Here is a 57,671-nt window from a genome sequence, read left to right as displayed (position 1 = left end):
TGAAACCAGCGCCGGTTCGGTGTATCGCAAAAGAGTCGTCACCTCCGGTCTTGACGACCGCGTTGCGGTTGAACTGCGGAACATGAGCACGGCGGATGTGCGCATAAACGCACAGATCACTGAACAGGAAAATATTTCTTCCGAAGCGCAAACGGATACCGCCGGCCAACGAGACACGCGACAAACAGTGATTTCCATAGCAAAAGCCTACTTGCACGAGGTTTACCAGACCAAGTCAGCAGTCGTCGTGCTCAAGCTCGAACGCGAGGGAATCCCGGCAAGGTATTTTCGCGGCCAAGTCACGGGCCTGATATGGACCGGCAGTGATAGCGAATACCAGAATGCCTTGATCAAGGCGTTACACAAAGCATTGCAAGAAATGCGGCCCGAATTGATGAAAACCATCGAAACCAGCTGAAACGCGATGCGTGTTTTGCAGCTGTTTCATGCGCGATATATTTGTCCAAGGCAGAGGGTGTTGACGTTGCTCTTGAGCTTCATCCCGCGGGGTTGTCGATTTTGTTGATGCGGGCGAGGTGGCGGCCGCCCTCGAACTCGGTGGTCAGCCACACGCGCACAATTTTTAGCGCTTCTTCTTCGCTGATCGTGCGCTGGCCGATCGAAAGCACGTTGCCGTCGTTGTGCGCGCGATTCCAGATCGCCACTTGTTCGTTCCAGCAAAGCCCGCAGCGAATGCCTTTCACGCGGTTCGCGACGATTGCCTCGCCATTGCCCGAGCCGCCAAGCACGATGCCGCGTTCGTATTCGCCGCGCGCAACCGCCTCGGCCACCGGGCGGACAAAGTCGGGATAATCGCACGCCGCCTCCGAATGCGCGCCGAAGTCGCGCACTGTGTGCCCGGCTGAGAGAAGCATGGTTTTGATGGTTTCCTTGTATTTGAAACCGGCGTGGTCGGAACCAATGGCAATCTGGAATGTTTTCATGGATGCGTTTGCAAATTGTTTGAACCTGCCGTTGATTAGGCTGTCTTACCCAAAAGCCTTTTTCCCGGCACCGCAAAACATACTTCCTGTTCATTTTTTATGAAAGTCCAAAACATCATTGCCATCGCGCTTTTTGCTTTTGTCGCGCTGCTTTTCGCGGGTTGCTCAACCACTTCCGGCCGCATCAAGAAAAACCAGCCGCTTTTTGACAGTTTCCCCGCCGAGGTGCAGTCCAACATTCGCGCAGGCAAGGTTGATATCGGCTACACGCCGGACATGGTTCTGATGGCGCTCGGCGAGCCCGACCGCCGTTACACGCGCACCACCGAGCGCGGCAACTCGGAAGTATGGGCTTACAGGTCGAAGGCGCCTGCGATTAGCTTTGGGCTCGGCGTCGGCGGGGGCGGACGCACTTCGGTTGGCACGGGCGTTGGGATTTCGACGGGCGGGGATCGTTCCGACGACAAGGTTCGCGTTATTTTTGAAAACGACAGAGTCACCTCGCTGGAGCAGGCGAAGTGAGTTTTTTACCTCCCTGATGCTTGCAACATTGTCAGGTCGCGTGCGTCATAGATTGCGTAACGTGCATCCGCACTTTTAGCGAAATTAACAGAAGGAAGGCCATACACATGAAAACCAAGATAACGTCCCTTGCGCTGGCGGTCGCGGCATTGGTGATCGCGGGCTGCTCGACGCCCTCCATGCGCATCAAGCACAACCCCGAATTGTTCGCCTCCATCTCCGCCGCCGACCAGGAGCTTATCAAGCAGGGGCGCGTCGCGCTCGGGTTCACGCCCGACATGGTGAAGCTCGCGCTTGGCGAGCCGGATCAGATCGCCCAAAAAATCGACAAAACCGGCACGACGGTGACGTGGCGCTATCGCGGTTACGACGCCTCGGCGGATTATGGATTTTACGGTTACTGGGGCAGTCCATATTCGATGCGTCCGCGTTATTGGGGCGGTTATTACGGCTGGTCGGGATACTACGGCACTCCCTCGACCATTAACGATTACCTGCGTGTGACATTTCGCGACGGCCGCGTTGTGGAGATCAACCAGCTTCGCTGATCGCAAAAACATTCTCGGAGGCACCGTCGGGGCGGGATTTGGGCGCAAAAAAACCGGAGCATCCGGCTCCGGTTTGAAATTTTTTTGTGCTGCCGCAGATTGCTCAGAGCTCCTTCACATTGAGCTTTTTAAGGAGTTGTTTGAGGATTTTTCCAGACTTGAACTTAACAACGGCGCGTTCGGGGATGATGACCTTGTTTTCGGGCTTGTTGGGATTGCGTCCCACGCGTTCTTTGCGGCGTTGCACCTCCAGCACACCGAAGTTGCGCAACTCGACATTGCGACCCTCAGCCAGCGCTTTCATGATGATATCAAGCGTCATCTGCACAGTTGATACAATTTCCTTTTGGGGGAATTGGGTTTTTTCGTAGATTTCCAATACGATCTCGCGTTTGGTCAGATTTGAAGGCATAGGTATTAATGAGTTGAGTTATTTTTAAGCTATTTGCGGTTAAATGGTTTGCAATCTAAATTATACGTTAATCAGGAGTTACTAGGATATGAGTGATAAAGATTCACAAGAGCCAACGGATCAATTGCCTAAAGAGATTCGCGATCTGATGAAAAGTTCCCCGTTTAAGACATTTTTTGTAGGGAAATCTGAAAATAATCCGGAATCCCCGGAGGAGGGTGATCAGGGGGTCGAGGCGCGTGAGGAAACCTTGAAGCGAATTCAAGGCTTCAACTTGAAGCCTCGCGAGATACGCGATTATCTGGATCGTTTTGTGATCCAGCAGGCGGAGGCTAAAAAAGTGCTCTCGGTGGCCATTTGCGACCACTATAACCATGTGCGCCAGTGCATCGAGAACCCGTCCTTGCGCGAAATCGATTATGCAAAACAAAACATCCTGTTGCTCGGGCCGACCGGCGTCGGGAAAACCTACCTGATGCGCTGCATCGCGCGGCTGATTGGTGTTCCTTTCGTAAAGGCTGATGCGACAAAATTTTCTGAAACAGGTTACGTGGGCGGTGATGTCGAGGATTTGGTTCGCGATTTGGTGAAAGCCGCCGATGGCGACGTGGAGCTGGCTCAATACGGCATCGTTTACATCGATGAAATCGACAAAATCGCCTCGTCGGGAAGCATCACCGGCGGCGGCGGGCGCGATGTGTCGGGGCGCGGCGTGCAGATAAACCTGCTCAAGCTGATGGAGGAGACCGAGGTCAACTTGCACAGCCAGACCGACCTCGCCGCGCAAATGCAGGCGATGATGGAAATGCAACGCACGGGTCGCAGCCGGAAGCGCACGATCAACACGCGGCACATCCTGTTCATCGTGAGCGGCGCGTTCGACAAACTCTCCGAGCAGATCAAGCGCCGTGTGCAAAGCAGCAGCATCGGGTTTGCCGCGGGAGCGGCGGGCGCGGTGGCGGCGGCTCGGGCGCATGTGACGCACGACAGCGATTTTCTGCGCCTCGCGCAGTCGCGCGACATTATTGACTACGGCATGGAGCCGGAGTTTGTGGGGCGCCTGCCGGTGCGCGTGGCGTGCCAAGCGCTCACCGCGGCGGATTTGGAAAAGATCCTCGTCACCTCGGAAGGCAGCATCCTTTCGCAATACCGCGCCGACTTTGCCGGCTACGGCATCGACTTCGAAATCACACAACCCGCTGTATGCGAGATCGCCGCGCAGGCGTATCAGGAAAACACGGGCGCGCGCGGATTGATGACCGTGCTTGAGCGGGTGTTTCGCAATTTCAAGTTCGAGCTGCCCTCGACCGCCGTGAAAGCCTTTCGTGTTGACGAAAAAACCATCGCCGAGCCCGAGGCCGTTCTGTGTTCGTTGCTCAGGGAAAACGCGCAAAAGCAGCACGAGGTGCTTCGCGCCGACGTGAACGCATTCGCGCAACGCTTTCAGACGGATTACGGCTTCGAGCTGGTTTTTGACGACGGCGCTGTCGATGTGCTGATCGAGCAAAGCCTCGCCGCCGACAAAACGATCCGCGCGCTGTGCGAGGACAAGTTTCACAACTTCCACCATGGGCTGAAGCTCCTTGTGGCGGACGACGGCGGTGACGGCTCAAAGCGCTTTGTCATCACCCGCGACGTTGTCGAAAACCCAGACAAGGCGATCTCCCGCTGGGTCGTGGAAAGGTTCAAAAAAACGAGCTGAGCGTTAAGATTTAAGAAGCGGGCCGCCATCAATTGCGCGGTTTGTTTTCTGATTTCCCAAAGCTTAATTCCCAAGTCTTAATTCTCACGATGTCCTCCCAACACACTTACACAATCGCGCCGGGAGTGCGCTCGATTCGCGCCGACAAGGCGCTTGCGATCGGCTTTCCCGAGCACAGCCGCTCGGCGTTGCAGCGCGCGTTCGACGCGGGACTGGTTTTGCGTGGCGGCGTCGCGCTCACACGCGACTCGGCGGTGAGCGGCGGCGATGAGATTGTGTTTTCAATGCCGCAAACCAGGCCGTCGGAATTGAGGCCGGTGAAAATCCCGCTCGATGTTTTGCATGAGGACAAGCACCTGCTCGCGATCAACAAGGCCGCGGGAATGGTTGTGCATCCGGGCGCGGCGACGGGCGAGGACACGCTTGTGCACGCGCTGCTCGCGCACTGCAAAGGCTCGTTGAGCGGCATCGGCGGCGTGGAGCGCCCCGGCATCGTGCACCGGCTCGACCGCGAGACTTCGGGCGTGATGGTGATCGCCAAAACCGACGCGGCGCATCGCGGCCTGGCGGAGCAGTTTTCGGCGCGTTCGTTGCAAAAGGAATACCTCGCGCTCGTGAACGGCGCGCCTTCGCTCCTGAGCGGCAGCATCACAAAAGCCATCGGGCGGCATCCTTCGCAACGGCACAAAATGATGGCATTCGAGGATTCCGCCCGGAGCCTCGCGCCGGAGGAGAAAATTGCGGAGTTCTACGATTTGGAGGCGGATGAGGACGAGAACACTTCCGTGGTCGCGGGCGGCGGGCGTCGCAAGTCCGGCCCACGCGACGCGCACACGGATTGGGAAGTCGTGGAACGCTACGGCAAAATCGCGGCGCTTGTGCGCTGCGCCATTCACACGGGCCGCACGCATCAAATCCGCGTGCACATGAAATCGCTCGGCCATATTTTGCTCGGCGACGCGGTGTATGGCTGGAAGCGCGACGCGCGCGTTCCGGAAAAATCGCAACCCAAGCGCGTGATGCTGCACGCGGAGCATTTGGTCGTGACGCACCCGATCACCGGCAAAACCCTCGACCTTCGCGCCCCCGTGCCAAGGGATTTTTCCGCAATGGTGAAAGCCCTGAAAACCGCGGCAAAAAACGCGACGAAAACAGCCTGACAGGGTAGGGCGAACCGTCCCGGTGAGCCGTTCACTGTTTCGGCTCACCGGGACGGTTCGCCCTACCAAATCAAATCCCATGGGACGCCGGTGTGTTTATATTCGCTTCTCGGTGAAGGCGCCGGCGGCTTTGTAGTTTTCGTATCGGCGGAGATGGATTTTGTGATTTTCCATGTTCGGCGTGTAGGCGCGGATGGCGGGTTTGCAGAGCGCTTTTTGCGCCGCCTGCACAGTGGCATGCACACCCGCCACGACGGATGCCTGAATCGCCGCGCCCAGCGCGCCGGTGTGATGGCAGGCCGTGACTTGGATCTCGCGCCCGAGCACGTCGGCGAGGGTTTGCATCACGAAGGGGGATTTTTGCGGGATGCCTCCGGCGGCGACGAGGCGTTCGATTTCAATGCCGTTGTCAACAAGGTGGGCGATGGCCGTTTTGGTCGCGAATGCCGTCGCCTCGACAAGGGCGTGATAGATTTGCGGCGCGGTTGTCGAGAGCCTCAATCCCATGAGGCTTCCCGTCAGCGTGAAGTCTGCCGAGGGGCTGCGGCGTCCGTTCAGCCAGTCCGTGGCGAAGGGGGCGTTTTCGTCGGGCGCGACCGCCGGCGTCGCATCCAGTTCGCGGAGGATTTTACCGCGGGTTTCAGCGATGAGTTTTTGTTTTGTCCCGTCGTCGATCAGGTTGCTTTTGCGCAGGATTTCCTCGAGGGGATAGCTCAGGAATTTTTGGAGCCACGCATAGACGTCACCAAAGGCGGAGAGACCCATTTCGAACCCGACAAGGCCTGGGATGATGGAGTTGTCGCCCTGCCCGTAGATTCCCTTTATCATGCGGTCGCCCAGGATTTCGCGCGGCACAACCGTCATGTAGCAGGCCGAGGTTCCTATGTTGAGCGCCATCGTTTTATGGGCGACTCCCGCACCCACCGCGCCGCAATGCGCGTCGATTGTTCCGGTGCCTATTTTCACGTCGCGGGGCAGGCCAAGGCGGTCGGCCCATTCCGCCGTGATTGTGCCGGCGGCCTGGTCGCAGGTGTAAATACTCGTGTTGAGGCGGCTGGCGAATTCCGGCAGGTCCGGCTCCAGTTGCGCGAAAAATGACGGCGGTGGATAACCGCCCCATCTTTCAGACCACAACCATTTTTGGCTGACGGCGCAGTAGCCCATTTTCAAATCGGCGGTGTTGCTCACGTCCGCGAGGAGCGCGGGGATGAAGTCGCAGAGTTCGATGGCGGCATGGGCGTGTTTTTTGATTTCCGGTTCGTCGCGGAAGATGTGCGTTATTTTTGACCAGAAGTTTTCCGAGGAGTAGTGGCCGCCGGTGTGCACCGAATAATCGACGGGCGACGCCGCGCACAGGGCGGTGATTTCGGCGGATTCCTTTTCGCCGGTGTGGTCTTTCCAGAGGACAAACATCGCGTTGGGGTTTTCCGCGTATTCGGGGCGCAGGGCGAGCGGGCGGCATTCCTTGTCCACGAGGCAGGGCGAGCTTCCGGTGGTGTCGGCGGAGACGGCTTTTATTTGTTTTGCGATTTCGGGGTGGGCCGCGGTCAGGTTTCTGATCACGTTCGTCAGGCCCTCGATGTGGTCGAGCGGATGCTGGCGGAATTGCGTCTTTTGCGCGTCGCAATACAGCCCTTGCGACCAGCGGGGATAATTAAAAACGGCGGAGTCGATTTCCTCGCCGGTGACCGCGTTCACCAACAGGGCGCGGACAGAATCCGTGCCGAAATCGAGGCCTATGACATGCGGGGCGTTGTGCATGATGATTTGTTGCCAGTTTTTCTGAATCAAAAAGGTGTTGCGTGCGAGTCGCAACCATAGGGACGCATACACTGGCGTGCGCCCTCGTATGCGAAAGACTGTTTGCGTGCGTTCGCGGAAAGCGGGCGGGCATTAGGGCGCACGCCAGGTGCGCCCCTACGAAAACGCATGTGCGCATTTCGCATTTTCATGCCAAATTACGCCGCGAGGTTTACACCGTCTTGCGTCAGTCGGTTCCGGAGCGCGTTGACATCCACGGCTGACACGGCGGCGTTTGCCTTGAGGCACAGGGCGGCGGCGGTTCCGGCGGCCTGCCCCAATCCCATGACCGAGGCTTGCACGCGCACGGAGGCCGAGGCGATTTCGTCCGAGGAGAATGATCTGCCGGCAACCAGAAGGTTCGGGAAGCCGGGCGCGATCAGGCAGCGGTAGGGAATGAACGCGGCGTTCTTGAGGAACTCGCATCGTTGCTGCGTCGTTTCGGAGGCGTGTATGTCAACCGGATGGCATCCGCGCGAGATGGCGTCGGGGAAATCGACCGCGTTGAGGTATTCGTCGCCGGTGAGCGTGTGGGCTCCCTTGATGCGGCGCGTCTCGCGAACACCGGTTTGCGTGGCGGTGCCGATCAGGCTTGAGTTGCGGAACGCGGGGATGTGTTCGCGAAGAAGTCCGGCGAACAGATGGGCGTGCTCGCGCAGAAGGCATTCCGTGTTGGTGGCCTCGCGATTGTCCGCCATGTCGGCTTGCGCGCGCGTCATGTTGAGAAGCACGATTCCGGGGGCCAGCACGCCGCAATACCACGGGCCGCCGAACACGGGGATATCCTGCGTTTTGCGCAGCTCGGTGAGCGTTTCGCGGATGGCGAGATCGTGATAATTAACCCCTTGCTGGCTGTGCCGGATCATCGGCAGCGCGCCGGTGTCCACGCCGCCGAGCATGAAAATGAGCGAGGCCGGTTGCAGCGGTTTGGCTGAGGGCTGCATCGGAACGCCGGCTTGCATGGCGAGATCGGCGTCGCCTGTGCAATCGATGAAATACTTCGCGGTGAGGGCCTCCGTGCCGTTTTTGTTTTCCATGATCACATGGGTGATGCTGTCGCCTGTTTTTTGGCAGCCGCTCAGGTAGGAGTGGTAATAGAGCGACACTCCGGCCTCCAGAAGCATGCGCTGGGCGGTGAGTTTGTATTTCTCGGGCGAGAAGGTGATGTTGCCGAGCGGCTTTTCCTCCTCCGCGCCGCCTATTTCCATGAGCCGCTCAACGAACTCCCATGGCAGGCCGCCGATTATCCGGCGTCCGTTGTAATTGAAAACGCTGATCGGGGCGACGAGTCCGGCGGTGGCCATTCCGCCCGCAAACCCATATCGTTCGATGAGCGCGGTGCGCGCCCCGCCTCGCGCGGCGGCGATCGCTGCGATGAATCCGGCGGGGCCGCCTCCGCACACCACCACGTCGTATTGCCCCGCGACGGGGACGTTTTTTGTCTGTGTGATTGATTCCATGATTTTGTTTTTCCGGAAAATTGTTCAGCCGGCGTTTGAGTTTTTTCGTTTCGCCCTGATGCCGTGGTAGAGCAGGAACGCCAGTGTGGACAGGCCGAGGAAGATGCCTCCGTAGAGCAGCATCGAGCCGCGGTCGTCCTTGTTGCCGAGGGCGAGCAGCACCATCGCGAGGCCGATGGCGGCGTAGGTGCCCATCATGATTTTGAAGGCCATGTTCGAATACATCGCGCCGGCCTGTTTGTTCTTTTGGATCTGTTCCGCGGTCAGCACCTCGTCCTCTTTCTTGTAGCGCGCGGCGATTTTGAGGAATCCCTCGGCCTGCGGTTTTTTCCACAGGATGAGTTCGAGGATGGTCAGAATGGTGACGGGGAACACCAGGCCGATGAAGGCGTCGACAAACGTGGGGTGCCGGCTGACAACGTCGGGGAATAGCAATCCGGCCTTCACCAAAATGGCGGTGCCGAAGGTGATGCCCATGCTTATGAAGACGGATTTCTGGCCGATGCGCTTGGAGAACAGTCCCCATATCGACGGAATGAAGAGTGGCGAAATGACCAGCGTGAGGAACGACACGACCACGCGCTCGGCGCCACCGAGGAACGGGATGAGAATGGCGACCAGCGTGATGAGCGAACCGTAGATGAACGTGAAAACACGCCCGACCCGCATCAATGTCCTGTCGGTTGATTGCGGACGGAGGGATTTAAAAATGTCGTAGGTGAAGACGTTGGCGTAGACGTTGAGCGTGCCTGAAACCATGCTCATTGTCGCCGAGAGCATGGCGGCCATCATCATTCCCAGCATGCCCGTGGTCAGGATGTATTGGCTCATCAACATGTAGGCTTGCTCGGGATTGGCGTCGGGATTGATGACGCGGTAAACCAGCGCCGGCACATAAAAAAACAGCGGCGTGACGAAATAAAGACCGGCGACAAGAAAGACGCTCTTCTTCGCATCCCGGGGCGTCGGCACGCTGATGTAGCGTTGAACGAAAGCCCAGTCGCCGCCGATCATGAAGGCGTGCAACAGGCACCACAGGATCATCCACACCCAGGAATACTGGCTGGTGAAAAGGGAGAAATACTCGGGCGGCGCCTTGGCGATGAACTCTTGAACCCCGCCCACGCTGTTGAACGAGAGCGGAATCATGATGAGTATCATCGCTATGAGGATCGCAAACTGCACGACGTCGGTCATCAGCACCGCGAGAAATCCGCCCGCCGCCGTATAAACGAAGGTGATAAGCCCGAGCACGATGACCGCGCAGGTGATCGACAGGTGGCCCGTTCGCGGATCGGCGAGGAAATGGCCCTCGGGCAACGGCATCAGCGCCACGGCCATGATTGCGACGGCGTAGAGCGCCACGGCCGTGTGGACTCCTTTGCCGATCATTCCGAAAACAGTGTAGAAGCGGATGGTTGGCTTGCCGAAGCGGATGCCGAGATATTCCGCGGGAGAATTAATGCGCATCCGCGACCATTTGCCGGCGAGAAACAATCCCACGAGCAGCGACGCGAAACCCAGCATGAGCCCCACGACAATCGCCACCACGCCGGAACGGTAGGCGACGCCGCCCCACACGACAAACGTCCCCGCCGAGAATATTGTCATGTAAGTGGACAGGCCGGAGAGCCACCACGAGGAGTTTCTTCCGGCGATAAACATCTCCTTGGAGCTTTTGATCCTGCGCCCGACCGTCGCTCCCAAAATCAAGAGTCCGACGAAGTATAACAATATGATCAGGTAGTCGATTGAGGTCATGTATTGATTGGGTAAATGGGGGGAATTGATTGCTGCTCCATTCAACAGGCTTGCGCAACAAATGAAACGCAAAGCGAACTGAAAGCGTTAATGTCCGCTCGGGCGGCAGTGCTTGACCGCGCAATTTCCGCCTGAAAACTTCGGGAACATGTCGAAGCTCATAAAGGTTACCCTCACGGATGTCGCGAAGGCTGCGGGGTTGAGCATTGGCGGCACTTCCTACGCATTGCGCGGACATCCGAACATCTCGCGCGCGACCGTGGAGCGCGTGCGAAAGGTGGCCGCGGAGCTCGGCTACAAGCCCGACTTGCGCATCAAATCGCTCATGGCAAACATCCGGCGCGGGCGGCGTCTTGAAAAAGGGGAAACCCTTGCCCTGGTCTGGATCAACACCCCGCGCGAATTGTCGGGGTTGGCCACGGCCACGCGGGAATTCGCAAAAAACATCCTGCTCGGCGTGACGCGCCGGGCGGAGCAGCACGGCTGCGCGCTTGACCAGTTCCGGCTCTTCGGGGACGGGCTGTCCCCGGCGCGCCTGTGGAAGATACTGGTTTCACGCGGAATCTCCGGTGTCATTTTCGCGCCGATGGATTGTCGCGGGAGCATTGCACTGGATTGGGATTGGAGCCCCTTTGCGACGGCGGTCATCGGCCACACGGAGTTCACGCCGTCCATAAGCCGCTCGGCGCATTTTCATTATCGGAGCGTCTGGCGGGTGCTCGAACGCCTGGGCAGGGAAGGGCACACCCGCCCGGCGATCATTCTCAACCAGGAGGTGCAGGAGCGCATCCACTTCATGCAGACGGCCGCGTTCATCACGAATCACCCGAATCCAAAAGATGCGATGAAATGCGTCGCCTACGGAACGCCCAAGGACTTTTCGCCAATGGAAAAATGGCTGCGAAAAACAAAGCCGGACGTGCTGATAATGGCATGGCAAATCGACCGGCAGGCAGTCGAGTTGATACGCAGAATATCGCCCAAGACCCGCAAGATAATCACGCTTGAATGGCATCCGCAGGGCGTCCTCTCCGGGGTCAATTTGCGCAACGACGAGCTTGCGGCAAACGCCGTGGACATGGTGGTCGCCCAAATGCACGCAAACAACCTCGGCGTCCCCGAGTGTCCGGTCTCGATGTTGATGGACGGCATCTGGAAAGACGCGCCGTAATCAGACTCCGGAAGGGTGGGGCGCGCTCGTCGAGCGTGCCGGGAATATTGAATGCAAACACGGCGGTTTCGGCGAAACCGCCCTACCTTAATTTCTTCTGAAAATGATATGGCACGCTACCGGCGCGCCGCTTTCTTTTTCGCCGCCTCCGCGCTTTCGAGGGCGTCCGGATGCTTCTTTAGAAAGTCGAGAATCTCCGTGCGCATTTCCGCGATCGCATTCCGCGTTGACTGGTTCTTCAGCATTTCCTCCGCCACCAGTTTCCCGAGCATGTTCCCGGCTTGCGTATCCGTCGGATAATGCACGCCGCCGATCACCCGGCACCACATCGTCTCCCGGACATAGTCCTCAAAAAGCGCCGCATACTCGGGCATGGCTTCGCTATAAAAGGCAAAAAACAACGCCTCCGCCGAAGAATGGCCGCTCGGATAGGAATAATAATTGTTGGCCTTTGGAATCGCCACGCAGGGCTCGACGCGCCCGTCCCTCACGCTGGGACGTTCACGGCTCCAGTTTTTTTTCGCCGGTTGGAGCACCTTGCGCAGTCCCAGACGAGCCTTGTAAAGAATCGCCGACACGCGGGGAAGATTCTCAGGCGTGAACTCCGGCCCGAAGACATGCGCTCCCATCGAAAATGTTGTGTTTCCGGCAACGCTGGTCGCGCGCTTCACCTGCTCCGGCGTCCGGTCCTTTTGCACTTGGAGAATGGTTTCCAAATCCGCCATTCCGGCGGGCGAGTCATCGGACGGCGGCGGGGGAAGTTGCGCGACGATGTCCATCGGATCCCTGGTGTAAAACGGCGCGTCGTCCGCGAAAAGCGAGGCTGGGAAAAACAATGTCGCGGAGATGACCGCCGCGTGGAATGCGTGTTTCAGATTCATGCTCGGGTAATGATGAGGGTTAATAAAAAACGCGCCACGTTACCAAGCGGAAGGGCCGAACCAAACCTTTATTCCAGTGAATGCGTTGATTTGCAGAGGACGATTGCGGGCGCGGCGTCACGCGGTTGCGAAACCAAATTGTAGGGGCGCACCTTGCGTGCGCCCTGACGTTAGCCCGCTTTGTGCGAATGTTAGCTGCGGTTTTCCGCAAACGAGGGCGCACGCAAGGTGCGCCCCTACGAAACACATCCGGATTCACCCCGCGCTCACCGTCTGCAAATCGTAGAGGTTTTTGTAGACGGGGCTGTCTTGGTAGAGCTCGGCGTGGGTGCCGGTGGCGATGATGCGGCCTTGGTCGAGGACGAGGATTTTGGTCGCGTTGCGAATCGTGCTGAAACGGTGCGCGATGATGAATGTTGTCTTGCCACGGGTGAGCTCCTCGAGCGCGCCTTGCACTTGCGCCTCGGACTCGGTGTCGAGCGCGCTGGTGGCCTCGTCGAGTATCAGGATGGGCGCGTTGCGAAGGAACGCGCGCGCGATGGCGATGCGCTGGCGTTGTCCGCCGGAGAGCCGGTCGCCGCGCTCGCCGACAATGGTCTCCCAGCCTTCGGGAAGCCCGGTGATAAATTCAAACGCATAGGCGCGGCGGGCCGCCTCCTCGACCTCGGCGCGCGAGGCATCGGGGCGCCCGAGCAGGATGTTGTTGTAAATGGTGTCGTTGAAAAGAATGGGTTGCTGCGAGACGAGCGCGATGTGGCTGCGCAGGTCGGCGAGCGAGGCTTTGCGAAGGTCGATTCCGTTGAGCGTGATGCGGCCGGAGGTGACGTCGTAGAAGCGCGGGATGAGGTTGATGAAGGTGCTCTTGCCCGCGCCGGTGGCCCCGACTAGCGCGACGATTTCCCCGGTGCGAATGCCGATGTTGACATCCTTGAGAATTGGATTTTCCGGGTCGTAGCCGAACGTGACGTTTTCAAAGGCGACATCGCCCCCGCCGGCGGGAATGGGCGCCGGGGTTGCGGGCGAGGCGACCTCGATTGGGGAGTAGAGAACCTCCTCGATGCGGTTGAGCGCGGATTCGCCCTGGCGGATGCGGTTGTTGAGGCCGCCGAGTTTTTTGATGGGCGTGTAGGCGAAATAGAGCGCGCCGATAAGCGCGATGACGGATTCCTGGTCCAGGCCGCTGCCGTGGATTTGGTAGATGGCGAGGGAAATGCCGAAGGCGGCGACGACCTCGATGATGGGCGAGAGCATCTTGTCGTATTTGACGACCTTCAGTTGAAGTTTGAAAAACTTCCGCACTTGCTGGCGGAAGCGGGAGATTTCGCGCTGCTCAAGGTTGTAGGCGCGGATGTCGCGCGGCGACTGGAGGCTTTCGGTGAGGATGGCGTTGAGCTCGCCCGCCTGGCCGAGCATCGCCTGGGATTTGCGCAGGGTTTTTTTGCCCACGTAGCGAATGGGAAGAATACAGAGGGGCACCACCAGCAGGCAGGCGAGGAAGTGCAGCACCTCGGGATGCTGCAGCGTTTCCCACACGAGATAACCCATGGCGCCGATGAGCGTGAAGGGTTGGATGAGGATGTCGTTGGTGGCCTCGACAATCACTCCCTTGACAACCGTGGTGTCGTTTGAAACGCGGCTGATGAGATCGCCCGACTTGTGTTTGCGGAAATAGTCGAGATGCAGAAACTGCAGGTGCGCGAAGATGTCGGCGCGTATGGACTCGAGGACGCGCAGGCCGGCGTAGTTGAGCAGGTAGGCGTTGAGAAACTGGCTGATGCCGCGTATCGAAAACGTCACCGGAAGCAGGAAAAGCGCGACAATGAGGACGTATTGCTCGGGCACGATGATGGCGGGCATCCACGAGGCCTCCTCGCCGGACAAAAGCACAAGCGGCGTGACGCCCTCTCCGGTGTCGGGGAAAAGCGCGGGCAGCACTTTTTTCAGCATGAACGGAATCCCGAAACCGCTCGAGATGCCGAAACAGATGCCGAAGAAAATGCCGCCGATAAAGGGCCAGCGGACTTGCTTGAGGTGCGAGTAATAGGGAATGAAACGCTTCATGCGGCGGTTTGCTATGACGTGAATTGCCGCACACGCTGAACGATCCCGCCAGCGGGCGCGAGATGAGATTTCGCAAAAGGAGGATTGTTTTTTAACCACGGATTACACGGATTTGCACGGATGCAGACTCCGCTGTTTTGTATTTATCCGTGATAATCCGTGTAATCCGTGGTCGGTATTTTTTGTGTTCGTTTTGATGTGGATGTGTGACGTCTTGCGGGCCCCAAAAAACTCTGCGGGCCTCCGTGCTCCTTTCTGCTGTTTGAAAATCACCGTGTTTGTGAATAAATAATGGCAATGAAAACGACATCCGCATGTTGATTTTGTTTTTTCGATGCGTAACCATACGCCGCATGTCCAAGTTTACCCGCCGCGATTTTCTTCGCACCGGCATCGCCGGTTCCGTTTTGCTCTCAACAGGCTTGCGCGGTTCGGCATCCGCGCCATCCGCCGCGATCACCGCCGGGCCGCGGCGCGCCCGCAATGTCATCCTGCTCGTGTCCGACGGCATGAGCCTCGGCACGCTCACGATGACGGAGCGCTACCTGCGCCGTTTCGAAAACCGCGGCACGCACTGGCTCGGGATGTATAAAAAATATCCCAATGTTCGCCGCGCCCTGATGGACACCTGCTCGGCCAACGCGCTCGTGACCGATTCCGCCGCCGCCGCGTCGGCGTGGGGCTGCGGCCACAAGGTCAAAAACGGCGCGCTCAACCAGACTCCCGACGGGCGCCTGCACAAGCCCATCCTGCGCCTCGCGGCCGAGGCGGGCATCGGCACCGCGCTTGTCACCACGGCGCGCCTCACGCATGCCACGCCCGCGGGTTTTGGCGCGTCGATCGAGTCGCGCGTGGACGAGGGCGACATCGCGATCCAGTATCTCGACACGCGCTACGACGTGTTGCTCGGGGGCGGCGTGCGTTTTTTTGATTCCGAAAAACGCAACGACGAGCGCGACCTCCTCATCGAGTATTCAAACAACGGATACAGTGTGTTGCGCAACCGCGAGGAGCTTTTGGCGTCGAACGGCGGGCGGCTGCTCGGCGTGTTTGACGACGACCACCTGCCATACGCGATTGACCGGAAGGCGGACGCGGCGCTCAGCGCGGCAATTCCGTCACTTGCCGAGATGGCGCGCGCCGCCATCGGCCGCATGGCGAAACACCCCGGCGGCTTTCTCATGCAAATCGAGGGGGCCAACATCGACTACGCCGCGCACGCCAACGACATCGGCGCGCTGATTCACGAGCAGATTGACTTCGACGACGCCGTGGGTGCGGCGCTTGAGTTCGCCGCCGGGCGCGACGACACGCTGGTCATTGTCACGACCGACCACGGTAACTCGAATCCCGGCCTGAACGGAACCGGCGGCAGTTTCGACAGCCGCGGCGGCAGCTACGGCGACACCCAGAAGTGTTTTGACCGACTGGGCGATTTTCGCCGGAGCAACAGGTGGGTGCGCTCGAAGCTTTCCAAAAAAAGCACGCCCGCGCAAATCCGCAACCGCGTGAAAACCGCGAATGGCATCGAGCTGCTCGATGACGAAATCGAGTTGCTCATGCGGGCGTTAAAAAAGGATCCCGCGCCGCGCGAGGGATACCGTGTGCGCAACCGCGCTACGATTACGCTCGGCCAGTTGATCGCGAACTACACGTCGATTGGCTGGACCGGCATCGCGCACACGAGCGACCATGTGGAGCTGGCGGCGATCGGCCCCGGCAGCGAGCCCATTTGCGGATTGATGCAAAACACGGAACTCTTCGACGTCATGACCGGTGCCCTGGGCCTCTCGCGAAGCGGCAAACTGACCGCCGCGGTTTCGTAGGGGCGCCCTTTGCGTGCGCCCTCGCGCCCGCCCGCTTTGAGGATGCGTTCGCAAACAGTTTTTCGCAAACGAGGGCGCACGCCAGGTGCGCCCCCACGGGGATTTTTCGACGCGGCGCGACTCCTGCGTCATGTTAAAAAGCAAGGCATGGGCGTGTCCCGGTCCGGCGGCTTGCCCTCGAGAGAATAAAATTGATACCCGCGCAAAACGCCCCCATCATCTTGGTCGCCTCCAACGTCAGTTCTGCTTTCGCCGTCAACGCCAAAGGGCGATGTCTCCCCGGTTTCGCCTTGTTCCTTGCAAGTCAAAAAACACGACAGGGTTTTGCCACAAGCCTGTCATAACAACCAAACACCATAAACCATCATGCCTCCGACACAAAAATCCATATTGGACGACAAGGCCAGGCTCGCCAAATTAATCGCAGAAACTGCAAAAAAAGCCGCCCCCATGATCGACTCGGGAAAGTGGCTCGCCAAAAGTGACGCAGAGGAACTTGTCGTCCTGTGGGCCAAGGCGGGCGGCCTGAAACTTGTGAACGACACCGTCGCGGCGTTTGAGAAAACAAACGGAGTGTCGCCCGCCATACCGGACAAGCTTGTCAAATCGCTCGCGGATGGCGTCGCAAAACAATGCCCGTTCAAGGATTTGAACAGGTGGGTGGAGGACTACTTTTTCATCGAGTTTGCCGACTCGCATAAGGGGGACATACTGCTCATGAACGCCGAGGCGGTGACGGATGCCATGGACGGCGGAGGCGCGGGCGCCTTGAAACGAATAGTCAGGGATGCCGCCCGTGTTGCAATCGCAAGGAAGAAACCCATCAGGGCCGAGATCATTGCGGCTGCGTCAAAGGATTCCGCGTTCACGAGCGTGGTTGCCAAAGCCGCGGTGGCCCTGTCAGAAATCGCCCATGCGGAAAATCAGCGGGAGCGGGAGCAAAAAGAGCGGAAAGCGGCGGCCGAAAAACGCAAGAAACAGCAAGCCGTCATTGATGCGGCAATCAAGCAAGCCAAGGATGTGTTCACCAAGGACGCGGGAGCCTTGCATCGGCGGGTGGACGCCCTCGAGTCCATGTATAACGCCATCGTTAAGGAAAATAAGAACCCCTTGATCACCCCGCCAAAAGGTGTGTTGAATCAGGCCAACAACGCCAGGGCTGAACTCTCCAACCTTGCGCGATACAACAGCCAGGGGGACTTTGACGGTGTGATTTCATCGCGAAACAAAGCGTGCGAGCATATCATCAAGGGAACCCGCGAGCTCAGGGAATTTACGAAGAAGACGTGGACCTCGGTGGAGATACTTGAAACCGTTTGCAAGGGGGTTGAGATTTTTCGTGACGGCACCTTTGAGGTGCTGAAAATCCTCACTTCAATGAGAACCGGAGGCAGAGCCGATCCATTTACGGATGCCGGCATCGAGACAATAAAAAGCGCCTCGAATGAGCTGGGCAAAGTCTTCGCTGGAACAAGCAAGGGCTGGGCGTCGGCGCGCGACCAAGTATTTTATGACACAGCGAAGGAATTCATTGTCAGCGCGGCTTTCGGAGGGATTTTTGGCCAAACTTCGCTGGATAAAGTGTTCAGGAAATTCTCGCCCGATGTTGCCAAAATCCTTGCGCCTAAGTTTAGGCACGGCTGGCTCAAAAACGTCAGCCTCGCCGATCTTACCGAGTTTGTCGCGAAGGCAATGGACTCTTTGGCTGAAACCCTCATTACGGCAATAATGAAGGGGCTGGCCTCGATCACCGACGAGGGGAACTTGGTAAAGCACCTCGCAAACAAGGTGTATTCCCATCTCGAACAGATAATGAGCTTGAACACATGGCTGGACAAAAATTTTTATTTGCGCGTCGGCCATGCCCTGAAGGGGGACAAAATTCCGCAAAAAGACCTGGAGCGCATGCTCAATGACTCCTCCGTTCGAAAACTGATTGATGCGCACATTTCGAAGGCGCTGAAAGCGTCACCGGGAAAGGCAACGGCGGAGGGCATCGGCAATCTCATTGTGAGCAATCTCACGAGGGACAAAAAGTTCCGGGATCTGATTGAAAAGCAGCGAAAATAACACGGGCAAAAGCAAGCGTCCCGAATCGGGCGACCGGCCGCGATTTCGTAGGGGCGCACCTGGCGTGCGCCCTCGCGTCCGCCCGAGTTGGGGAAGCGTCCGCAAACAGTTTTCCGCAAACGAGGGCGCACGCCAGGTGCGCCCTCGAGGGGATTTTTCGATGTGGAAATCGTGAGTGTGATATACACACGATCACCGGACCGACTCAGTCGTTCTCAAAGTAAAACGTGAATTTGCACTCCAATACGATGGGTGTGCGTTTTTCTTGCGGCAGTTGATCTGAAAAGGAAAAACGCCACTTCGACACCGCTTTCTTTACCGGACGCTCAAATTCCTTGAGCGGGCTTTTGATGATAAAAACTTCGCCAACTGATCCGTTTTTATTGACCGTAAAACGCACCGTGACATATCCAGACATGTTCGCACGCCGCATTTCATGGGGGAACTCAGGCAACGGCGCATTCACTGGTTGCACAGACTGTAACGGTCGGGCTTCCGTAATGTAATCCATGCGGACTTTTTCGCCATAGTAGTGTTTGAAGAGAAATTCAGGGTCCTTTCTCATCTCTTCAACGACCTCGGCGACGGTCATGACTTTGTATGATTGTTTGGCGTTATGGAACGGGCCAACCCAGAGCTGTTCCTTGTCATTCGCCAGACAATCGAGGGATTTCAAGGGTAACGGGCGGAGACTTGGAGTTAATATACACTTTGCAGCCGCTATGCGGACGACCGGACTGGCGTCCTTGAGCATCAGTCGCGCATTTTCCGGCGAGGCGTGCGTTCGGATGTATGGATAAAGCAAATAAAAGGCTCCATGAGCGCCTCCTATGCCGGAAGAGTAGCCGGCGAGCACGGGCAACCCCGATTCGTGCTTGTATGCGCGGAGTTGGTTGAGTGCGTATTTTATGTCTTCGTCATAATCAGTGGCGCGCGCGACGGATGTGGATAAAAATATTATACAAGATAATGCAAAAATTACGCGCCACATGGAGATGAGTGTTTGGGGATTTATATATTATTCGGACAAATTGCATCAATCCTTCGACGCCTTCACGTCGAGCGCGTCGCGGAGGCCGTCGCCGAGGAAGTTTAGCGAGAAAATCATCAGCGAAAAAATCGCCGCCGGATACATGAGCTGCCAACTGTATTCCTCCATGACTTCCGAGCCTTCTTTTATCAGCACGCCGAGCGAGCTGATCGGCGGCTGCACGCCGAGGCCGAGATAACTCAGGAACGCCTCAAGCAGCATCACCGACGGAATCGTGAGCGTGATATACACAATCACCGGCCCGAGGATGTTTGGCAGGATGTGGCGGAAAATAATGCGCCGCCTTCCAAATCCGAGCGAGCGCGCCGCCTCGATAAACTCCATGCGCTTGATCGCCATGACTTGCGAGCGCACGATGCGCGCCATGGTCAGCCACTCGACCGCGCCGATCGCCGCGAAGAGCAATATCAAGTGCCGCCCGAAAAGCACCATGAGCAGAATCACGAAAATCGTGAAGGGCAGCGAATACATGATGTCCACGACGCGCATCATGAAGGCGTCGAGCTTGCCGCCGAAAAATCCAGCGATGGCGCCGTAGGTCACGCCGATGATGAGCGCGACGGCGGTCGCGGCGAGTCCCACGCCGAGCGAAATGAGGCCGCCCCAGCAGAGGCGCGCGAAGAGATCGCGTCCGAGCTTGTCGGTGCCGAGCAGGTGGTAGTTGCGCGAATACTGGTTGTCGCCGATGCGGATTGTTTTGCCGCCGAGAAGCGCCGCGCGCAGCGCCTGCGATTCGGGCGCGTCGGTGAACACGCCCTCGTCGTCGAGCATTTCAAACGTCGCAAAATCATACGGGCTGTCGTCGGGTGTGACGCGGATGCCGATGGAGCCGGGCGTGGCGTTGGCGAGGTAGATGTTTTGATCGTAGTAGGGTTGTCCGAAAAGCCAGCCGCCAATGCAAACGAGGACGAGCGCCAGCATCACGCCGGCTCCGAAAAGCGCGAGGTGGTTTTTGCGCAGCCGCAGCCATGCGTCGTGCCAGAGCGAGCTGCCTTTTTCAAGCGGCTCGGCGGCGGCGAACTGGGAAAGCGGTGTGTCGATGGATGCCATGCGCGCGGTTTAGTTTTCCAGTCGCACTTTCGGGTTCATCCACGCCTGTGCGATGTCGACGAGGAGGTTGAGCGTCATGATGAGCGTGGCGTAGAGGATCACCGTGCCGAGGATCATGAAGTAGTCGCGGTTGAAGGCGCTGTTCACGAATTCGCGTCCGAGCCCCGGGATTTGGAAAATCGTTTCGATGACAAACGAGCCCGTGAGGATGTTTGCCACGGCGGGGCCGAGGTAGGACACGACGGGCAGCAGGCCGCCGCGCAGCGCGTGGCGGAAAACAACGCGCGCCTCCGACGCGCCCTTGGCGCGCGCGGTGCGGATGAAATCCTGGTTGAGCACCTCGAGCATGCCGCCGCGCGTGAGCCGCACGATGGGCGCGGCGTAGGCGAGGCCGAGCACGAAGCACGGCAGCACGCGATCCTGAACGGTATACCAGCCCGAGGCGTTGAACCAGTGCAGTTGCAGCGCGAAAATGAGCACAAAAATCGGTCCCACGACGAATGTCGGCACGGCGAGGCCGACCATGCCGAAGGTGGACGCGGCGTAATCGACCCAGGTGTTGCGCTTGAGCGCGGCGAGCACGCCGAGCGTGATGCCGATGCCGAGCGCGATGGCGAGCGCGGGCAGGCCGAGCTGGATGGAAACGGGGAGTTCTTCGGCGATGATCTCGTTGACGGTGCGGTTGGAGTATTTGTAGGAGGGGCCGAAATCCACGCCGAGGCCGGCCTTGAGGTCGATGCCGCCTTGCTCCGAAAAGAGCAGGGTGGGGCGGAAGGTTTTTGGCATCACGTCCCACATGTATTTGCGATACTGCCACCAGAGCGGCTTATCGAGATTGTAGTAGGCCTTGATGTTGGCCTCGATTTCGGGTGTGGTGGATTTTTCCGCGGTGAACGGCCCGCCCGGCGCGAAGCGCGACATGAAAAATGTCGCCGTGACGATGACAAACAACGCGAGCAGCGTCTGCAGGAGTCGTGAAATGAAAAAACGTGTCATCGGTTGGAGTGAGGCGGGAGCGGCGCCAATGCCGCAAAACTGAAAGCCGCAAATAAGACACGCTCAACGCGGCGGCGTGAAGAAGAAAGTTTTCGGGACGCAAGTTTTCGGGGTGGAACGTTTTGTGCGCCGGGCGGTTTGGGGCTTTTTTGCCGCAATCTGAATTTATTTTGAATTACGCCCCAAACGCGGCACGCGGCATAAAAGGCCTTGCATGAGGTGGGGGCGGCATTACGTTTGCCGCTTCCGGCTGAAAATTGTCATTTTTACTACGATGGTTACTGCAAACAAAGAAGCGACTTACAACTCGGCGATCGAGGGCGACATCGTCGTCACGCGCCTTGATGCGGTGATCAATTGGATCCGCTCGAACTCAATCTGGCCCATGCCGATGGGGCTCGCTTGCTGCGGCATCGAGCTCATGGGGGCGGGCGGGGCGCGCTTCGACATTGCGCGCTTCGGCGCCGAGGTGATGCGGTTTTCGCCGCGCCAGTCGGACTGCATGATCGTGGCCGGCACGGTGACTTACAAGATGGCCCCGCACATCCGCCGCATTTATGACCAGATGGCGTCGCCGAAATGGGTGATCGCCATGGGCGCGTGCGCAAGCACCGGCGGCATGTATCGCAGCTACTCGACGATGCAGGGCGTGGATCGGATTTTGCCCGTCGATGTTTACATCAGCGGCTGCCCGCCGCGTCCGGAGGCGATTCTCGACGCGCTCATCAAGATGCAGGAAAAAATCCGCCGCGAACCTTCCGCCAGGATGCTCTTCAAGGAGGAATATAAGGGGTAGGGTGGAAAGCCTGAAAGCCTGAAAACCTGAAGACTGAAGGCTGAAAAAAGGAAGACAAAGGCCGGAAGGCCGAAAAATAGAAACAATTTTCAAAAAATGTCCGACGCAATTTCCGAAACAAACACCACCGCGACTTCCGGGATCGTCGCCACTTTGCGCGAGAAATTTCCGCAAAGCGCGGAGAAGATCACGCCGCGCGCCTCCGCCGACCATCCCGCGGTGAACGTGCCCGCCGACGCCGCGATGGCGATTCTCACGTATCTGCGCGACGAGCACGGTTACGAAATGCTTTCGGATTTGACGGCGGTCGATTGGGCGGAGGGCGCGTCGCCGCGCTTCACCGTCGTGTGGCATTTGCTTTCGGTTACGATCAATCCCGGCGTGTGCCTGCGTGTCGCGGCCGATTGCGCGAGCGACACCGAGCCGGAAATGCCCAGCGTCGCGGACATCTGGCCCGCCGCGAACTGGCACGAGCGCGAGACGTTCGACATGTTCGGCATCGTTTTCACCGGCCATCCCGATTTGCGCCGCATCCTCATGTGGGACGGCTATCCGCACCATCCGTTGCGCAAGGAATTTCCGCTCGCCGGCATGGACGACGAGCTGCCCGATCCTGAGGTCGAGGCCGAAACGAAAGCCCGGCTTGTTGCCGCCCCGATGGCCGGCGGCCCGTTTGTCGCCTCCACCGGAAACCTCAACCTCGCCGAGTCCGAACCGCGCGCAAAGGACCAAAGCTGGAGCGAGGAAAATCCAAAGGCTGAAGGACCGAAGGGCTGAAAGGCTGAAAAAAACAGAAGGCCAGAAGCCAGAAAGCCAGCACCAATCCAACCGCGCCAAGCCACTTAAAAATCCAACACAACCGAAGCTCCGAAAATTTCAGCCTTTCAGTCCTTCAGTCTTTCAGCCTTTCCCTCATGCCCACCGAATACACTTTTCAGGACAACGCCGCCAAGAACGCCAGCGCTGCCGCTGTCGCCGCCGGCCACTTGCCCGACGACGCGCCCATTTTTGACACCGAGAAAATGTCCCTTTCGATGGGGCCCTCGCATCCATCGACGCACGGCGTGCTCCGGCTCCAGCTCGAACTCGACGGCGACGATGTTTCCCATTGCGATCCGGTCATCGGCTACTTGCACCGCGGCGACGAAAAAATCGCCGAGAACATGACTTATAACCAGTTCGTGCCCTACACGGACCGGCTCGATTACCTCGCCCCGCTCGCCAACAATGTCGCCTATGTCCTCGCCGTCGAAAAACTCGCCGGCTTGAAAGTCCCGCCGCGTTGCGCCGCGATTCGCGTGCTCGTCGCCGAGCTCGCCCGCATATCGTCGCACCTGCTCGGCTACGGATCGTTCGCGATGGATACCGGCGCGTGGACGCCCTTCCTCTACCAGTTCACCGAGCGCGAAAAACTTTACACGCTTTTCGAGGAGCTGACCGGCGCGCGCCTGACCACCAGCTACACGCGCATCGGCGGCGTCACCCGCGATCTGCCCGAAGGCTGGCTCGGACGTGTCAGCGATTTTTGCGACCAGTTTCTCCCGCGCCTCGAGGAGATGCTCGCGATGCTCACGCGCAACAAAATCTTCATGGACCGCACCGTCGGCGTCGCCGTCATTTCGAAGGAGGACGCGCTCGCCTACGGGCTCACCGGGCCGAACTTGCGCGGCTCCGGCATCAGCTTCGACCTGCGCAAGGACAAACCCTACAGTGGCTACGAACAATACGAGTTCGACGTGCCCGTCGGCACCGTGGGCGATTGTTACGACCGCTATCTTTGCCGCGGCGAGGAAATGCGCCAGTCCGTGCGCATCGTCCGCCAGATTATCAAAAACATGCCCGACGGCCCCTGGTATGCGGACGACACCGAGGAGGCGCGCCGCATTTTTGCGCCGCCCAAGGACAAGGTGCTCACGAAAATGGAGGAGTTGATCAACAACTTCATGATCACGACCACCGGCCCGCAGATTCCTCCTGGCGAGGCGTATTTCGAGGCGGAAAATCCCAAGGGCGCGCTCGGTTTCTACATCGTGAGCAAGGGCGGCGGCGTCCCGTGGCGCATGAAAATCCGCAGCCCGTCGTTCTGCACGCTCTCGATTTTACCCAAGCTCTGCAAGGGAGTGATGATGACCGACATCGTCGCCATCCTCGGCTCGCTCGACTTCGTCATGGGCGACTGCGACAGGTAAACAAAAACATTTCAACCACGGAGCCCACGGAGTCCACGGAGATAACCAACCGCAGATGAACACAGATAAACACAGATTTTCAGTCCGGCAAAACGGCGTAAATTTCAGTCGCGTTTATCCGTGTCCATCTTCGGTTAAAAAGGTTTTTCCTTTATGCTTCTTCGTGTCCTCCGTGGTTAACCCAATTTGTATTTTCTGATGAAACCGGAGACGAACAATGGCTAAATCCAAACAAGACACCATTACCGTCCAGGGGACTGAAGTCGTGCTGTATTCGGCGGCGGCGGGTGCTTACGTTTCATTGACGGACATAGCCCGGCACAGAAACGCCGTGGAGCCTTTTTCCATTATCAACAACTGGATGCGCAGTCGTGCCACAATCGAGTTCATCGGTCTTTGGGAAAAACTAAACAACCCCGCTTTTAAACCTATCGAATTCGAGAGGTTTAGAATGGAGGCGGGAAGCAACTCTTTTGTGCTTTCGCCGCAGCGATGGATTGCGTCCACAAACGCTATTGGCATTGTTTCCAAGTCAGGCAGGTATGGCGGCACTTATGCGCATGTGGATATTGCGTTTGAATTCGCTTCGTGGATTTCGTCCGAATTTAAGCTATACCTGATTACCGAGTTTAAGCGCCTGAAAATTGAGGAAAGCGGGCATCAACGGTTGGAATGGAGTCTGCGGCGCACCATTTCCAAAATCAATTACCGCATCCATACCGACGCCATAAGCGAGCGGATAATTCCGGCTGCCGTGACCAAGGAGCAAGCCGCCGCCATTTATGCGTCAGAGGCGGATTTGCTCAATGTCGCGCTTTTTGGCAAGACCGCCGCCCAATGGCGCGCCGCCAATCCTGCGCTCGCCAAAAAGGAGAACATTCGCGACGGCGCCACGCTCGAACAACTCGTCGTCCTTTCAAACATGGAAAGCATAAACGCGCTTCTGATACGCCAAGGTCTTTCCCAAAGCGAACGTCTGGTGCAACTAAACACCACCGCCATCGCACAAATGAAGTCGTTGCTAGGAGCCAGCGGTTTGAAAAGGCTAAAGTAAAGCATCATCCTCTTAATCTGTTTCCCACTCGCTACCCGCCACTTTTTTTCACCTGATGAATCTCAAACCCGAAACACTCAAACAAATCGACGAGGTCATAACGCACTACGCCGCCAAGCGCAGCGCCACGCTGCCGTTGTTGCACCTCATACAAGAGGACATCGGGCACATCCCCGACGAAGCCATCGAGTGGGTTGCCGCCAAGCTGGAGCTCGAGCCGATCAATGTTTACGAGGTCGTCACCTTTTACCCGATGTTCAAGCGCAAGCCCGTCGGACGCCGCCACATCAAGGTTTGCCGCACGCTCTCTTGCGCGCTGATGGGCAGCTACAAGGTTTGCGACACCTTCAAAAAAGAATTCGGCGTCGAACTCGACGAAGTCACGCCCGACGGCGAGGTCACGATCGAGTTTGTCGAATGCCTCGCCAGTTGCGGCACCGCCCCCGTCGTGATGATCAACGAAACCCTCCACGAAAACGTGGACGAGCAGAAAGCCGTTGATCTCGCGAACGAGATCAAAAAGGAGTCAGGAGTCAGGAGTCAGGAGTCGGAAGCCAAACCATAAGACCTCGAAAACGCACACAAACAATCGCGCGCACCAAAATACCATGTCCAAACTCCCCTCAATCTTTCGCCATCCGAAGTTCCGTCTCCTGACTCCTGACTCCTGTATTCTGTGTTCTGTGTTCTGACTCCTGTATTCTTTTTCTCCCATGCAACAACGCCGCATCATTTTCAAGCACATCGACGAGCCCGGTTACACCAACGACCTCGCGTGCTACCAGCGCAACGGCGGCTACGATGTCCTCCGCAAGGCCGTCGCCCGCCCTCCCGCCGAACTCATTGACGAGGTCAAGAAATCCGGTGTCCGCGGGCGCGGCGGCGCGGGTTTTCCCGCCGGCGTGAAGTGGAACCTCGTTGACCGCAAATCCGGCAAGCCCATCTACCTCGTCGTCAACGCAGACGAATCCGAACCCGGCACATTCAAGGACCGCTACATCATCCACCAGGACCCTCACCAGCTCATCGAGGGCACGATGATCGCCTGCTTCGCGAACAACGTGAAGCAAGCCTACATCTACATCCGCGGCGAAATGCCAGAGGGCGCGCGCATCCTCGAGCGCGCCATCGCCGAGGCGCGCGCCGCAAACCTCGTCGGCCCGAACATTCTCGGCACCGGTTACTCGTGCGAAATCTACGTGCACCGCGGCGCCGGCGCCTACATCTGCGGCGAGGAAACCGGCCTCATTGAATCGCTCGAAGGCAAGCGCGCCAACCCGCGCATCAAGCCCCCGTATTTCCCCGCCGTCCTCGGCCTCTACCAGTGCCCGACCATCGTCAACAACGTCGAAACCATCTGCCACGTAAAACACATCATCGACATGGGCGGCGAGGCCTTCGCAAAAATCGGCACGCCCAACAACACCGGCACGCGCATCTACTGCGTCTCCGGCCACGTGCAGCGTCCCGGCTACTACGAATTCGAGTGCGGCAAAATCACGCTCGGCCAGCTCCTCAACGACGTGTGCGGCGGCCCGCGTCCCGGCCGCGCGTTCAAGGCGGTCATCCCCGGCGGCTCCTCGTCGAAAATCCTTCGCTTCGGCGAAACCTTCACGCTCAAAAACAAGGACGGCTCCACGCGCACGCTCGCCGTCGAGGACATCCCGATGGACTTCGACACACTCGCCGCGTGCGGCACGATGGGCGGCTCCGGCGGCGTGATTGTGATGGACGACACCGTCAACATGGTCGAGGCGCTCGCCAACATAAACGCCTTCTACGCGCACGAATCCTGCGGCCAGTGCACGCCCTGCCGCGAAGGCTCGCTCTGGATGAAGCGCATCACCGCGCGCATGGTTCACGGCGCCGCCCGCGCCGAGGACGCCGCGCTGTTGAAAAGCGTCGCCGACCAAATCCCCGGACGCACGATCTGCGCGATGGGCGAGGCCTGCGCCTGGCCCACGCAAAGCTACGTCGAAAAATTCCCCGAGGATTTCGGCAACTATTACGAAACAAAGAAAACACCGCGAGGAGCGGACTGCGTTCCGTTAATCTAAAATTCGACCATTGATATGCCAACGATGATTCAAAAAGGAGTCAGGAGTCAGGAGTCGGGAGTCAGGAGGGAAACCTCCGGCTTCGAGGGCTCGAGGGCTCCCTCGCGCACTTTTGAGGATTTGATCGTCTGGCAAAAGGCGCATGCGTGGGTGCTTGGAGTTTACCGGCTGAGCGCGAAGTTTCCATCACACGAACTCTACGGGCTGACCAGCCAGCTGCGGCGCGCCGCGGTTTCCATTCCCGCCAACATTGCCGAGGGCTATAAAAAAACAGGCGCGGCGGACAAACGCCGCTTCTTCAACATCGCCCAAGGCTCGCTTGAGGAATGTCGTTACTATCTCATCCTGACGCGCGACCTGAACTACGGTGACACCACCGAACTCAACCATCAACTAGCCGAGATCAGCCGCCTGCTCACCGCCTACACCAACGCCATCCAAGCACCCTCCCCGTGAAATTCCCCTCAATCTTTCGCCATCCGAAGTTCCGACTCCTGACTCCTGACTCCTGACTCCTGTATTCTATTTCTTCTTCTTCTTTTCTTCTCTTCCACCAATGTCCGCACCAACAGCCACCGCCGCCACCCCCGACCTCGTCACCGTCAACATCGACGGTCGCGACATCGCCGTTCCGCGCGGCACAAACGTCGTCGAGGCCGCGCGACTCCTCGGCGTCAACGTGCCGCATTATTGCTACCACCCGAAACTCCCCGTCGTCGGAAATTGCCGCATGTGCCTCGTCGAAATGGGCGTGCCCGCCGTCGATCGCGAAACCCGGCAGCCCGTCATCGATCCCGCCACCGGCAAACAAAAAATCAACTGGATGCCCAAGCTCCAAATCGGCTGCGGCACCAACGCCACGCCCGGCCTCCACATTCGCACCACCACGCCCGCGGTGCGCCAGGCGCGCGAATCCGTCACGGAATTCCTCCTCGTCAACCACCCGCTCGACTGCCCCATTTGCGACCAGGCCGGCGAATGCGATTTGCAGGAGCAAGCCATCGCCTACGGGCGCGGTTGCTCGCGCTACATTGAGGACAAAAACGTGAAACCCAAGCACACACAGCTCGGCCCGCGCGTCATGCTCGACGACGAGCGCTGCATCCTCTGCTCGCGCTGCATTCGTTTCACCAAGGAAATCGCGAAGGACGACGTGCTCGGCTTCATCGACCGCGGCAGCCACTCGACGCTCACCTGCTATCCCGGCAAACAACTCTCCAACAACTACTCGCTCAACACCGTCGATATCTGCCCCGTCGGCGCGCTCACCTCGACCGATTTCCGTTTCAAGATGCGCGTCTGGTTTCTCAAGCAAACCAACAGCATCGACACCGAATCGAGCGTCGGCGCCAACACCGTCGTCTGGTCGCGCGAAGGCCAAATCTACCGCATCACCCCGCGTCGCAACGACGAGGTCAACGACACCTGGATGCCCGACAGCGGACGCCTCCTCTACAAACAAGTCCGCGCCGAAAACCGCCTCACCACCGAGACGCCGCTCGCCGACCTCATCGCGCAAGCCAAATCCCTTCTCACTGGCGCGGCAGCGCCCGGATCGAGTGGCATGGGCGACTCGCCCATGGGTTCGGGTGGCATGGCCGACCCGGCCATGCGAACAGGCGCCGCCGCGCCAAGCACGGACGAGTCGTCCGTGCCACACAACCCTCACGGGCGAGTCGCCCGTGCCACGCAATCCATCGCCTTGGTAGCCTCCGCCCGCAGCACGATGGCCGAGCAATACCTCTGCAAAAAAATCGCCGACCAGCTCGGCATTCCCGTCGGCGCGATCCACGTCCCCGCGCATCTCGGCCAGGGCGACGGGCTTCTCGTTTCCGCCGACCGCACGCCGAACACGCGCGGCGCGCTCCTCTGCGGCCTCGCCACCGGGCTCCCCAAGCCGCAACTCACGCAACTCGCCGCCGACATCGACGCCGGAAAAATCAAGACGCTCCTCGTCATCAACGAAGACCTCGCCGAAGCCGGCATCACGCCCGAGCAGCTCGCAAAAGTTTCCATCATCTATCTCGGCACGCACGCCAACGCCACCAGCGCCGCCGCGAAAGTTGTCATCCCCACGCAAACCGTGTTCGAGAAAGACAGCAGTTTCGTGAACCAGCAGTTCCGCCTGCAACGTTCCAAGGCCGCCATCCCCGGCCATCCCGGCACCCACAACGACCTCGTGGTTCTCTCGCATATTCTCGTGAACCTCGGCGGGCACGATTTTGCCGGCAGCCCCATCGCCGCCTGGAGCCGTCTCTCCGAGGAAACCCCGGAACTCGCCGGCCTCGACTACCTGACAATCCCCGAAACCGGTCGCGTCCTCGACTCCACCCGTTTCGCCCACCTCGCATTCCCCGAAACCGAGGGGCTGCACTACAAACCTGCCGCGGAGCGGCAGGAGGAGTCAGGAGCCAGAATGCAGGAGTCAGAAGCCAGACCATAAAACTGCAAAAAACGCGCGCACAACAATCATACGCCGACAAAACACCATGTCCCAATTTACATCAAACCCTCGTCAGCCGAAGCTCCGACTCCTGACTCCTGGCTCCTGACTCCTGTATTCTTTCCAGCATTCTTTCCAAAATGATCGACTTCTATTTCAGCCTGCCAGACATCGTCCGCTACATCATCCAAGGGATAGCGGTGATCTGTTTTCTCTTTCCCGTTGGCGCCGCCTGCTCGATGGCCGAGCGCAAAGTCGCGGCGTGGGCGCAGGATCGCCCCGGCCCCAATCGCGCGCGCCCGTGGCTGCTCGCGCGGATTCCGATCATCGGCCCGATCCTCGGATACTTTGGCATTTTCAACCTCATGGCCGACGGCGGCAAACTCCTCTTCCGCGAGGACATCACCCCCGGTCACGTTAACAAATTCTACTTCGTCATGGCGCCCATCGTGGCCATGACACCCGCGCTCTCTACGATCGTGTTTGTGCCCTTCGGCGCGTATCTCGACAGCGCCGGGCAAATCCTCCCCGTGATGCTCGCCAACGTCGACATCGGCATCCTCGGCGTCTTCGCGCTCGCATCGCTCAGCGTGTATTCGCTCATCCTCGCCGGCTGGGCGTCGAACTCCAAGTATCCGTTCCTCGGCGCCATTCGCGCCAGCGCGCAACTCATCTCCTACGAGCTCTCCATGACGCTCGCCGTCGTGCCCGTGCTCCTCTGGATCAACGCGCCCGGCACCACCGGCTCGCTCAGCCTCGTGCGCGTGGTCGAGTTCCAAAGCCAGCCCGGATTTTGGGGCGGCATGTGGTTTGTGTTTATCATGCCCGTCTCGGCCTTCATCTTCCTCATCACGATCTTTGCCGAGACCAACCGCCAGCCGTTCGACATGCCCGAGTCCGAGGCTGATCTCGTCGGCGGCTACCACACCGAATACGGCTCCTACAAATGGTCGCTCTTCTTTGTCGCCGAGTATTGCCAGATGATTGTCGGCTCGGGCATCTTCATCCTGCTCTTCCTCGGCGGCTGGAATCCGCTTCCGTGGATACCGCTCGCCGACCTGGTCAACTGGCTGCACGACCTCCTGCACTGGCAATGGCTCATGCACCCGATCTTTGTCGGCCTGCTCTCGATTGGCATCTTTGTCACAAAAGTGCTCATCTTCATCTTCATCTTCATGTGGGTGCGCTGGACGCTCCCGCGCTTCCGCTACGACCAAGTCATGCGCATCGGCTGGCAGCGCCTCCTCCCGCTGTCCATCGCCAACCTCGTGGTCTACATAATCGCCATCGCGCTTCTGCAAAAATAAAACCGCCGCCACTCGTAAAAATTTCCAATCAGACTCATCCGCCCGATCGGGCCAATCAGTCCACTCAATTCCGCATTCCGAACTCCGCATTCCGCATTTCCCATGTCCGTCATCCAAGTCCAACGCAAACCGCTCTCGCTCGCCGAGCGCACATACATCCCGCAAATCCTGTCGGGCATGAAGACGACGATGAAGCACATCGTCGCCAAGCCGGTCACGGTGAACTACCCCGAGGAGCGTCCGGAAATCCCGCCCGGCTACCGCGGCGTGCCCACGCTTGTGCGCGACCCGCACGGACGCGAAAAATGCGTCTCGTGCCAGCTCTGCGAATTCGTTTGCCCGCCCAAGGCCATCCGCATCACGCCCGGCGAAATCCCCGCCGATTCGCCCAACGCCCACGTCGAGAAAGGCCCGAGGGAATTCGAGATCAACATGCTCCGCTGCATCTATTGCGGCCTCTGCCAGGAAGTCTGCCCCGAGGAGGCCATCTGGCTGCAAAACGTGTATTCATCCAGCGGATACACCCGCGCCGAAATGGTGAACAACAAACAAAAACTCTACGAACTCGGCGGCACGCTCCCCGACACCCACCTCAAGTGGGACAAGAAGAAAGCCGCCGCTGAAAAGCATTAAAAGAAGGAGTCAGGAGTCAGAATACAGGAGTCAGCTTCAAACCATAAAAAGCCGCCCGCAACAATCGCACCAACAAAACGCCATGTCCAAATTTCCAGCAAGCCTTCGCCAGCCGAAGTTCCGACTCCTGACTCCTGACTCCTGACTCCTGTATTCCGTATTCCGATTCCCATATTCTTTTCTCCATGCCCGCCATCCTCTTCTACATCTTTAGCGCCCTCACGCTTGCCGCCGCGATCGGCTTGGTCGCCAATCGCAACGCCGTCGCGTCCGCGCTCAGTTTTTTTGTCTGCCTGTGCGGCATCTCGGTGCTCTTCGTGATGCTTGACGCCCACCTGCTCGCGTTCCTGCTCATCCTCGTATACGCGGGCGCGGTCGTGGCGCTGTTCCTCTTCATCATCATGCTCCTCGACATGCACGGCGGAAAACGCCCCCCGTTCAAAAAGATGACCATAGTCGCCAGCTCCATTGCCGGCGCGCTCCTCATCTTCGGCGCGTTCTCGTTTTTCGCGCGCGGCCAGTTTTCGACCGACGAGCTCGCGCTCGCCCAAGCCCCCGCGTTTTTCACCGACCTGAAAATCTACGGCGCGAAACTCTTCACCACCTACATGCTCCCCGTGCAACTCGTCGGTTTCCTCCTCCTCGTCGGCATGCTCGGCGTCATCGTCATCAGCAAAAAGCATGAGGAAAAGGAGCCAGGAGACAGAATACAGGAGCCAGGAGACAAACCATAAGACCTCGCGCACAACAATCGCACTCCATTCACTCCATGCCTAAACCCAAAACAGACACCATTACCGTTCAAGGAACGGACATCGTCGTCTTCGACCGGCATGGCAAGGAGTATATCTGCATTACTGACATCGCGCGCCACAGAAACCCAAAGGAGCCGAAGGACGTTGTGAAAAATTGGATGCGCAATCGCAGCACCATTGAGTTTCTGGCCCTGTGGGAAAAAATACATAACCCCGGTTTCAAAGGGGTCGAAATCGACCCCCTTCTCTTCGAAGCCGGCAGCAACGCGTTCACAATGAGCCCCAGCAAGTGGATCGAAACCACCAGTGCCATTGGCATAATGACAAAAGCGGGCTCCGGGGGCGGCACATACGCGCACAAGGACATAGCCTTTGAATTCGCCTCGTGGGTGAGCTCCGAATTCAAGCTTTATCTGCTGCTGGAGTTTCAGCGTCTCAAAGAGGACGAACAGCACCGCCTCTCTTTCGAGTGGAACCTCCAGCGCACGCTTTCCAAGATCAACTACCGCATTCACACTGATGCCATCAAGGAGCGGATAATTCCGGCCGTTGTTACAAAAAAACAGGCGTCAATCGTTTATGCCTCGGAAGCCGACCTGCTCAACGTCGCGCTTTTTGGCAAGACTGCCGCGCAATGGCGCGCCGAAAACCCGGATGCGTCCTCAAAGGAAAATATCCGTGACACAGCGACGCTGGAGCAACTGGTCGTGCTTTCAAACATGGAGAGCATCAACGCGCTTCTCATACGCCAGGGGCTCGCGCAAAAAGACCGTCTTGTTCAGCTCAACACCGCCGCCATCACCCAGATGAAATCGCTACTGGAAAACACTGCCACGCGACGACTAAAATAAACAATCCTGCAGCCCTGTTTAAACTTATGACCAAATTTCCATCAACCACGCGCCAACCGAAGCTCCGACTCCTGCCTCCTGTATTCTGACTCCTGACTCCTTTTCCCACCATGACCATCGGCCTTTATCATTACCTTGTGCTTGCCGTGACGCTTTTCGCCATCGGCTTCTTCGGGGTGCTCCTGCGCAAGAACACGCTCATCATTTACATGTGCCTTGAGCTGATGCTTGTCGCCGCGACGCTCGCGCTCGTCGCCTTCTCGCGCTTCAACGGCACCATCGAGGGCAACGTGTTTGTCTTCTTCATCCTCACCGTCGCCGCCGCCGAGGTGGCTGTCGGCCTCGCCATCGTCGTCGCCCTCTTCCGCCGCCGCGGCACCGTCGATGTCGCCAAACTCAACGCGTTGAAAAATTAAAGAAAAAGGAGTCAGGAGTCAGAATACAGGAGTCAGCTCCAAACCATAAAAAGCCGCGCACACAACAATCACACCAACAAAACGCCATGACCCAATTTCCATCAACCACGCGTCAGCCGAAGTTCCGACTCCTGACTCCTGACTCCTGACTCCTGTATTCTACATTCTGCATTCCGTATTCTCATTCATTCCCGGTATGTCTCCCACACATCTCGCCCTCATCACCCTGCTCGTGCCGCTCGCGTCGGCTGCGATCATCGCGCTCTTCCTGCGACGCTCCGGCACGCTTGCGCAAATCATCTCCGTCACGGCCTGCGCCGCGTATGCCGCCGCCGCGCTCATGCTGGCGTTCGGAGGTTCGCGCCAGCTTCTCAAAACCACACTTCCGGGGTATCGCGATGAAGCCGTCAACGCATCCTTCGACTGGCTGAGCATCGGTGACTTCACACTTTCGTTGGGAATCAAATTCGACGACCTAGCCGCGCTCATGCTCGTCATCGTCGCGATTGTCGGCCTGTGCGTTCACATCTTTTCCATCGGCTACATGCGCGACGACAAGGCGCGCGCGCGTTACTTCGGCGGACTCTCGATCTTCATGTTTTCGATGACGGGCATCGTGCTCGCGGACAATCTTTTCATGATGTTCATATTCTGGGAACTCGTCGGATTCAGTTCCTGGCTGCTCATCAACCACTATCGCGAAAAACAATTCGCCGCCGACGCCTCCAAAAAAGCTTTCATCGTAAACCGCGTCGGCGACTTCGGTTTCCTCCTCGGCATCATCGCGTGCTATTACGTTTTCGGCACAACCAATCTCACCGAAATGTCCGCGAAAATCGCCGGAGGCGCGGCCGTTGCCACCTGCATTCCCCTTGCGCTCTTCTGCGGCGCGGTCGGCAAGTCGGCGCAATTCCCGTTGCACGTCTGGCTGCCCGACGCGATGGAAGGTCCCACGCCCGTCTCCGCGCTCATCCACGCCGCGACGATGGTTGCCGCCGGTATCTACATGCTCTGCCGCATCGAGCCGATCTTCGCCGCCGTGCCCGCCGCGCTGAACGTCGTCATGTGGGCCGGCGTCATCACCGCGCTCTACGCCGCTCTTTGCGCCATCACGCAAAGCGACATCAAAAAAGTCCTCGCATACTCCACGCTCTCCCAACTCGGCTACATGGTCGCGGCGTTTGGCTTGGGGAATATTGTCAAGGACGTGGGGATGCAGCCATCGGGCAACGGAGAAATGGCTCCCCTTTTTCTCATTTTTGGCACAGGCGCAGCGGCCGCGATGTTCCATCTCACTACACACGCATTTTTTAAGGCACTCCTTTTCCTCGGTTCAGGTTCTGTTATCGCAGGCTGTCATCACGAGCAGAATATTTTCAAGATGGGCGGACTTCGGAGAAAAATGCCGATAACATTCATTACATTCACGATTGGTGTGCTGGCGATCATCGGCATGCCGTTTCTTTCAGGATTTTTTTCCAAGGATTCCATCCTCTACTTGGCGATGCATAATAACATGGCGGCCTTCAGTATTCTTACGCTTACAGCGGTGCTGACTGCGTTTTACATGGTTCGCATGTGGAAGATTACATTCTTGGGACAATCCCGCAGTGAGGAGGCATCGCATGCCAAAGAAAGCAGTATCTCAATGACAACGCCGCTTATTGTTTTGGCGTTGCTCGCGGTGGGGTTTGTTTATGTTCCGGTTTTCTACAAGGCGTTTCTTGGCGTATTTGATAATGTGCCGCTTGCTCAAGGCACCGCCCACACCATCATCCTCATCACCAGCATTGCCGTCATGCTCATCGGCGCGGGCGCGGCGCTGGCGTTCTACAAGTCGGCGGCGACCGACACGCTGCGCGACCGCATCCCGGGCGTGTTCACCATCCTCACGCATCTCAAGGAAACGCCCGACCGCGTTTACAACTACTACGTCACAAAACTCCAGCAACGCTTCGCGCTTTTGCTGAACTTCCTCGACCAATTCCTCATCGGCGGACTGATCGTGCGCGGCCTTGCGGGGCTGACGGGTTTCTTCGGCCTCGGCGCGCGCGCGCTGCACGTCGGCAGCATCCACGCCTACGTCTATTGGTTCTTCATCGGCGTCGTCCTCATCTGGGCCTTCGCCACCGGCTTTCTAAGCTGAATTTTACCGACAACCTTTTCACCAATTTAACCCAACCCATGAAATTATTTTCGATTTTCGATTCTCGATTTTCGATTGGGGAGCTGCCGCTCCATTGCGCATCCGGCGCGGAAGCGCCCAATCGTTTCGAGGCCGAAGGCCGACAGTCTGCCAAATCGAGAATCGAAAATCGAAAATTCCTCCAATGAATCCATTCCCGATCGATCTTCTCCTTCTCTCGATAGCGACACCGCTGGCCGCCGCGCTTATCATCGCGTTCGGGCCGTCGCGGAAAATCGCGATGATTCTCGCCTACATCGGCTTTTCGGTGCCGGCGCTCGTCGCGATCTATCTCGTCGGCAAGTTTGCCGGAATGCCGCTGCACCACGGTTACGCCTACTTCACCAGTTACGACCTGGGACTCGCCGCGTGGGGCATCAAGCTCACGCTCGGGCTCAACGGCATTTCGCTCGGGCTTTTTGCGCTCGCCGGAATCGTCGGTTTCGCCGCGGGGTTTTACGCAATCCAATCCGGAGCGGAGCGCCTGCGCCAATACCTGCTGCTCCTCCTCGTCATGCAGGGCGGGTTGATGGGCGTGTTCGCGAGCGTTGATATTTTCTTTTTCTACTTCTTCCACGAGTTCGCGCTCATCGCGACATTCATCATGGTCGGCGTCTGGGGCGGCCGCGACCGCAACTACGCCGCGATGATGATGACAATCTACCTGACACTCGGCGCGATGCTCTCGCTCGCCGGACTCATCGCCATCTACTGGACCAGCGGCGCGGCGAACTTCGACCTCATCGCGCTCCGCGACGCCATCGCCTCGCAACCGCTCTCCGAGGTCGTGCAGAAAAACATTTTCGGCATCCTCATGTTTGGCTTCGGCATCCTGGTCTCGCTGTTTCCGTTGCACTCGTGGGCGCCGCTCGGCTACGGCGCCGCGCCCAGCTCGGCGGCGATGCTGCACGCGGGCGTGTTGAAAAAGTTCGGACTCTACGGGCTCGTGCAAATCGCGCTCCCTCTCATCCCGAGCGGCGCGGCGCACTGGTCGCACATCCTCGCGATTCTCGCGCTGTGCAATGTCGTCATCATCGGCTTCGTGACCATCGCGCAAACCGACCTCAAGCAGATGATCGGTTACAGTTCCGTGATGCACATGGGCTACGCGTTTCTAGGCGTGGCCGCGATGAGCGCGCTCGGCGCCGGCGGCGTGGTGCTCATGATGATCGCGCACGGCCTGTCGGTCGCGCTGCTCTTCCTCCTTTCAACGAGCATCCATCACCGCACGCAAACCTTCGACATGGCCTCGATGGGCGGCCTCGCAAAACAAGCGCCGCTGCTCTCCGCGCTCTTCGTCGCGGCGATATTCGCGAGCATCGGACTGCCCGGCTTCGCAAACTTCTGGGGTGAGCTGACCATCTTTGTCGCGCTGTGGGGCTTTTCCAAATGGATGACGATTGCCGCCGTCGCGGGCATCATCATTTCGGCAATTTACGGCCTGCGCGCCGCGGCGCGCATCTTCTTCGGGCCGCCGACGGAAACCTTCGCAAAAATCGCCGCCGAGAATCCCGTGACCGACCTGCGCTGGAGCGAGCGAGTGCCCGCGTTCGTGCTGCTCGCCGCGTTGGTGCTCGTAGGTGTCTGGCCCAAAATCGTGACCACCCCGCTCAACGCGCAATTAACGGGATTGAGTGGCATGGGCGACTCGCCCATGAGCATGGCTGCGGATGCGCAAAACACGGGCGGGTCGCCCGTGCCACCCAACCCCTCGCGATCGGCGCCCGCGAAATAATTTTTTTATCAGGAAACGAAACCGATGACCTCCGAATTTTTACTAAAATCCCTCGCGCGCGCCGGCGCCGGCAATGAGTGGACGCTTATTGCGCCGGAAATCCTCCTCGCCGGGCTCGCACTCTTGCTGCTCGTGTTTGAGCTGGCGCTGCCCAAGGCCATGCGCCGTTTCATTCCCGCCATTTCGATCGTGGGGCAGATTTGCGTGCTCGCGGCGGCGCTTCTGTGGGCGCTTGAGCCAAAGATAAACGGCAGCACCCTGACCGGCTCCATTTTCTACGGCATGCTGAAATTCACGCCCACGGGACAATTCTTCCGCGTGTTTTTTGTCATCACCTCGATTCTGGTGCACGCCATCGCGATGATCTCGCTGCCAAAACAACGCGTGCCGCGAGTCGAGTTTTTCCATATCGTGCTCGTGATTACCGCGGCGATGATGCTGCTCGCCCAAGCAAGCCATTTCCTGATGCTTTTTGTGGCGCTGGAAACAATCACCGTCGGGTTCTACGTCCTCGTCAGTTATTATCGCGCGAGCGCGTTTTCCCTTGAGGCGGGATTAAAATATCTCGTGCTCGGTTCGCTCAGTTCGGGACTGCTGCTTTTCGGCATCGTGCTGCTTTACGGCATGGCGGGTAATCCGGCTGCAGCGGGACGTTATCCGATGCTCGATCCCCTCAGTTACCTGCAAGTGCATCATTTTCTGGCAAACAACGCCGACAACTTCATCGGCAACCTTGGGGTGCTCTTGGTGCTCAGCGGCATTGCCTTCAAGATTGGCTTGGTGCCCTTCCAAATTTGGATTCCCGACGTGTATCAAGGCGCGCCCACGCCCGTGACGGCGTTTCTCTCGGTCGGTTCCAAGGTCGCGGGATTCGCACTCCTCTTTGCGCTGCTGCCCATAATCTCGCCCGTTTTTCGCGTGGTTGTGCCGCTGCTTGTGGTGGTGACGTTTGCCACGATCATTTTTGGCAATCTCGCCGCGCTCACCCAATACAATGTCAAACGGCTCATGGGGCTGTCGGGCGTCTCGCACGCGGGTTTTCTGATGATGGGAATCGTGGCGGGCATTCACTTGAAGGGCTCCTCGGACATCCCTCTGTTCATTTACATAATCGCCTACACGCTCGCCTCGTTTGCGGTGTTCGGCGTCATGGCGCTTGTGGCCGGTGAAAACGATGCCGAGCAGGAATTCAGCGATTATCACGGACTGGCAAAGCGCAATCCGCTTCTCGCGGCGGTGCTTGTTGTTGCACTCGGCTCGCTCGCGGGCCTGCCTCCGCTGTTTGGTTTCATGGGCAAGCTGCTCATTTTCATCGATGCGTTCCAGGCGGGCTTTTACTGGCTGCTGGCGGTTTCGATTCTCGCCGTGGTGGTTTCGATTTATTACTACTTCGGGTGGATACGCGCGGCATTTTTCCAAAACTGGCAGTCCTCCGCCGTGCCCGACGAAACGCCCGTGCATCCCGCCGACCGAATCAGGGTGCCCGTCATGATGCGGCTGCTGCTCATCGTGCTCACACTGTCCACGCTGTGTTTCGGCTTGTATCAAAAACCCGTCATCGAGTTCCTGAATTTGCTGCGGATATTTTGACCTGAAGCAATCGCATGCGAAGGGCGAGCCAACCGGCGCCCCCGCTATTTCAGCAAATCCGTGTGGCCGACGATGCGCGTGATGGCGGGATATTCGTCGCGCGCGTGGTGCTCGATTTCGTCGATCAACCGGTGAGCGCGCGCAACATCGAGCGACGCGGCGGCGCGGCAATGATAATTGACCACCAGGCCGCCCGGCGTCCGGCGCACGCGGACATTGTGGATGTCTGAAACCGATCCGCTTTGCGCGGCGAGTTTTTCGAGGAGCCTCGTGATTTCGGAGACAGTTTCGGGCGGCGCATCCTGACCGGTGAGATGTTTGACTTCCAGCGGCTCGATATGCGGCTCGACCTCGGTTCCCGCGCCAAACTCGGCGCGGATTTTCGCCTTCAGTGACTCGGCGGTTTCATGCGCCTCGCCGAGACTCATGCGGCCATCCAGTTCCAGGTCGAAACTGATCGAAAGATGCGCGCCGATATCCTGCACCGTGACATGATGCACGGCCAGTCCGCGCCTGTATGCAATGTGCGTGACGCGTTCGCGCACGGTTTCGCTGCGCGGGGCGACAGGCGAGGTTGTCACGGTCAGCATGGTGTCAGGGAATTCCTTGCGGATAGCGGCGAGGACCCTGGCGCGAATCGCGGAGGCCTGCTCCATTGAAAGCGTGCGCGCGACCATCAGCGTCATTTCGCCAAAAACCTCGTGCCCGGCGGCGCGCAGGCGAATGTCGCCCGTGCCGAGCACGCCGGGCTCGGCGGAGGCGATTGTGCGCAGCCGGGCGACACGCCCCTTCGGCGCGGCGTCGAGCAGCGTGTCGAGCGTGCGCCGCCCGAGCCGCCAGCCCGCAACGGCGATGAACCCCGCGACACCCAGCGCCGCGATTGCGTCGCCGTAGAGAAAACCAAAGCGCGATGCGATCAACCCGAGCAGCACGAGCACCGACCCGGCCATGTCGGACGAAAAATGCAGCACATCGGCCGCGAGCGCCTGACTGCCCGTGTCGCGCGCCACTTTGCGGAGCGCGCGAATGCGGTTCAGGTCGATCAGGATTGAAACAATGACAACGGCAAACACCAGCGGCGTGGCCTCGATAATGTGCCCGCCCGAAAAAATGTTTCCGGCCGCTTGCGCAAGCACGGCAAGCGCGAGCAAAAACAGGATTCCTGTTTCCACGAGCGCGGCGACGCTTTCGAATTTCGCATGGCCGTATTGATGCTCGTCGTCGGCGGGTTTGTTTGATGCGCGGATGGCAAACCAGGTGACGGTGGTCGCGAATGTGTCGACAAGCGCGTGCGCGGCCTCGGAGAGCAGCGCGAGCGAACCCGAAAACAATCCCGCCAGCAACTTGCCGACCGTGATCACCGCGCTCGCAATGATGGACCAGCGGGCGACGCGCTCCTTGCGGACGGCTGCGTGCGTGTGGGAGGCTTCCATGCGGATTCAGACTACGGCTTTCGCATCACGGCCCGCGCCCAATTTTTTGTCGGGACTAAGCGCGCAAAGACGCCGGCTGAGCGATTCGGGCGTCGTGGCGCGGTCGCGCAATTCCCCGGGCGACACCAGTTCGCCGCGCAGGCGCACGCGCGAGAACGGGCGCGGCAGATAAAAACGGTCCCAGCTGCGCAGTTGCCGGGCGTGCTGGAATTGCATGCCGATGAGCACGGCGGCGGCTTTTGCGCGGCGCGCCACGATCATGCCGCCGCCCTTGAATCCGTAAATGGGGCCGCGCGGTCCGTCGGGGGTGATTCCGATGTCGTGGCCCTGTTGCATGACATTGATGAGCAGGGCGACTGATTCGCGCGCGTTGAAACTGCTGGATCCGCGCACGCACTTGATGCCGATGATGTCGAAAAACGCGGCGAGCCACGCGCCATCCTTGCTGGCGCTGACGAGCGCGTAGAGATTGCGCCGGCGGTAGCGCCTGAAAACTTCGCCGATCAAGAACAGCCGGTTGTGCCAGATGATAAACGCGACGGGCGTGTCCTCGTTTCGGAGGGCTTTCTCGCTTTCCTTGTCGCAATCAAAACGGATCGATGCGCACCAGAGCCGCACGAGCATGCCGAGCGGCCATATCAGCATGCGTTTCCAGCCGCATATGGTCACGACCTGTGTTTCGATGTTGTCGGTTTTTTGGCTCACGGTGTCGGGTGTCTGGATGGTGAAAATCGCATCTGCGCCGCATGATGCAAGACATCTCAACGCGCCGCAAGTGCCGCGAATTGTTATGTCGCCGCGCGAGCAATCGAACCGGGCGTGGCGGCCTGGCCACGGCGTTTCACAGCGTCTTTACAAGCACCTTCGGGTTGCGGCCGCTTTCCTCGTAGAGTTTGAGGCGGGCCTCGGGGAGGATTTTTTTGTCGGTTTCACCGAAGTCCATCGCGGCGGTGAAGAAGGAGTAGCTTTGCGTGGAGAGGGCGACGGCGGTTGTCGCGCCGCGCTCCTGCGCCTTCATGCAGGCGTAGGTGACGAGTTTGCGCCCGATGCCGCGGTTTTGGTGGTTCGGCGAAACATACAGCGAGCCGATTTCGGCGAGCTCGGGTTTGTCGGGATAAAAGTAGAGCGACACGCAGCCGATGAGGGTGTCGTCGATTTCGAAAAGGTAAAACTGGTCGATGTTTTTTTCAATGGCCTGCTGCGTGCGGTAGATGAGCTCCTCGCGGCGGACCGCGCCGCGGGTGAGGTTGTGGATGGCGCGCACGTCGCCGCGCCTGGCTCGGCGGATTTGCTGGTAGTCGTTTCCGTAGATGAGCGTGCCGACGCCTTCGTTGGAAAAGATTTCGTTGAGCAGGCTGTCGAATGCGCGTCCGTCGATGATGTGCACGCGCGGGGTGCCGGTTTCGATGGCGCGAAGGGCGTTGACCGCCTTGCTTTGCGCGTCGGGCGCGATCTGCTCGGGTGTTTTTTCGAGGATGTTTTTGAGCGTGGGCGCGGGAATGTCGCGGCGCAACTCGCCCTTGATTTCGAGGCCGGGGAGGGGGGCGAGGTAAATGATTTTTGTGGCGCGGAGCGCCTCGGCGAGCTCGGCGGCGAGGAGGTCGGAGTTTATGCGGAGCGCCTTCCCGTCGGGGCCGAAACCGATGGGCGAGACGATGGGGGTGATATTTTTTCCGATGAGCGTGTTGAGAAACTCGGTGTCGATTTGGTCAACTTTGCCGGTGAACTGATGGTCGACGCCGCGGAGGATGCCGAGGGGGAGGGCGCGGACGGCGTTGGTGATGGCGCACTTGATGGCGTTTTGCGTGAGACCCTCGAGGATGACGTGCGAGACGCGCGAGGAGGCGCGGATGGCGAGGTCGAGCGTGGCGGCGTCGGCCACGCCTGTGCCGGCTTCGTCGGTGATGGGAACGCGGCGCAGTTCGGAGAGTTCGCGGAGTTGTTTGCCGATGCCGTGGACAAGCACGACCTTGATGCCGAGGCTGCGGAGCACGGCGATGTCCACGAGGAGGTTGCCGAAATTTTCGTCGGCGATGATGGCGCCGTCGAGCGCGATGACAAAGATTTGGTCCTTGAAGCGGGGCACGTATTTGAGGATGCCGCGCAGGTCCACGGGTTTGATCGTCGTGGCGGTGGCGGCGGGCGCGGGGGATGTGGATACGTTGCTCATCGCGGAAAAGGTTTAAGGTTGAGGATGAAGTTTAAGTTGCAAGCGGAGCCGCGCGTCAATGCGTGAACACGGGGATTACGGGCGGCCTGGCGATGGCGGCGGTCACCCCTTGTTTCGCGGATGGAATTGCGCGTGCTGGTCGATCAGGCGCCTGGACTCGACGGCCGTGTAGATTTGCGTGGTGGCGAGGCTCGCGTGGCCGAGCATTTCCTGGATCGCCCGCAGGTCCGCGCCGCCGCCGAGCAGGTGCGTGGCGAACGAGTGGCGCAGCAGGTGGGGCTTCACTTTTTTTTCGAGTCCGGCGCGCCGCGCGTATTGCGTGACGAGAACCCAGAGCGTTTTGCGGGAAATCGCCGTGCCGCGTTTGCTCAGGAAAACCTCGGCGCCGGTTTTTCCCGTGCGCACGAAGCCCGGGCGGGCGGCGTCGAGATAGACGCGCAGCGCCTCGATTGCCTTGCCGCCGATCGGCACGACGCGCTCCTTGGAGCCTTTGCCGAACACGCGCAGGAATCCGTCGTCGAGGTTGATTTGCGGGATTGTGAGCGTGGAGAGTTCGGAGACGCGCAGTCCGCTCGAGTAAAACAGCTCGAGGATGGCGCGGTCGCGCACGGCCAGCGCGGAGCCGCCGGTCGGGGCCGAGAGTATTTTTTTCATTTCCGTCTCGCTCAATGTGCCTGGGATGCGGCGCGGGAGCTTGGGCATGGAAATGAGCTCGGTGAAGTCGTCGGGGCGCAGTTGGTCGCGCACGAGCTGGCGGGCGAAGACGCGCAGCGAGGTGAGCTTGCGCGCGCTGCTCGCAGCGCTCATGCCGTCGTCGCGCAGCGCGTGCAGCCACGCGGTGGCGTCCTCGGCGCTCGCGTCGAGCCACGACTTGAGGCCGCGTTTTTCGGCGAGGAACGCGGCGCAGGCGTCGAGATCGTTTTGGTAGGCGGACTGGGTGTTGAACGAGAGGCCTCGTTCGAGGCCGAGGTAGGCGATGAATGCGTCGATGCGTTCCGCGAGCCCGGCGGGGGCGCGGCTTGGCTCAAGTTTGCGGTATTTTTTCGGAGGCGGCATCGGCGTGTGTTGCGCGCAATAAATGACATCGCGGCAAAAACGGGCAAGCCGCGATGCGGCGGGCGCATTCGCCGTGCTTTTGCCTTTTCAGCGGGGCCGCGGGATTGCACGCTTGCGCGCATGACCAACGCCTCCATTCCCGCGCTGATTTTTCCCGCGATCTCGCTGTTGTGCCTTGCCTACACAAACCGGTTTCTCGCGCTGACGACGCTGGCGCGCGGAATCCTGAAGGAGCACTCGGTCGCGCCGCAGCCGCATTGGGAGGTGCAGTTGATCAACATCCGGCACCGGCTGCATCTGATCAAGCGTATGCAGATGCTCGGCCTCGCTGCGCTGTTGCTCGCGGCGTTGTCGATGGGGCTCATGTATTTTTCCGTGCCGTGGTATTCCGGCGAAATCACACTCGCGCTCGCGCTGGTCTGCTTCGTGTCGTCGCTCGCGACGTGCGTGCACGAGATCACGCTTTCGATCGACGCGATCGAGGTGGAATTCAAGCGCGCAAAGGTGCCGGAAATCTAATGCGCGCTCGCGGACGTTTTTCCGGACAAGAACCATAATCCATTTAACCAATCATGAAATCCAGCAACAACCCGGCCGACTACACCGAGGCGGAACTGCGCGGCGAGATCGAGCGCGGCGCGCGTCTCGTTGTTTATTCCTACTGCGTGTCATTTCTCGTGGTCACTCTTCGCCGCAGCACGCGCGCGTATCTGATCCATCCGGGGGCCGGCGGGTTCGGCTGCGCGCTTCCGTGGGTGCTTGTTTCGCTCCTCTTCGGCTGGTGGGGTTTTCCGTGGGGAATCATCTACACGCCCGCCGCGCTCTGGCGGACAATCAGCGGCGGCACCGACCTGACCGACGATTGGCGCAAATACTACGATGAGTCGTTGCGCGCCGGGCGTGCGGCAAATCTTTCACCTTCCGAACAACAGCAACCGGCGCCTTCGTCTTTCAACCGTCCGCAACCCGCCGCGCCGATGCCGACGCAGTTCGGCCCGGATTCGTCAACTCCCGCCAGTTTTCGCGACGATGCGCAACACACTTCGCGCCCGTCGCCGGTGTTTGTTGCGTTCAGGCTCGCCGCCGTGCTGTGCGTGTTTGTTTTGGCCGTCTATGTTTGCCTCGGTTTCTGGACGATGAACACGACGCGCACGGTCACGCTCGTCAACGGGCTGGGCGTTTCCTACAAGGTCGCGTTTAACGACGCTTCGCACGAGTGTCCCGCGGCGGCGGGGGAGGGCGCTCCGGTCAAACACATCGAGCTTCCGGGCGGCCGCTACGAGGTGCGCGCCGAGCTTCCCGGCGTGAGCCAGGCGTTCACCGCCACGATCCACGTGGGGCCGGCTTCCATCTGGACGTGGCCCGGCGGGCTTCATCGCGCCGTCATTATAAATCCCGACCGGCTCGCCATCGTCTATCGGGAAAGAATCACCTACACCGCGCGCACCGCGTCCGGCAAGGACGGCGACGACGCGCCCAATCCCATCGAGTTGTTCGTCAACGAGGGCGTTTACGACATTCGGAAGCCCGATTATTATTTCACGGATGCGCCGTCCGCGCTTCGCTTGAAAAAAGGTTCGAACTCCACGCGCACGCATCTCGATGTTGTTCGAGGTATGTCGCTGATGGGTGCGGGCGATCTTATTCATAAATTCTGCACACCGGAGGCCTTGGCGGATTACGCCGCGAACGCCAGTCTCGTCTACGGCGTCAGCGCGGTTGACGTGCTCTTTAACATCGCCACCCAAATGAAGCCGGATGAGATGCGGCGGCTTTTTGAAAGACACATCGACGCGCGTCCGGTCAACGTGCAATGGCATCGTCACTACCAGTCGTGCATGGAAATCGGGTTTCCCGATGTTGATTTGGTCGCCGGCTACCGCGCGCGCCTCACGGCAAATCCGCAAAACGGTGCATACAGTTACTTGCTGGCGCGTGTTATTTCCGATGACGACGAGGCGCGTGAGCTTTACGAAAAGGCGCTCACCGCCCCCGAGGAACCATGCGCGTTTGCGTGGAACGGGCTCGGTTTCCTGGCCCTTCGCAATGGTGACCACGCCAGGGCGCTTGACTGTTTCGAAAAATCCGCGGCCAAAGATGAACAAAACGACCGCAACGTGGAACGGCTCAATCTTCTTGTGGCGCTCAACCGTCCTGACGACGCGCTCGCGCTCGCGAACAAATGGGCGCTGGCCTCGCCCAAGCGCATGAATCATGCGGTTGACGCCATGCTCATGCTCGGCGTGTGCAAACGTCCAAGCACGGAAGCCACGCGTATGCTCATCGCTTTTGATGATGCGTTTGGCTCCAAGATGACCAGGGATATTCGCGCCGAATTTCGCGCCCTTTTGGAATCTTCATACGCTTATGGCATGGGCGATGAAAACCGCTACTTGGCGCTGATTCGTCCGAATCAGCAAGGCGGCGGGCAGGCGTTGAATTACGCGCTCAGCCGGGGCGACCATGTTGCGGTGGCCAAAATACAGGATTCGCTGGACGATCCCCTGGCGCACGTCTGGTTTCTCGCAGCCATTGTCGCGCATCATGGAAACGATGCTGCCAGTGCTGACGCCTATTACGCAAAGGGCATTGACTCATTGCGCAGGGCGGATCGGCGGGGTCGCGTGCTTGCCGATATTCTCGAATCGTCCCGCGAGGCGCCTCCTAGTATTGTTGCGGTTATGAAAGGCACGGGGCGATCTTGCGAGGATCGCATAATTTTTTGTCTTCTCGGTTTCCGTCATCCCTCCCACCGCGACGCCTTTTGGAATGAAGCCAAGGTTAGGAACTACGCCCCCTCGTTTCCGCACCTCCTGCTCAAGCGCGCAATGGCGCAGTAGCGCGAACATACCAGCCCGCGCCGACCGCAAAACACCCAACCCAACTCCGACATGAATACCCCTCCCAACTTTATAAAACCCCGCCGGCGCCCGGGCTCGCGCCTGCGACCGTTCGCGTTGGCTTGCGCATGGTTTGCTTTTTTCTTCTGCGTCACTGCCCCCGCGCAAACACCCACGGGCACGACCGCGCCGCCCGTCGCCGACACCGGGCAAACCAAGGCCGCCATCGCGCACATGCGCGCGCCGATTCGCTCGGTTCCGCTCAGCGTCGTCGTCGAGTCGCTCACGGGCCACAAAGTTCTCCCCTTCGATTTCGAAAATCCAAACCACGCCGAGGTCCTCAAGCGCCTGAATCGCGCCGCCGCCGCGGTTGTTGCGAAAATAAAATCCGAGGGCGGCATCAACAGCAAACGCGTCAACGAAGTCGGCAACACCGTCGAGAAATACGTCCGCGACGCGCTCGACGCCGAGGGGCTGCCCTCCGCCGTTCCCACCGGCGCGAAAAGCGGCAGGGCGCGCGGTGTCGGCTACCCCGACATCACCTTCACGTTCAACGACGAGCGTTTCTACATGGAGTGCAAAACCTACAGCGCCGCCACGGCCGGCACCACCATGCGCACCTTTTATCTCTCGCCCTCCGACGACCCGAAAATCGCGTGCGACGCCGTCCACCTCCTCATCGCCTTCGAGACCGTGCGCGCCGGCGACACCTACCAGCTCGTCCACTACAAACTCATCTCGATCGAGCAACTCGCGCTCGACGTGAAATACGAATTCAACTCAAATAACCGCCGCATGTATTCCGGCAACGACGGCGCCGTCACAATCGCAGACGTTGCTTGCGAGTAGATTCCCGCTCATTCATTTCCTTTTTCACATGGCCGCCACATCACCAAATCTCGACATCGAAAAACTCGCCTCGCTCGCGCGCATCGACCTCGCGCCCGACGAAAAGGAGAAGTTCGCCGCGCAGCTCGGCGACGTCCTCAAATACGTCGATCAGCTCAAGCGCGTTGACATCACCGGCATTGAGCCGACCGCGCACGGCTTCCCCATTTCCAACGTCTGGGCCGAGGACAACGTCACGCCCGGCTTCACCGCCGACGAAGCCCTCCGCAACGCCCCCGCCCAGCGCGACAACATGATCAGTGTGCCGAAAGTAGTCGAATAACCAAAGACGTTCGCATTTTCGATTTTGGATTCTCGATTTTCGATTGCGCGCTACCGCGCGGCACCGAAATCGAAAACGGAGCGGAAGCTCCCCAATCGAAAATCGAGAATCGAAAATCGAAAATTCCAATCTCCCAGATGCCAATCAACCTCCCGCTCACCCAAGTCTCCTCGCAACTCGACTCCCGCGCGATCTCCGCCGTCGAACTCCTCCAAGCCTGCATCGACCGCACCAAGGCCGTTGATTCCCGCGTCGGCGCGTTCAACTCCTTCGACGAAGCCGCCGCGCTCGCTCAAGCCCGCGCGTCCGACGAACGCCGCGCCGCCGGTAAAACGCTCGGCCCGCTCGACGGCATTCCCGTCGGCCTCAAGGACATCATCTCCGTAAAGGATCAGCCGCTCACCGCATCGTCGAAGATGCTCGCCAATTACATCTCGCCCTACGACGCCACCGTGACGCGCAAGCTCCGCGAAGCCGGCGCCGTTTTCTGGGGACGCCTCAATCTCGACGAATTTGCGATGGGCTCCTCCACCGAAAATTCCGCGATGGGACCCACCAACAATCCCTACGACCTCGCGCGCGTCGCGGGCGGCTCCTCCGGCGGAAGCGCCGCCGCCATCGCCGCGGGCGAAGTCACCGCCGCGCTCGGCACCGACACCGGCGGCTCGATCCGCCAGCCCGCGTCGTTCTGCAACCTCGTCGGCCTCAAGCCCACCTACGGCCTCGTCTCGCGCTACGGCGTCTCCGCCTACGCCTCCTCGCTCGACCAAGTCGGCCCCATCGCCCGCACCGTCGAGGACGCCGCCATCATGCTCTCCGCCATCGCCGGGCACGACCCGCTCGACTCCACCTCCATCCTCGCCGAAATCCCCGACTACCGCGCCGCGCTCCACCAGAAAAAAGGCCCGTGGCGGCTCGGCGTCCCGAAGGAATATTTTGGCGACGGACTCGATCCCGAAGTCGCCGCCGCCGTCCAAGCCGCGATCAATTTCTACAAAAACCAAGGCTGCGAAATCCGCGAAGTCTCGCTCCCGCACACCGAATACGGTATCGCCGTTTACTACATCGTCGCGACCGCCGAGTGCTCCTCCAACATGGCCCGCTTCGACGGCATTCGCTACGGCCACCGCTCGACCGCCGCGACCGACGCCGTTGACATCTACTCGAAAACCCGCGCCGAAGGCTTTGGCGAGGAAGTCAAGCGCCGCATCATCCTCGGCACCTACGTTCTCAGCAGCGGATATTACGACGCGTATTATTTGCGCGCGCAAAAAGTCCGCACGCTTATCCGCCAGGATTTCATCGACGCCTACAAGCAAGTTGACGCCATCATCGCGCCCACCTCGCCCACGCCCGCCTTCCTCAAAGGCTCGCACAAGACGCCCCTCGAGGCCTACCTCGGCGACATCTACACCATCGGCGTGAACATGGCCGGCCTCCCCGGCCTGAGCATGCCCTGCGGCTTCACGCAAACCGGCCTCCCCATCGGCGTGCAACTCATCGGCCAGCCCTTCAAGGAAGCCGAGTTGCTGTCAATCGCCCACGCCTACGACAGCGCGCACGACTGGGCAAAGCGTCAACCCAATCTCTGATTTATTAACCACGGAGAACACGGAGAGACACGGAGAATGCAGAGATGAGGGCCGACTTTATTTCCACATGAAAATCACATTACTTCAGGAAGAACTCACTGAAAAAATTATCGGAGCGGCCATTGAGGTGCACAAGGTGCTCGGGCCGGGACTGCTTGAGTCAACCTATGAGGCCGCTCTCGCATTCGAGCTCGGACTGAGGGGCCTGAAATATGAGCGCCAAAAAGAAATGCCCGTGAACTATAAGGGTTTTCTCATCGAAGTCGGTTATCGTTTGGATTTGCTAGTGGAAAACGAAGTCGTCCTCGAGCTGAAAGCCGTGGAAGAGCTTCACGCCGTTCACGAGGCGCAACTCATCACCTACCTAAAACTCTCCGGACACCGCATCGGTTTCCTCATCAATTTCAACGTTCCCCTGCTCAAGGATGGCATATTTCGCAGAGTCCTCTGACTCCGTGCATCTCCGTGTCCTCCGTGGTTAAAAAAAGAATTTTTCCAAAAAAATGAAATACGAAGCCGTCATCGGTCTTGAAGTTCACATTCAGCTCAAGACCCGCACAAAAATGTTCACCCGCGCCGCCTCCGGTTACGGGCACGAACCCAACACGCTCACCGACCCGGTCGTCCTCGCGCTCCCCGGCGCGCTGCCCGTGCTCAACAAAGCCGCCATCGACCAGATCATCCGCGCCGGCCTCCTCGTCAACTGCCGCATCGCCGACGAATGCCGTTGGGACCGCAAAAACTACTTCTACCCCGACTCGCCCAAAAACTACCAGCTCACCCAGCAATTCGCCCCCATCTGCCTCGGCGGCTCCGTCGAAATCGAGCTCCCCGGCTCCGCGCGCAACATCATGGGCGAGCACAAAACGATTCCGCTCAACCGCATCCACCTCGAGGAGGACGTCGGCAAGCTCAACCACTTCGCCACCGAGTCGCTCGTCGATTACAACCGCGCCGGCACGCCGCTCATGGAACTCGTCACCGAACCCGCGCTCGCCAGCGGCGACGAAGCCGCCGCGTTCCTCACCATCCTCCGCGCCACGATGCAGCAAGGCGGCGTCTCCGATTGCGACATGGAAAAAGGCCAGATGCGTTGCGACGCCAACGTCTCCATCCGCCCCGTCGGCTCCACCGCGCTCGGCACCAAGGTCGAGATGAAAAACCTCAACTCCATCTCCTACGTCCGCGACGCCATCGAGCACGAAATCAAGCGCCAGACCGCCCTCGTCGAAAAAGGCGGCTCCGTCGTCCAGGAAACCCGCGACTACGACGGCCTGACCGGCGTCTCGCAATCGCTCCGCACCAAGGAGGACGCGCACGACTACCGCTATTTCCCCGACCCCGACCTCATGCCCGTGCACGTCAGCGCCGAGTGGAAAAACTCCCTTGCCGCCACGCTCCCCGAGCGCCCCTTCGACCGCCAGCGCCGCCTCATGGCCGACCACAACCTCCCCTACACAATCACCTCCGTCCTCATCTGGGACAAACCCCTCGCCGACTACTACGACGCCGCCGTGAAACTCGCCGGCCCCGACGCCCCCGCGCTCGCGCAACCCCTCGGCAACTGGATTACCAATGACCTCCTCCGCGAACTCGGCGCGACCAAGGCCACCTTTGAGGAAGCTGTCGCAAAAATCCCGCCCGCGCACCTCGTCGCCCTCGTCAAACTCATCGCTGCCGGCACGCTCACGACCAACACCGCCAAGGAAGTCTTCGCCGAAATGTTCGCCACCGGCGACGCCCCCGAGCCAATCGCCGACCGCAAAAACCTAAAAGCCGTCCCCACCGACGCCAACGAACTCGAACAATGGTGCCGCGACGCGATCGCCGCCAACGCGAAGGCCGCCGAAGAATTCCGAGCCGGCAAGGAAAGCGCCATCAACGGCCTAAAAGGCCCCGTGATGAAAGCCAGCAAAGGCAAGGCGAATCCAAAGCTCGTTGACGAAACCTTGCGGCGGTTGCTGGCAGAATAATGGCTCCGGTCGGCGATACCAAAGGTAGGGCGAAGCCTCCGGCTGAGCCGGAATTGTCACCGAACGCGAAAAAGCAATCGGCTCAGCCGGAGGCTTCGCCCTACCTAACATCCCTCCTCGCCACCTGGCGCGCACTTGTCGCGCAATCGCCAACCGCCACCGCTGTCATCGACGGCGACACCGCGCGCGTCTGGACTCGCGCCGAACTCGCCGCCGCCGCGCGCGCCTGGCTCGATTCACTTCCTGCCGACGCCCGCGCGCACATCACGCGCCGTCGCGTGGTCATGGCCGAGCCGAACAGCGCGCGTTGGTTTTATATTTTTCTCGGTCTGCTCGAAATCGGCGCCGTCCCCGCGCTCGCCGATTCCAAGGAAACACCCGACCGCCTTGCCGCCATTGCCGACGCCAGCCGCGCCGCCGCGATCTTGCGCGACGGTGAACTCACCCTGCTCGCGCCTCGCCCGCCCGTTCGACGCCGCGACGAATTGCTCATCAAACTCACCAGCGGCAGCACCGGTGTTCCCAAGGCGCTCGTTTTCACCCACGCGCAAATGCTCGCCGACGGACGCCAGATTTGCGCCACCATGCGCATCGGCCCCGGCGACCTCAACCTCGGCATCATCCCCTTCGGGCACTCCTACGGACTCGGGCACCTCGTCATTCCGCTCCTCGAACAAGGCACGCCCCTCCTCAGCGCCGCCAGCCCGTTTCCACAATCCATCGCCGCCGATTGCGCCCGCTGGAAACCGACCGTTTTTCCCGCCGTGCCCACGCTCCTGCGCGCGCTCTCAAACACCGACGTTTCGCCCGTCGCGCTCGCCAGCCTGCGTCTCGTCATTTCCGCCGGCGCGCCGCTCCAGCCCGCCGACGCGCTCGCCTTCGCAAACAAATACGGCAAACACGTCCACAATTTCTACGGCACCAGCGAAACCGGCGGCATCGCCTACGACCGCAACGGCGACGCCGCGGAAACTGGCCGCGCCATCGGGCAACTCATCGACGGCGTGCGCATCACCTTCCGCCGCGGCAAACGCTTCACCGTCGAAAGCCCCTCCGTCCACGGACGCGGACGCTATTCGCCGCCCGATCGCGGTGAATTCAACCCTGCCGGTGAACTCACCCTGCTTGGCCGCGCCGGACGCACGCTGAAAATCGCGGGCCGTCGTCTCGACCCCGGCGAAGTGGAAACGATGCTCCGCGCCCTGACCGGTGTGCGCGAAGCCTTTGTCGCCGCGCATCCGACGCGCCCCGACGCCATCGCCGCCGCCGTCGCCACCGACGCGCCCTTGCCGACCGCCGCCGACATCCGCCGCCAGCTCACCCCGCGCCTCGCCGCGTGGAAAATCCCCGACCGCATTGTTGTGCTGCCGGCATTCCCGCTCACCCAGCGCGGCAAAACCGACCGCGCCGCGCTGATAAAGCTGATCGCAAAGTGAGCATTCGATGCGCGCACAATGCGTGTGTGTGGGGTTCCCTGCGTTTTTCCGGGCAAAGGTTTGGGTGGTGACGATGAGTGTGCTTTGGGTTCGCTCGAATTTTTTTGGAAAGGGTGGGGGCATTCGCGAGGTCGACTCCGTGAGGATTTGCGTAAATTCTTCTTGCGCCGCCTTGCGCGCTCCTAGATATATCGCGGCTTGCGTTAGTGGAAGTCCGTCGGTTGCGGATTCCCACCATGACCGGTCCGGCATCCCGCCGGATTGGAACGGTGCCACCGGCAAACGCCCGCGTTGTCTCACAACTTCGCAGGCAGGAGCGGGTTGCGCGGACGCCCTTCAACAAGGCGCCCCTACGGTCGTGCAGTTCAAAACCACAAAACCACATGTCAACAGTAGTAAAACCAGAAATCATCAGTCAGTTCAAAACACACGAGAAGGACACCGGATCTTCCGAAGTCCAGATCGCGTTGCTCACCGCTCGCATCAATCACTTGACCGAGCATCTGCGCACGCATCGCAAGGACTTCCACAGCCGCCGCGGCCTTCTCCAGATGGCCAGCCGCCGCCGCAAACTCCTCGATTACTTGAAGCGCAACGATCTGCCCAAGTATAACGAGATGCTGCAAAGGCTCAGCCTCCGTCGCTAACCACTCTTTTCAGCACACGGGCGACCCGATCCGCGGGTCGCCCGTTGTCTTAACTGCCCCGCGCAGCCAACGACACTCGCCACAGATTCCGGGACATTTCCGCTTGTCTCTTCCGCCACAAAAAACGGCGCGGGCGCCAAACGGAAATCTCTCGAACACTGAACGAGGATGCAAAAAAGACACCTCCCGGCAAAAGCAACGCGAACACCATTGTCCGCGAGTTTTTGCCCATAATAAAAACCAGTCAGAGATTTAGAACCGCGAACGAACGCGAATAGACGCGAATAACAGGCCGATTTTCGACCCGTGTTTCATTTGTATTTATTCGCGTCCTTTAGCGTCCATTCGCGGTTAAAAAATAAACCCGGAAACCATCAATACCCTCTCGAATTATCTTCCGTGGTTCATCAATCCAAAATCGAGAATACAAAATCCAAAATACGAACATGAATCAAAAACACACAGTCACAGTCCCCGAGCTCGGCATCACCTTTGGCACCGGCTCGCTCGCGCACCTCGCCAACGGCGCGGTCACCGTCCAAGTCGGCGAAACCACGCTCTTCGTCGCCGCCACCGCCGCCGAAAACATCAAGCCCGGCCAGGACTTCTTCCCGCTCACAGTCGATTACCGCGAAAAATATTCCGCCGCCGGACGTTTCCCCGGGGGGTATTTCAAGCGCGAAGGCCGCCCCTCCGAAAAGGAAATCCTCACCTCGCGCCTTTGCGACCGCCCCTGCCGCCCGCTCTTTCCCGCCGGCTTCCTCAATGAAGTGCAGGTCATCGGCCTGCTCCTCTCTGCCGACCAAATCAACGACGCCGACATCTCCATGGTCAACGGCGCCAGCGCCGCGCTCGCCATCTCCGACATTCCCTGGTCCGGCCCCATCGGCGCCGTGCGCGTCGGCCAGATCGACGGCCAGTTCGTCGCCAACCCCACCATCGAGCAAATGTATTCGTCCGACCTCGACCTCATCTACGTCGGCACCGAAAAAGACATGCTCATGATCGAGGGCTCCGCCGCGCAGCTCCCCGAGGACCGCTTCATCGAGGCGCTCGAATTCGCGCACAAGGCCATCCAGCCCATCATCGCCGGAATCAAGCAACTCGTCTCCATCGCCGGCAAACCCAAGCGCGAATACCCGCTCGTCGCCGCCAAGCCCGAGGCGCGCGCCATCGTCGAGCGCATCGCCGCCCCCAAGATCGTTGACGCCATCTTCGGCAAGGAAAAACAAGTCCGCTCCGCCAACGTCGCCGCCCTCAAGGAGGAGTGCAAAGCCGCCCTCACCGCCGAGCTCGGCGAAGGCAATTTCGCGGATCACGACATCGGCATCGTCTTCGAAGACCTCCAATACAGCGCCTACCGCAAGGCCGTTCTCGAACGCGGCACCCGCGCCGACGGACGCGACTCGACCTCGCTGCGTCCCATCGCCGCCGAGGCCGGCATCCTCCCCCGCGTGCACGGCTCCGCCATGTTCAAGCGCGGCGATACCCAGACCATCGTCACGACCACCCTCGGCCCCACCAAGGAAGCCCAGGACCTCGACGCCCTCACCGGCGGCGCCAAGTCGAAATCGTTCATCCTCCACTACAACTTCCCGCCGTATTCCGTCGGTGAAACCGGCCGCTTCGGCAGCCCCGGCCGCCGCGAAGTCGGCCACGGCGCGCTCGCCGAGCGCTCCCTCGTTCCCGTGCTCCCGCCCGAGGACGTCTTCCCGTATTCGATCCGCGTCGTCTCCGACATCATGGCCTCCAACGGCTCCACCTCGATGGCCTCCATCTGCGGCGGCTGCCTCTCGCTCATGGACGCCGGCGTGCCCATCATCGCGCCCGTCGCCGGCATCTCCTGCGGCCTCATGACCGAAAACGCCGACGACGGCTCGATCTCCAAATGGGTCACCGTCACCGACATCCTCGGCGAGGAAGATCACTTCGGCGACATGGACTTCAAGCTCGCCGGCACCACCACCGGCATCACCGGCTTCCAGCTCGACCTCAAGATCAACGGTCTCCCCTTCGAGATCGCCAAGAAAGCCATCTATCAGGCCCGCGACGCGCGCATTGAAATCCTGAAAGTCATGCTCGCCTCGATCCCCGCGCCCCGCGCCCAGCTCAGCACCTACGCGCCGCGCATCCAGACCATCCAGATCGATCCGGACAACATCGGCCTCCTCATTGGCCCGGGCGGCAAGACCATCCGCCGCATCGTCGAGACCACCGGCGCTCAAATCGACATCGCCGAGGACGACTCCGGCAAGGTCTTCATCTACTCGAACAACGCCGACTCGATGACCCGCGCCATCCAGGAAATCGACATCCTCTGCGGCGGTGGCGCGCAAATCGAAGTCGGCAAGCTCTACCGCGGCGTCGTGAAAGGCACGAAGGAATTCGGCGCCTTCGTCGAATGCATCCCCGGCAAGGAAGGCCTCGTGCACATCAGCGAACTCGCTGATTTCCGCGTGCGCCGCACCGAGGACGTCTGCAAAGTCGGTGACGAAATGTGGGTCAAGTGCATCGGCATCGACGAACGCTCCGGCAAAGTCCGCCTCTCGCGCAAAGCCGCGATGAAGGAAATGGAAACCCAGCAGCAAGCCGCCAATGGCGAAGCCGCGCCCGCCGCCGACACGCCTCCTCCCGCCGCCCCGGAAACCCCGGCCAGCTAAGCGAGAAAAAAACAAAACAATCATTCACACTCAACGGCGTCCCATAAAACGGACGCCGTTTTTTTGTAGCGCGGACTGCCAAGTCGGCCTGTTTGAAAAGCGAAAAATGAGCAAGCATGGCAGTCCAAGTTGCTGTGGCCGATTATCTTGTGAACGTGGGTGGCATGGGCGTTCCGCCCATGCCACGCCGCCAATCTTTGTAAATCAAAACTTCCTGCTTACCTTTCGCGTTCGCTTGTTTTTCCTTGCCGGGGAAAGCATTTAATAACTTATTAAAAATCCAAACCACAGGCAAAACCCCATTGCAGGCCTAATGAATACGAGCGAACCTTCCGTCATGAAAGCGACATCACGCGCATCGAAACCCAGTAAGGGCACGCTCGTCGTGCAAAAATATCGGGCGCAGATGAATACGCTGACGGACGCTGAAAGACTGGATCTCCTGAACGAGGGCCTCGCGATGATTTATTCCAAGCCCTCTCATGCCCCCAAAGCCCAAAGTCGTCGCCGTTGATACGAATATCCTTCTGGATATTGCTGTTCCCAAGGATGCGGCAACTGATGCGGTGGATTTGATGCGCGAACACATGCCCGGTTGCGCGTTTATCGTGCTGCCGACGGTGATTCTGGAACTCCGGTATCTCTCAATAAAAGGCGATGCCGAGGTTCGGATGCTTGCCACGCGAGCGCTCCATCAAATGCGGGCATGGGGATTTCAACCGGTGAATTATATACCTGCGGGCCATGCAATCACCGAACGGATCGCCGATAAAATGCGCGCTCAAGGACTGCTTCCGGAGGAGGAGCGAAACGACTCGTTTATTGTCGCTGAAGCCGCGCTTGCGCTGTGCGAAATGATCATTTCCTCCGACCACCACATGCTCGAAATCCCCAAGGCAAAACTGCACGCTCTGCTTGACGCGCATGATGTCGGCTGCCTGGAAATTGTGTCCCCTTCGGACATGTTGAAGAAGTTTTCGTAACACGGGTTTCCAGTCCGAGGGCTTGGGTAGCATAGACATCCTGCCCATGTGGATAGAGTGGCATGGGCGACCCGCCCATGGACGGCGCTCCGCGTCGCCTCTTTTCAGTGGCACAGCTGCCTGCGAACGGAGTTTTCATCTGTTCAATTACCAGAAAGACCCATAGACATGTTGACCCGGGGCAACGGTCCGGAAGCAAAGCAAAAGTCAACACCATGAAGCTCCAATCATTGCGAGTGCTTGGCAACCGAGGCATCGGATGGCTCCGGAGCCACCTGAAGCAG

50 protein-coding genes (1 of these 50 running past the window's edge) are annotated in these 57,671 nt (G+C 59.5%); 36 read left to right on the top strand and 14 right to left on the bottom strand.

What is annotated here, in order from left to right; all coding sequences use genetic code 11:
• On the top strand, positions 1–418 hold the 3' portion of the coding sequence (locus M2447_RS00250) for a hypothetical protein (protein WP_277556818.1). It extends 182 nt beyond the left edge of the window; 418 of the gene's 600 nt are visible here — the last part of the coding sequence; its start codon lies beyond the left edge, outside the window; its stop codon occupies positions 416–418.
• A gap of 79 nt (positions 419–497) precedes the next feature.
• Here M2447_RS00250 and rpiB read toward each other — a convergent pair whose 3' ends face one another.
• A complete protein-coding gene (gene rpiB / locus M2447_RS00245) occupies positions 498–944 on the bottom strand; it encodes a ribose 5-phosphate isomerase B (RefSeq protein ID WP_277509685.1) in 447 nt (148 codons plus the stop codon).
• Positions 945–1,043: 99 nt separating this feature from the next.
• Between rpiB and M2447_RS00240 the strand changes: the two genes are divergently transcribed.
• Together M2447_RS00240 and M2447_RS00235 are read left to right on the top strand one after the other, a co-directional pair.
• A complete protein-coding gene (locus M2447_RS00240) occupies positions 1,044–1,466 on the top strand; it encodes a hypothetical protein (RefSeq protein ID WP_277556816.1) in 423 nt (140 codons plus the stop codon).
• 107 nt (positions 1,467–1,573) lie between these two features.
• Positions 1,574–2,014 (top strand): hypothetical protein, encoded by a 441-nt coding sequence (locus M2447_RS00235; protein WP_277509687.1) that lies wholly within the window; start codon positions 1,574–1,576, stop codon positions 2,012–2,014.
• Positions 2,015–2,117: 103 nt separating this feature from the next.
• On the opposite strand, the gene M2447_RS00230 is transcribed toward M2447_RS00235, so the two are convergent.
• Entirely contained in the window at positions 2,118–2,426 is a 309-nt protein-coding gene (locus M2447_RS00230; RefSeq protein ID WP_108823761.1) for an HU family DNA-binding protein, read from the bottom strand.
• Positions 2,427–2,676: 250 nt separating this feature from the next.
• On the opposite strand from M2447_RS00230, the gene M2447_RS00225 reads away from it, so the two are divergent.
• Both M2447_RS00225 and M2447_RS00220 read left to right on the top strand, forming a co-directional pair.
• Entirely contained in the window at positions 2,677–4,128 is a 1,452-nt protein-coding gene (locus tag M2447_RS00225; RefSeq protein WP_277556814.1) for an AAA family ATPase, read from the top strand.
• A gap of 89 nt (positions 4,129–4,217) precedes the next feature.
• Positions 4,218–5,288, top strand: a complete 1,071-nt coding sequence (locus M2447_RS00220; RefSeq protein ID WP_277556813.1) for an RluA family pseudouridine synthase — start codon at positions 4,218–4,220, stop codon at positions 5,286–5,288.
• Positions 5,289–5,384: 96 nt separating this feature from the next.
• On the opposite strand, the gene M2447_RS00215 is transcribed toward M2447_RS00220, so the two are convergent.
• From M2447_RS00215 to M2447_RS00205, 3 genes are all read right to left on the bottom strand, one after another.
• Positions 5,385–7,049, bottom strand: a complete 1,665-nt coding sequence (locus M2447_RS00215) for a ribulokinase (RefSeq protein ID WP_277556812.1) — start codon at positions 7,047–7,049, stop codon at positions 5,385–5,387.
• A gap of 197 nt (positions 7,050–7,246) precedes the next feature.
• Positions 7,247–8,548, bottom strand: a complete 1,302-nt coding sequence (locus M2447_RS00210; RefSeq protein WP_277556810.1) for an FAD-dependent oxidoreductase — start codon at positions 8,546–8,548, stop codon at positions 7,247–7,249.
• Positions 8,549–8,572: 24 nt separating this feature from the next.
• Positions 8,573–10,309 carry a hypothetical protein gene (locus M2447_RS00205; RefSeq protein ID WP_277556809.1) on the bottom strand — a complete coding sequence of 579 codons (1,737 nt, stop codon included), beginning with the start codon at positions 10,307–10,309 and terminating at the stop codon, positions 8,573–8,575.
• Between the two features lie 148 nt (positions 10,310–10,457).
• Between M2447_RS00205 and M2447_RS00200 the strand changes: the two genes are divergently transcribed.
• A complete protein-coding gene (locus M2447_RS00200; protein WP_277556808.1) occupies positions 10,458–11,480 on the top strand; it encodes a LacI family DNA-binding transcriptional regulator in 1,023 nt (340 codons plus the stop codon).
• 116 nt (positions 11,481–11,596) lie between these two features.
• Here the strand turns inward: M2447_RS00200 and M2447_RS00195 are convergent, their stop codons facing one another.
• Both M2447_RS00195 and M2447_RS00190 read right to left on the bottom strand, forming a co-directional pair.
• Positions 11,597–12,361, bottom strand: a complete 765-nt coding sequence (locus tag M2447_RS00195) for a phosphatase PAP2 family protein (protein WP_277556805.1) — start codon at positions 12,359–12,361, stop codon at positions 11,597–11,599.
• Between the two features lie 255 nt (positions 12,362–12,616).
• A complete protein-coding gene (locus M2447_RS00190; RefSeq protein ID WP_277556804.1) occupies positions 12,617–14,422 on the bottom strand; it encodes an ABC transporter ATP-binding protein in 1,806 nt (601 codons plus the stop codon).
• A gap of 353 nt (positions 14,423–14,775) precedes the next feature.
• Between M2447_RS00190 and M2447_RS00185 the strand changes: the two genes are divergently transcribed.
• Both M2447_RS00185 and M2447_RS00180 read left to right on the top strand, forming a co-directional pair.
• Positions 14,776–16,248, top strand: coding sequence for an alkaline phosphatase (locus tag M2447_RS00185; RefSeq protein ID WP_277556802.1), 1,473 nt, complete (start codon positions 14,776–14,778; stop codon positions 16,246–16,248).
• 390 nt (positions 16,249–16,638) lie between these two features.
• Positions 16,639–18,318, top strand: a complete 1,680-nt coding sequence (locus tag M2447_RS00180; protein WP_277556800.1) for a hypothetical protein — start codon at positions 16,639–16,641, stop codon at positions 18,316–18,318.
• 205 nt (positions 18,319–18,523) lie between these two features.
• On the opposite strand, the gene M2447_RS00175 is transcribed toward M2447_RS00180, so the two are convergent.
• The 3 genes from M2447_RS00175 to M2447_RS00165 are packed head-to-tail and all read right to left on the bottom strand — an operon-like array spanning position 18,524 to position 21,415.
• A complete protein-coding gene (locus M2447_RS00175) occupies positions 18,524–19,309 on the bottom strand; it encodes an energy transducer TonB (RefSeq protein ID WP_277556798.1) in 786 nt (261 codons plus the stop codon).
• 45 nt (positions 19,310–19,354) lie between these two features.
• On the bottom strand, positions 19,355–20,419 hold the full coding sequence (locus M2447_RS00170; protein WP_277556797.1) for an ABC transporter permease: 1,065 nt from the start codon (positions 20,417–20,419) through the stop codon (positions 19,355–19,357).
• 9 nt (positions 20,420–20,428) lie between these two features.
• Positions 20,429–21,415 (bottom strand): ABC transporter permease subunit, encoded by a 987-nt coding sequence (locus M2447_RS00165; protein WP_277556796.1) that lies wholly within the window; start codon positions 21,413–21,415, stop codon positions 20,429–20,431.
• Positions 21,416–21,689: 274 nt separating this feature from the next.
• Here M2447_RS00165 and nuoB point away from each other — a divergent pair, with 274 nt between their 5' ends.
• The 16 genes from nuoB (at position 21,690) to M2447_RS00085 (ending at position 39,426) form a co-directional block, all read left to right on the top strand.
• A complete protein-coding gene (gene nuoB / locus M2447_RS00160) occupies positions 21,690–22,211 on the top strand; it encodes an NADH-quinone oxidoreductase subunit NuoB (protein ID WP_277556795.1) in 522 nt (173 codons plus the stop codon).
• 96 nt (positions 22,212–22,307) lie between these two features.
• Entirely contained in the window at positions 22,308–22,988 is a 681-nt protein-coding gene (locus tag M2447_RS00155) for an NADH-quinone oxidoreductase subunit C (RefSeq protein WP_277556794.1), read from the top strand.
• 137 nt (positions 22,989–23,125) lie between these two features.
• Entirely contained in the window at positions 23,126–24,400 is a 1,275-nt protein-coding gene (gene nuoD, locus M2447_RS00150) for an NADH dehydrogenase (quinone) subunit D (protein ID WP_277509704.1), read from the top strand.
• A gap of 217 nt (positions 24,401–24,617) precedes the next feature.
• The gene (locus M2447_RS00145; RefSeq protein ID WP_277556793.1) at positions 24,618–25,454 is read left to right on the top strand and encodes a KilA-N domain-containing protein; all 837 of its coding nucleotides are present in this window, start codon (positions 24,618–24,620) and stop codon (positions 25,452–25,454) included.
• A gap of 55 nt (positions 25,455–25,509) precedes the next feature.
• Complete coding sequence (locus tag M2447_RS00140) at positions 25,510–26,019, top strand: NAD(P)H-dependent oxidoreductase subunit E (RefSeq protein WP_108823746.1); 510 nt, start codon at positions 25,510–25,512, stop codon at positions 26,017–26,019.
• Positions 26,020–26,167: 148 nt separating this feature from the next.
• The gene (nuoF, locus tag M2447_RS00135; RefSeq protein WP_277556791.1) at positions 26,168–27,511 is read left to right on the top strand and encodes an NADH-quinone oxidoreductase subunit NuoF; all 1,344 of its coding nucleotides are present in this window, start codon (positions 26,168–26,170) and stop codon (positions 27,509–27,511) included.
• Between the two features lie 15 nt (positions 27,512–27,526).
• Complete coding sequence (locus tag M2447_RS00130) at positions 27,527–27,967, top strand: four helix bundle protein (RefSeq protein WP_277556790.1); 441 nt, start codon at positions 27,527–27,529, stop codon at positions 27,965–27,967.
• Between the two features lie 100 nt (positions 27,968–28,067).
• Positions 28,068–29,954, top strand: coding sequence for a 2Fe-2S iron-sulfur cluster-binding protein (locus M2447_RS00125; RefSeq protein WP_277556789.1), 1,887 nt, complete (start codon positions 28,068–28,070; stop codon positions 29,952–29,954).
• Between the two features lie 140 nt (positions 29,955–30,094).
• Positions 30,095–31,261 (top strand): complex I subunit 1 family protein, encoded by a 1,167-nt coding sequence (locus M2447_RS00120; RefSeq protein ID WP_277556788.1) that lies wholly within the window; start codon positions 30,095–30,097, stop codon positions 31,259–31,261.
• Positions 31,262–31,363: 102 nt separating this feature from the next.
• A complete protein-coding gene (locus tag M2447_RS00115) occupies positions 31,364–31,894 on the top strand; it encodes an NADH-quinone oxidoreductase subunit I (RefSeq protein WP_277509710.1) in 531 nt (176 codons plus the stop codon).
• Between the two features lie 185 nt (positions 31,895–32,079).
• Positions 32,080–32,628, top strand: a complete 549-nt coding sequence (locus M2447_RS00110; RefSeq protein WP_277556787.1) for an NADH-quinone oxidoreductase subunit J — start codon at positions 32,080–32,082, stop codon at positions 32,626–32,628.
• 35 nt (positions 32,629–32,663) lie between these two features.
• Positions 32,664–33,500, top strand: a complete 837-nt coding sequence (locus M2447_RS00105; RefSeq protein ID WP_277556786.1) for a KilA-N domain-containing protein — start codon at positions 32,664–32,666, stop codon at positions 33,498–33,500.
• Positions 33,501–33,610: 110 nt separating this feature from the next.
• On the top strand, positions 33,611–33,916 hold the full coding sequence (nuoK, locus tag M2447_RS00100) for an NADH-quinone oxidoreductase subunit NuoK (protein WP_108823739.1): 306 nt from the start codon (positions 33,611–33,613) through the stop codon (positions 33,914–33,916).
• 196 nt (positions 33,917–34,112) lie between these two features.
• On the top strand, positions 34,113–36,062 hold the full coding sequence (locus M2447_RS00095) for a proton-conducting transporter membrane subunit (RefSeq protein ID WP_277556784.1): 1,950 nt from the start codon (positions 34,113–34,115) through the stop codon (positions 36,060–36,062).
• A 184-nt stretch (positions 36,063–36,246) separates the two neighbouring features.
• On the top strand, positions 36,247–37,836 hold the full coding sequence (locus tag M2447_RS00090) for an NADH-quinone oxidoreductase subunit M (protein WP_277556782.1): 1,590 nt from the start codon (positions 36,247–36,249) through the stop codon (positions 37,834–37,836).
• 24 nt (positions 37,837–37,860) lie between these two features.
• On the top strand, positions 37,861–39,426 hold the full coding sequence (locus tag M2447_RS00085; RefSeq protein WP_277556780.1) for an NADH-quinone oxidoreductase subunit N: 1,566 nt from the start codon (positions 37,861–37,863) through the stop codon (positions 39,424–39,426).
• A gap of 44 nt (positions 39,427–39,470) precedes the next feature.
• Here the strand turns inward: M2447_RS00085 and M2447_RS00080 are convergent, their stop codons facing one another.
• The 4 genes from M2447_RS00080 to M2447_RS00065 form a co-directional block, all read right to left on the bottom strand.
• On the bottom strand, positions 39,471–40,859 hold the full coding sequence (locus M2447_RS00080; RefSeq protein ID WP_277556777.1) for a cation diffusion facilitator family transporter: 1,389 nt from the start codon (positions 40,857–40,859) through the stop codon (positions 39,471–39,473).
• A gap of 6 nt (positions 40,860–40,865) precedes the next feature.
• Positions 40,866–41,564, bottom strand: a complete 699-nt coding sequence (locus tag M2447_RS00075) for a DUF374 domain-containing protein (RefSeq protein WP_277556775.1) — start codon at positions 41,562–41,564, stop codon at positions 40,866–40,868.
• 136 nt (positions 41,565–41,700) lie between these two features.
• Positions 41,701–43,029: an amino-acid N-acetyltransferase gene (gene argA, locus M2447_RS00070; protein ID WP_277509718.1), complete on the bottom strand. Its 1,329-nt coding sequence runs from the start codon at positions 43,027–43,029 to the stop codon at positions 41,701–41,703.
• 102 nt (positions 43,030–43,131) lie between these two features.
• The gene (locus M2447_RS00065; RefSeq protein WP_277509719.1) at positions 43,132–44,085 is read right to left on the bottom strand and encodes a site-specific tyrosine recombinase; all 954 of its coding nucleotides are present in this window, start codon (positions 44,083–44,085) and stop codon (positions 43,132–43,134) included.
• Between the two features lie 120 nt (positions 44,086–44,205).
• Between M2447_RS00065 and M2447_RS00060 the strand changes: the two genes are divergently transcribed.
• The 12 genes from M2447_RS00060 (at position 44,206) to M2447_RS00005 (ending at position 57,387) form a co-directional block, all read left to right on the top strand.
• Entirely contained in the window at positions 44,206–44,604 is a 399-nt protein-coding gene (locus M2447_RS00060) for a DUF2721 domain-containing protein (protein WP_277509720.1), read from the top strand.
• A 53-nt stretch (positions 44,605–44,657) separates the two neighbouring features.
• A complete protein-coding gene (locus M2447_RS00055; protein WP_277509722.1) occupies positions 44,658–46,925 on the top strand; it encodes a tetratricopeptide repeat protein in 2,268 nt (755 codons plus the stop codon).
• Positions 46,926–46,976: 51 nt separating this feature from the next.
• Positions 46,977–47,774 (top strand): hypothetical protein, encoded by a 798-nt coding sequence (locus M2447_RS00050; protein WP_277509723.1) that lies wholly within the window; start codon positions 46,977–46,979, stop codon positions 47,772–47,774.
• A gap of 28 nt (positions 47,775–47,802) precedes the next feature.
• A complete protein-coding gene (gatC, locus tag M2447_RS00045) occupies positions 47,803–48,096 on the top strand; it encodes an Asp-tRNA(Asn)/Glu-tRNA(Gln) amidotransferase subunit GatC (protein WP_108823729.1) in 294 nt (97 codons plus the stop codon).
• A gap of 137 nt (positions 48,097–48,233) precedes the next feature.
• Entirely contained in the window at positions 48,234–49,688 is a 1,455-nt protein-coding gene (gene gatA, locus M2447_RS00040) for an Asp-tRNA(Asn)/Glu-tRNA(Gln) amidotransferase subunit GatA (protein ID WP_277509724.1), read from the top strand.
• A gap of 67 nt (positions 49,689–49,755) precedes the next feature.
• Positions 49,756–50,139, top strand: coding sequence for a GxxExxY protein (locus M2447_RS00035; protein ID WP_277509725.1), 384 nt, complete (start codon positions 49,756–49,758; stop codon positions 50,137–50,139).
• Between the two features lie 52 nt (positions 50,140–50,191).
• Positions 50,192–51,661 carry an Asp-tRNA(Asn)/Glu-tRNA(Gln) amidotransferase subunit GatB gene (gene gatB / locus M2447_RS00030; protein ID WP_277509726.1) on the top strand — a complete coding sequence of 490 codons (1,470 nt, stop codon included), beginning with the start codon at positions 50,192–50,194 and terminating at the stop codon, positions 51,659–51,661.
• A 53-nt stretch (positions 51,662–51,714) separates the two neighbouring features.
• A complete protein-coding gene (locus M2447_RS00025; RefSeq protein WP_277556773.1) occupies positions 51,715–53,097 on the top strand; it encodes a class I adenylate-forming enzyme family protein in 1,383 nt (460 codons plus the stop codon).
• Positions 53,098–53,480: 383 nt separating this feature from the next.
• Positions 53,481–53,744 (top strand): 30S ribosomal protein S15, encoded by a 264-nt coding sequence (rpsO, locus tag M2447_RS00020; RefSeq protein ID WP_108823724.1) that lies wholly within the window; start codon positions 53,481–53,483, stop codon positions 53,742–53,744.
• Positions 53,745–54,190: 446 nt separating this feature from the next.
• Positions 54,191–56,404, top strand: coding sequence for a polyribonucleotide nucleotidyltransferase (gene pnp, locus M2447_RS00015; RefSeq protein WP_277556771.1), 2,214 nt, complete (start codon positions 54,191–54,193; stop codon positions 56,402–56,404).
• Positions 56,405–56,741: 337 nt separating this feature from the next.
• On the top strand, positions 56,742–56,918 hold the full coding sequence (locus M2447_RS00010; protein WP_277509730.1) for a hypothetical protein: 177 nt from the start codon (positions 56,742–56,744) through the stop codon (positions 56,916–56,918).
• Positions 56,887–57,387 carry a type II toxin-antitoxin system VapC family toxin gene (locus tag M2447_RS00005; protein ID WP_277509731.1) on the top strand — a complete coding sequence of 167 codons (501 nt, stop codon included), beginning with the start codon at positions 56,887–56,889 and terminating at the stop codon, positions 57,385–57,387. The genes M2447_RS00010 and M2447_RS00005 overlap by 32 nt, the downstream gene beginning before the upstream one ends.
• Positions 57,388–57,671: the final 284 nt, after the last annotated feature.

This window comes from Ereboglobus sp. PH5-10 (assembly GCF_029504735.1).
In the GTDB taxonomy this organism is placed as follows: Bacteria; Verrucomicrobiota; Verrucomicrobiia; order Opitutales; family Opitutaceae; genus Ereboglobus.
This window is presented reverse-complemented; position numbering and strand designations above follow the sequence as displayed.

Bases quoted from the DNA above. Each gene is read 5' to 3' on its own strand.
- rpiB (WP_277509685.1), bottom strand. From the start codon at position 944: ATGAAAACATTCCAGATTGCCATTGGTTCCGACCACGCCGGTTTCAAA.
- M2447_RS00240 (WP_277556816.1), top strand. From the start codon at position 1,044: ATGAAAGTCCAAAACATCATTGCCATCGCGCTTTTTGCTTTTGTCGCG.
- M2447_RS00235 (WP_277509687.1), top strand. From the start codon at position 1,574: ATGAAAACCAAGATAACGTCCCTTGCGCTGGCGGTCGCGGCATTGGTG.
- M2447_RS00230 (WP_108823761.1), bottom strand. From the start codon at position 2,426: ATGCCTTCAAATCTGACCAAACGCGAGATCGTATTGGAAATCTACGAA.
- M2447_RS00220 (WP_277556813.1), top strand. From the start codon at position 4,218: ATGTCCTCCCAACACACTTACACAATCGCGCCGGGAGTGCGCTCGATT.
- M2447_RS00215 (WP_277556812.1), bottom strand. From the start codon at position 7,049: ATGCACAACGCCCCGCATGTCATAGGCCTCGATTTCGGCACGGATTCT.
- M2447_RS00210 (WP_277556810.1), bottom strand. From the start codon at position 8,548: ATGGAATCAATCACACAGACAAAAAACGTCCCCGTCGCGGGGCAATAC.
- M2447_RS00205 (WP_277556809.1), bottom strand. From the start codon at position 10,309: ATGACCTCAATCGACTACCTGATCATATTGTTATACTTCGTCGGACTC.
- M2447_RS00200 (WP_277556808.1), top strand. From the start codon at position 10,458: ATGTCGAAGCTCATAAAGGTTACCCTCACGGATGTCGCGAAGGCTGCG.
- M2447_RS00195 (WP_277556805.1), bottom strand. From the start codon at position 12,361: ATGAATCTGAAACACGCATTCCACGCGGCGGTCATCTCCGCGACATTG.
- M2447_RS00190 (WP_277556804.1), bottom strand. From the start codon at position 14,422: ATGAAGCGTTTCATTCCCTATTACTCGCACCTCAAGCAAGTCCGCTGG.
- M2447_RS00185 (WP_277556802.1), top strand. From the start codon at position 14,776: ATGTCCAAGTTTACCCGCCGCGATTTTCTTCGCACCGGCATCGCCGGT.
- M2447_RS00175 (WP_277556798.1), bottom strand. From the start codon at position 19,309: ATGTGGCGCGTAATTTTTGCATTATCTTGTATAATATTTTTATCCACA.
- M2447_RS00170 (WP_277556797.1), bottom strand. From the start codon at position 20,419: ATGGCATCCATCGACACACCGCTTTCCCAGTTCGCCGCCGCCGAGCCG.
- M2447_RS00165 (WP_277556796.1), bottom strand. From the start codon at position 21,415: ATGACACGTTTTTTCATTTCACGACTCCTGCAGACGCTGCTCGCGTTG.
- nuoB (WP_277556795.1), top strand. From the start codon at position 21,690: ATGGTTACTGCAAACAAAGAAGCGACTTACAACTCGGCGATCGAGGGC.
- M2447_RS00155 (WP_277556794.1), top strand. From the start codon at position 22,308: ATGTCCGACGCAATTTCCGAAACAAACACCACCGCGACTTCCGGGATC.
- nuoD (WP_277509704.1), top strand. From the start codon at position 23,126: ATGCCCACCGAATACACTTTTCAGGACAACGCCGCCAAGAACGCCAGC.
- M2447_RS00145 (WP_277556793.1), top strand. From the start codon at position 24,618: ATGGCTAAATCCAAACAAGACACCATTACCGTCCAGGGGACTGAAGTC.
- M2447_RS00140 (WP_108823746.1), top strand. From the start codon at position 25,510: ATGAATCTCAAACCCGAAACACTCAAACAAATCGACGAGGTCATAACG.
- nuoF (WP_277556791.1), top strand. From the start codon at position 26,168: ATGCAACAACGCCGCATCATTTTCAAGCACATCGACGAGCCCGGTTAC.
- M2447_RS00130 (WP_277556790.1), top strand. From the start codon at position 27,527: ATGCCAACGATGATTCAAAAAGGAGTCAGGAGTCAGGAGTCGGGAGTC.
- M2447_RS00125 (WP_277556789.1), top strand. From the start codon at position 28,068: ATGTCCGCACCAACAGCCACCGCCGCCACCCCCGACCTCGTCACCGTC.
- M2447_RS00120 (WP_277556788.1), top strand. From the start codon at position 30,095: ATGATCGACTTCTATTTCAGCCTGCCAGACATCGTCCGCTACATCATC.
- M2447_RS00115 (WP_277509710.1), top strand. From the start codon at position 31,364: ATGTCCGTCATCCAAGTCCAACGCAAACCGCTCTCGCTCGCCGAGCGC.
- M2447_RS00110 (WP_277556787.1), top strand. From the start codon at position 32,080: ATGCCCGCCATCCTCTTCTACATCTTTAGCGCCCTCACGCTTGCCGCC.
- M2447_RS00105 (WP_277556786.1), top strand. From the start codon at position 32,664: ATGCCTAAACCCAAAACAGACACCATTACCGTTCAAGGAACGGACATC.
- nuoK (WP_108823739.1), top strand. From the start codon at position 33,611: ATGACCATCGGCCTTTATCATTACCTTGTGCTTGCCGTGACGCTTTTC.
- M2447_RS00095 (WP_277556784.1), top strand. From the start codon at position 34,113: ATGTCTCCCACACATCTCGCCCTCATCACCCTGCTCGTGCCGCTCGCG.
- M2447_RS00090 (WP_277556782.1), top strand. From the start codon at position 36,247: ATGAATCCATTCCCGATCGATCTTCTCCTTCTCTCGATAGCGACACCG.
- M2447_RS00085 (WP_277556780.1), top strand. From the start codon at position 37,861: ATGACCTCCGAATTTTTACTAAAATCCCTCGCGCGCGCCGGCGCCGGC.
- M2447_RS00080 (WP_277556777.1), bottom strand. From the start codon at position 40,859: ATGGAAGCCTCCCACACGCACGCAGCCGTCCGCAAGGAGCGCGTCGCC.
- argA (WP_277509718.1), bottom strand. From the start codon at position 43,029: ATGAGCAACGTATCCACATCCCCCGCGCCCGCCGCCACCGCCACGACG.
- M2447_RS00065 (WP_277509719.1), bottom strand. From the start codon at position 44,085: ATGCCGCCTCCGAAAAAATACCGCAAACTTGAGCCAAGCCGCGCCCCC.
- M2447_RS00060 (WP_277509720.1), top strand. From the start codon at position 44,206: ATGACCAACGCCTCCATTCCCGCGCTGATTTTTCCCGCGATCTCGCTG.
- M2447_RS00055 (WP_277509722.1), top strand. From the start codon at position 44,658: ATGAAATCCAGCAACAACCCGGCCGACTACACCGAGGCGGAACTGCGC.
- M2447_RS00050 (WP_277509723.1), top strand. From the start codon at position 46,977: ATGAATACCCCTCCCAACTTTATAAAACCCCGCCGGCGCCCGGGCTCG.
- gatC (WP_108823729.1), top strand. From the start codon at position 47,803: ATGGCCGCCACATCACCAAATCTCGACATCGAAAAACTCGCCTCGCTC.
- gatA (WP_277509724.1), top strand. From the start codon at position 48,234: ATGCCAATCAACCTCCCGCTCACCCAAGTCTCCTCGCAACTCGACTCC.
- M2447_RS00035 (WP_277509725.1), top strand. From the start codon at position 49,756: ATGAAAATCACATTACTTCAGGAAGAACTCACTGAAAAAATTATCGGA.
- gatB (WP_277509726.1), top strand. From the start codon at position 50,192: ATGAAATACGAAGCCGTCATCGGTCTTGAAGTTCACATTCAGCTCAAG.
- rpsO (WP_108823724.1), top strand. From the start codon at position 53,481: ATGTCAACAGTAGTAAAACCAGAAATCATCAGTCAGTTCAAAACACAC.
- pnp (WP_277556771.1), top strand. From the start codon at position 54,191: ATGAATCAAAAACACACAGTCACAGTCCCCGAGCTCGGCATCACCTTT.
- M2447_RS00010 (WP_277509730.1), top strand. From the start codon at position 56,742: ATGAAAGCGACATCACGCGCATCGAAACCCAGTAAGGGCACGCTCGTC.
- M2447_RS00005 (WP_277509731.1), top strand. From the start codon at position 56,887: ATGCCCCCAAAGCCCAAAGTCGTCGCCGTTGATACGAATATCCTTCTG.